General features: G+C 68.2%; 58 protein-coding genes and 1 other RNA gene (2 of these 59 only partly in view). 25 read left to right on the forward strand and 34 right to left on the reverse strand.

Translation table 11 applies throughout. The annotated features are described in order from the left end of the window. Positions 1-230, reverse strand: partial view of a 3' terminal RNA ribose 2'-O-methyltransferase Hen1 gene (locus EV646_RS05695; RefSeq protein WP_132144534.1) — the 5' portion only. It extends 1,201 nt beyond the left edge of the window; 230 of the gene's 1,431 nt are visible here — the first part of the coding sequence; it begins with the start codon at positions 228-230; its stop codon lies off the left edge, out of view. A gap of 323 nt (positions 231-553) precedes the next feature. On the opposite strand from EV646_RS05695, the gene EV646_RS39205 reads away from it, so the two are divergent. Further along, positions 554-880, forward strand: coding sequence for a hypothetical protein (locus tag EV646_RS39205; protein ID WP_199236792.1), 327 nt, complete (start codon positions 554-556; stop codon positions 878-880). Positions 881-921: 41 nt separating this feature from the next. On the opposite strand, the gene folE is transcribed toward EV646_RS39205, so the two are convergent. Next, positions 922-1,533: a GTP cyclohydrolase I FolE gene (gene folE, locus EV646_RS05710; protein WP_132144536.1), complete on the reverse strand. Its 612-nt coding sequence runs from the start codon at positions 1,531-1,533 to the stop codon at positions 922-924. Between the two features lie 74 nt (positions 1,534-1,607). Here folE and EV646_RS05715 point away from each other — a divergent pair, with 74 nt between their 5' ends. Further along, positions 1,608-2,267, forward strand: a complete 660-nt coding sequence (locus EV646_RS05715) for a helix-turn-helix transcriptional regulator (RefSeq protein WP_132144538.1) — start codon at positions 1,608-1,610, stop codon at positions 2,265-2,267. A 9-nt stretch (positions 2,268-2,276) separates the two neighbouring features. Continuing rightward, positions 2,277-2,765, forward strand: coding sequence for a Cys-tRNA(Pro) deacylase (gene ybaK / locus EV646_RS05720; protein WP_132144540.1), 489 nt, complete (start codon positions 2,277-2,279; stop codon positions 2,763-2,765). A 7-nt stretch (positions 2,766-2,772) separates the two neighbouring features. On the opposite strand, the gene EV646_RS05725 is transcribed toward ybaK, so the two are convergent. From EV646_RS05725 to EV646_RS05735, 3 genes are read right to left on the reverse strand one after another with little or no spacing between them, the layout of a single operon-like run. Continuing rightward, a complete protein-coding gene (locus tag EV646_RS05725; RefSeq protein ID WP_132144542.1) occupies positions 2,773-3,555 on the reverse strand; it encodes an ATP-binding cassette domain-containing protein in 783 nt (260 codons plus the stop codon). Further along, the gene (locus EV646_RS05730) at positions 3,552-4,547 is read right to left on the reverse strand and encodes an ABC transporter permease (protein WP_132144544.1); all 996 of its coding nucleotides are present in this window, start codon (positions 4,545-4,547) and stop codon (positions 3,552-3,554) included. The genes EV646_RS05725 and EV646_RS05730 overlap by 4 nt, the downstream gene beginning before the upstream one ends. Positions 4,548-4,553: 6 nt before the next feature. Next, positions 4,554-5,582 carry a substrate-binding domain-containing protein gene (locus tag EV646_RS05735; protein WP_132144546.1) on the reverse strand — a complete coding sequence of 343 codons (1,029 nt, stop codon included), beginning with the start codon at positions 5,580-5,582 and terminating at the stop codon, positions 4,554-4,556. A 133-nt stretch (positions 5,583-5,715) separates the two neighbouring features. Here EV646_RS05735 and EV646_RS05740 point away from each other — a divergent pair, with 133 nt between their 5' ends. Together EV646_RS05740 and EV646_RS05745 are read left to right on the forward strand one after the other, a co-directional pair. Beyond that, complete coding sequence (locus tag EV646_RS05740; RefSeq protein ID WP_132144548.1) at positions 5,716-6,738, forward strand: LacI family DNA-binding transcriptional regulator; 1,023 nt, start codon at positions 5,716-5,718, stop codon at positions 6,736-6,738. After that, positions 6,735-7,370 (forward strand): nucleoside/nucleotide kinase family protein, encoded by a 636-nt coding sequence (locus EV646_RS05745; protein WP_132144550.1) that lies wholly within the window; start codon positions 6,735-6,737, stop codon positions 7,368-7,370. Before EV646_RS05740 ends, EV646_RS05745 begins: the two co-directional genes overlap by 4 nt. Here the strand turns inward: EV646_RS05745 and EV646_RS05750 are convergent. From EV646_RS05750 to EV646_RS05765, 4 genes are all read right to left on the reverse strand, one after another. Then, complete coding sequence (locus EV646_RS05750) at positions 7,367-9,442, reverse strand: phosphocholine-specific phospholipase C (RefSeq protein WP_132144552.1); 2,076 nt, start codon at positions 9,440-9,442, stop codon at positions 7,367-7,369. The two genes, EV646_RS05745 and EV646_RS05750, sit on opposite strands and share 4 nt — an antisense overlap. A 10-nt stretch (positions 9,443-9,452) precedes the next feature. Then, entirely contained in the window at positions 9,453-11,459 is a 2,007-nt protein-coding gene (locus EV646_RS05755) for a hypothetical protein (RefSeq protein WP_132144554.1), read from the reverse strand. Between the two features lie 138 nt (positions 11,460-11,597). Continuing rightward, positions 11,598-12,284, reverse strand: coding sequence for a hypothetical protein (locus tag EV646_RS05760; RefSeq protein WP_132144556.1), 687 nt, complete (start codon positions 12,282-12,284; stop codon positions 11,598-11,600). 109 nt (positions 12,285-12,393) lie between these two features. After that, the gene (locus tag EV646_RS05765) at positions 12,394-13,479 is read right to left on the reverse strand and encodes a 3-deoxy-7-phosphoheptulonate synthase (RefSeq protein ID WP_132144558.1); all 1,086 of its coding nucleotides are present in this window, start codon (positions 13,477-13,479) and stop codon (positions 12,394-12,396) included. A gap of 306 nt (positions 13,480-13,785) precedes the next feature. Between EV646_RS05765 and EV646_RS05770 the strand changes: the two genes are divergently transcribed. The 5 genes from EV646_RS05770 to EV646_RS05790 all read left to right on the forward strand — a co-directional run bounded on the left by EV646_RS05770 (position 13,786) and on the right by EV646_RS05790 (position 15,964). Next, positions 13,786-14,124, forward strand: a complete 339-nt coding sequence (locus EV646_RS05770; RefSeq protein ID WP_241995323.1) for a hypothetical protein — start codon at positions 13,786-13,788, stop codon at positions 14,122-14,124. A 9-nt stretch (positions 14,125-14,133) separates the two neighbouring features. Next, complete coding sequence (locus tag EV646_RS05775) at positions 14,134-14,682, forward strand: histidine phosphatase family protein (RefSeq protein ID WP_132144562.1); 549 nt, start codon at positions 14,134-14,136, stop codon at positions 14,680-14,682. Next, positions 14,675-15,088 (forward strand): fluoride efflux transporter CrcB, encoded by a 414-nt coding sequence (gene crcB, locus EV646_RS05780; protein WP_132144564.1) that lies wholly within the window; start codon positions 14,675-14,677, stop codon positions 15,086-15,088. The genes EV646_RS05775 and crcB (EV646_RS05780) overlap by 8 nt, the downstream gene beginning before the upstream one ends. Continuing rightward, positions 15,067-15,447 (forward strand): fluoride efflux transporter CrcB, encoded by a 381-nt coding sequence (crcB, locus tag EV646_RS05785; RefSeq protein ID WP_338419242.1) that lies wholly within the window; start codon positions 15,067-15,069, stop codon positions 15,445-15,447. Before crcB (EV646_RS05780) ends, crcB (EV646_RS05785) begins: the two co-directional genes overlap by 22 nt. Positions 15,448-15,670: 223 nt before the next feature. After that, positions 15,671-15,964: a WhiB family transcriptional regulator gene (locus tag EV646_RS05790; protein ID WP_132144566.1), complete on the forward strand. Its 294-nt coding sequence runs from the start codon at positions 15,671-15,673 to the stop codon at positions 15,962-15,964. A gap of 52 nt (positions 15,965-16,016) precedes the next feature. Here EV646_RS05790 and EV646_RS05795 read toward each other — a convergent pair whose 3' ends face one another. The 5 genes from EV646_RS05795 to EV646_RS05815 form a co-directional block, all read right to left on the reverse strand. Beyond that, a complete protein-coding gene (locus EV646_RS05795) occupies positions 16,017-16,436 on the reverse strand; it encodes a PLD nuclease N-terminal domain-containing protein (protein WP_132144568.1) in 420 nt (139 codons plus the stop codon). A gap of 71 nt (positions 16,437-16,507) precedes the next feature. Then, entirely contained in the window at positions 16,508-17,398 is an 891-nt protein-coding gene (locus EV646_RS05800; protein ID WP_132144570.1) for an ABC transporter permease, read from the reverse strand. Then, entirely contained in the window at positions 17,385-18,179 is a 795-nt protein-coding gene (locus tag EV646_RS05805) for an ABC transporter ATP-binding protein (protein WP_132144572.1), read from the reverse strand. The genes EV646_RS05800 and EV646_RS05805 overlap by 14 nt, the downstream gene beginning before the upstream one ends. Before the next feature lie 22 nt (positions 18,180-18,201). Further along, entirely contained in the window at positions 18,202-19,275 is a 1,074-nt protein-coding gene (locus EV646_RS05810; protein ID WP_132144574.1) for an ABC transporter substrate-binding protein, read from the reverse strand. Between the two features lie 75 nt (positions 19,276-19,350). Further along, the gene (locus EV646_RS05815) at positions 19,351-20,241 is read right to left on the reverse strand and encodes a sulfite exporter TauE/SafE family protein (RefSeq protein WP_132144576.1); all 891 of its coding nucleotides are present in this window, start codon (positions 20,239-20,241) and stop codon (positions 19,351-19,353) included. Between the two features lie 308 nt (positions 20,242-20,549). Between EV646_RS05815 and EV646_RS05820 the strand changes: the two genes are divergently transcribed. After that, on the forward strand, positions 20,550-23,156 hold the full coding sequence (locus EV646_RS05820) for a family 78 glycoside hydrolase catalytic domain (RefSeq protein ID WP_132144578.1): 2,607 nt from the start codon (positions 20,550-20,552) through the stop codon (positions 23,154-23,156). Here EV646_RS05820 and trmB read toward each other — a convergent pair. Beyond that, positions 23,137-23,856 (reverse strand): tRNA (guanosine(46)-N7)-methyltransferase TrmB, encoded by a 720-nt coding sequence (gene trmB / locus EV646_RS05825; RefSeq protein WP_241995324.1) that lies wholly within the window; start codon positions 23,854-23,856, stop codon positions 23,137-23,139. The two genes, EV646_RS05820 and trmB, sit on opposite strands and share 20 nt — an antisense overlap. Positions 23,857-23,887: 31 nt before the next feature. Beyond that, positions 23,888-26,872, reverse strand: a complete 2,985-nt coding sequence (locus tag EV646_RS05830) for a bifunctional [glutamine synthetase] adenylyltransferase/[glutamine synthetase]-adenylyl-L-tyrosine phosphorylase (protein ID WP_132144580.1) — start codon at positions 26,870-26,872, stop codon at positions 23,888-23,890. Between the two features lie 204 nt (positions 26,873-27,076). On the opposite strand from EV646_RS05830, the gene EV646_RS05835 reads away from it, so the two are divergent. Continuing rightward, positions 27,077-27,493, forward strand: a complete 417-nt coding sequence (locus tag EV646_RS05835) for a hypothetical protein (RefSeq protein ID WP_241995326.1) — start codon at positions 27,077-27,079, stop codon at positions 27,491-27,493. Here EV646_RS05835 and glnA read toward each other — a convergent pair. After that, the gene (gene glnA, locus EV646_RS05840) at positions 27,490-28,830 is read right to left on the reverse strand and encodes a type I glutamate--ammonia ligase (protein WP_132144584.1); all 1,341 of its coding nucleotides are present in this window, start codon (positions 28,828-28,830) and stop codon (positions 27,490-27,492) included. The two genes, EV646_RS05835 and glnA, sit on opposite strands and share 4 nt — an antisense overlap. Before the next feature lie 131 nt (positions 28,831-28,961). Here glnA and EV646_RS05845 point away from each other — a divergent pair, with 131 nt between their 5' ends. Then, complete coding sequence (locus EV646_RS05845) at positions 28,962-29,360, forward strand: hypothetical protein (RefSeq protein ID WP_241995424.1); 399 nt, start codon at positions 28,962-28,964, stop codon at positions 29,358-29,360. Here the strand turns inward: EV646_RS05845 and EV646_RS05850 are convergent. Both EV646_RS05850 and EV646_RS05855 read right to left on the reverse strand, forming a co-directional pair. Then, positions 29,286-30,203 (reverse strand): HTTM domain-containing protein, encoded by a 918-nt coding sequence (locus tag EV646_RS05850; protein ID WP_132144588.1) that lies wholly within the window; start codon positions 30,201-30,203, stop codon positions 29,286-29,288. The genes EV646_RS05845 and EV646_RS05850 overlap by 75 nt on opposite strands. After that, positions 30,200-30,670, reverse strand: a complete 471-nt coding sequence (locus EV646_RS05855; RefSeq protein ID WP_132144590.1) for a hypothetical protein — start codon at positions 30,668-30,670, stop codon at positions 30,200-30,202. The genes EV646_RS05850 and EV646_RS05855 overlap by 4 nt, the downstream gene beginning before the upstream one ends. Before the next feature lie 57 nt (positions 30,671-30,727). Here EV646_RS05855 and EV646_RS05860 point away from each other — a divergent pair, with 57 nt between their 5' ends. Next, a complete protein-coding gene (locus EV646_RS05860; protein WP_199236793.1) occupies positions 30,728-31,399 on the forward strand; it encodes a peptidoglycan recognition protein family protein in 672 nt (223 codons plus the stop codon). Here EV646_RS05860 and EV646_RS05865 read toward each other — a convergent pair. Next, positions 31,345-32,004, reverse strand: a complete 660-nt coding sequence (locus tag EV646_RS05865) for a DUF418 domain-containing protein (protein ID WP_241995328.1) — start codon at positions 32,002-32,004, stop codon at positions 31,345-31,347. The genes EV646_RS05860 and EV646_RS05865 overlap by 55 nt on opposite strands. A gap of 417 nt (positions 32,005-32,421) precedes the next feature. Between EV646_RS05865 and EV646_RS05870 the strand changes: the two genes are divergently transcribed. Further along, a complete protein-coding gene (locus EV646_RS05870; RefSeq protein WP_132144592.1) occupies positions 32,422-34,194 on the forward strand; it encodes an NAD+ synthase in 1,773 nt (590 codons plus the stop codon). Between the two features lie 1,043 nt (positions 34,195-35,237). Continuing rightward, positions 35,238-36,620 carry a 3-methyl-2-oxobutanoate hydroxymethyltransferase gene (gene panB / locus EV646_RS39895; protein WP_241995338.1) on the forward strand — a complete coding sequence of 461 codons (1,383 nt, stop codon included), beginning with the start codon at positions 35,238-35,240 and terminating at the stop codon, positions 36,618-36,620. On the opposite strand, the gene EV646_RS05880 is transcribed toward panB, so the two are convergent. Next, the gene (locus EV646_RS05880) at positions 36,617-37,522 is read right to left on the reverse strand and encodes an aldo/keto reductase (protein WP_132144594.1); all 906 of its coding nucleotides are present in this window, start codon (positions 37,520-37,522) and stop codon (positions 36,617-36,619) included. The genes panB and EV646_RS05880 overlap by 4 nt on opposite strands. A 90-nt stretch (positions 37,523-37,612) precedes the next feature. On the opposite strand from EV646_RS05880, the gene EV646_RS05885 reads away from it, so the two are divergent. Further along, a complete protein-coding gene (locus tag EV646_RS05885) occupies positions 37,613-38,110 on the forward strand; it encodes an NUDIX hydrolase (RefSeq protein WP_132144596.1) in 498 nt (165 codons plus the stop codon). Positions 38,111-38,130: 20 nt separating this feature from the next. Here EV646_RS05885 and EV646_RS38765 read toward each other — a convergent pair whose 3' ends face one another. Together EV646_RS38765 and EV646_RS05890 are read right to left on the reverse strand one after the other, a co-directional pair. Further along, on the reverse strand, positions 38,131-38,307 hold the full coding sequence (locus EV646_RS38765) for a hypothetical protein (protein WP_158290902.1): 177 nt from the start codon (positions 38,305-38,307) through the stop codon (positions 38,131-38,133). A gap of 103 nt (positions 38,308-38,410) precedes the next feature. After that, on the reverse strand, positions 38,411-39,157 hold the full coding sequence (locus EV646_RS05890) for a helical backbone metal receptor (RefSeq protein ID WP_199236794.1): 747 nt from the start codon (positions 39,155-39,157) through the stop codon (positions 38,411-38,413). A gap of 330 nt (positions 39,158-39,487) precedes the next feature. Here EV646_RS05890 and EV646_RS05895 point away from each other — a divergent pair, with 330 nt between their 5' ends. After that, positions 39,488-40,063, forward strand: coding sequence for a histone H1-like repetitive region-containing protein (locus tag EV646_RS05895; RefSeq protein ID WP_132144600.1), 576 nt, complete (start codon positions 39,488-39,490; stop codon positions 40,061-40,063). A 188-nt stretch (positions 40,064-40,251) separates the two neighbouring features. Here the strand turns inward: EV646_RS05895 and EV646_RS05900 are convergent, their stop codons facing one another. Beyond that, complete coding sequence (locus tag EV646_RS05900; RefSeq protein ID WP_132144602.1) at positions 40,252-40,440, reverse strand: hypothetical protein; 189 nt, start codon at positions 40,438-40,440, stop codon at positions 40,252-40,254. 53 nt (positions 40,441-40,493) lie between these two features. Between EV646_RS05900 and map the strand changes: the two genes are divergently transcribed. Next, on the forward strand, positions 40,494-41,342 hold the full coding sequence (gene map / locus EV646_RS05905; RefSeq protein ID WP_132144604.1) for a type I methionyl aminopeptidase: 849 nt from the start codon (positions 40,494-40,496) through the stop codon (positions 41,340-41,342). Next, complete coding sequence (locus tag EV646_RS05910; RefSeq protein ID WP_132144606.1) at positions 41,339-41,719, forward strand: GNAT family N-acetyltransferase; 381 nt, start codon at positions 41,339-41,341, stop codon at positions 41,717-41,719. Before map ends, EV646_RS05910 begins: the two co-directional genes overlap by 4 nt. A gap of 526 nt (positions 41,720-42,245) precedes the next feature. Here the strand turns inward: EV646_RS05910 and EV646_RS05915 are convergent. The 4 genes from EV646_RS05915 to EV646_RS05930 form a co-directional block, all read right to left on the reverse strand. Next, positions 42,246-44,534, reverse strand: coding sequence for an HNH endonuclease signature motif containing protein (locus EV646_RS05915; RefSeq protein ID WP_132144608.1), 2,289 nt, complete (start codon positions 44,532-44,534; stop codon positions 42,246-42,248). 112 nt (positions 44,535-44,646) lie between these two features. Then, on the reverse strand, positions 44,647-45,120 hold the full coding sequence (locus tag EV646_RS05920; protein ID WP_132144610.1) for a GNAT family N-acetyltransferase: 474 nt from the start codon (positions 45,118-45,120) through the stop codon (positions 44,647-44,649). Positions 45,121-45,181: 61 nt separating this feature from the next. Next, positions 45,182-45,958, reverse strand: coding sequence for a nucleotidyltransferase family protein (locus tag EV646_RS05925; protein ID WP_132144612.1), 777 nt, complete (start codon positions 45,956-45,958; stop codon positions 45,182-45,184). Next, the gene (locus EV646_RS05930) at positions 45,955-47,469 is read right to left on the reverse strand and encodes a S10 family peptidase (protein WP_132144614.1); all 1,515 of its coding nucleotides are present in this window, start codon (positions 47,467-47,469) and stop codon (positions 45,955-45,957) included. The genes EV646_RS05925 and EV646_RS05930 overlap by 4 nt, the downstream gene beginning before the upstream one ends. A 112-nt stretch (positions 47,470-47,581) precedes the next feature. Between EV646_RS05930 and EV646_RS05935 the strand changes: the two genes are divergently transcribed. The 4 genes from EV646_RS05935 to EV646_RS05950 all read left to right on the forward strand — a co-directional run bounded on the left by EV646_RS05935 (position 47,582) and on the right by EV646_RS05950 (position 49,870). After that, a complete protein-coding gene (locus EV646_RS05935) occupies positions 47,582-47,869 on the forward strand; it encodes a hypothetical protein (protein ID WP_132144616.1) in 288 nt (95 codons plus the stop codon). Positions 47,870-47,906: 37 nt separating this feature from the next. Continuing rightward, on the forward strand, positions 47,907-48,269 hold the full coding sequence (locus EV646_RS05940; RefSeq protein ID WP_132144618.1) for a DUF952 domain-containing protein: 363 nt from the start codon (positions 47,907-47,909) through the stop codon (positions 48,267-48,269). A gap of 9 nt (positions 48,270-48,278) precedes the next feature. Continuing rightward, positions 48,279-48,678, forward strand: an RNA gene (gene rnpB, locus EV646_RS05945) — RNase P RNA component class A. A gap of 55 nt (positions 48,679-48,733) precedes the next feature. Then, positions 48,734-49,870, forward strand: coding sequence for an alpha/beta hydrolase family protein (locus tag EV646_RS05950; RefSeq protein WP_132144620.1), 1,137 nt, complete (start codon positions 48,734-48,736; stop codon positions 49,868-49,870). Here EV646_RS05950 and EV646_RS05955 read toward each other — a convergent pair. After that, positions 49,828-50,343, reverse strand: a complete 516-nt coding sequence (locus tag EV646_RS05955) for a GNAT family N-acetyltransferase (RefSeq protein ID WP_132144622.1) — start codon at positions 50,341-50,343, stop codon at positions 49,828-49,830. The genes EV646_RS05950 and EV646_RS05955 overlap by 43 nt on opposite strands. 51 nt (positions 50,344-50,394) lie before the next feature. On the opposite strand from EV646_RS05955, the gene EV646_RS05960 reads away from it, so the two are divergent. After that, a complete protein-coding gene (locus EV646_RS05960) occupies positions 50,395-50,961 on the forward strand; it encodes a TetR/AcrR family transcriptional regulator (protein ID WP_132144624.1) in 567 nt (188 codons plus the stop codon). On the opposite strand, the gene EV646_RS05965 is transcribed toward EV646_RS05960, so the two are convergent. The 5 genes from EV646_RS05965 to EV646_RS05985 form a co-directional block, all read right to left on the reverse strand. Further along, a complete protein-coding gene (locus EV646_RS05965; RefSeq protein ID WP_132144626.1) occupies positions 50,950-52,386 on the reverse strand; it encodes an RNB domain-containing ribonuclease in 1,437 nt (478 codons plus the stop codon). The genes EV646_RS05960 and EV646_RS05965 overlap by 12 nt on opposite strands. Before the next feature lie 46 nt (positions 52,387-52,432). After that, the gene (locus EV646_RS05970; RefSeq protein ID WP_132144628.1) at positions 52,433-53,554 is read right to left on the reverse strand and encodes a bifunctional RNase H/acid phosphatase; all 1,122 of its coding nucleotides are present in this window, start codon (positions 53,552-53,554) and stop codon (positions 52,433-52,435) included. Next, entirely contained in the window at positions 53,551-54,264 is a 714-nt protein-coding gene (locus EV646_RS05975) for a zinc ribbon domain-containing protein (RefSeq protein ID WP_199236796.1), read from the reverse strand. The genes EV646_RS05970 and EV646_RS05975 overlap by 4 nt, the downstream gene beginning before the upstream one ends. Before the next feature lie 73 nt (positions 54,265-54,337). Next, positions 54,338-55,156 carry a Nif3-like dinuclear metal center hexameric protein gene (locus EV646_RS05980; RefSeq protein WP_199236797.1) on the reverse strand — a complete coding sequence of 273 codons (819 nt, stop codon included), beginning with the start codon at positions 55,154-55,156 and terminating at the stop codon, positions 54,338-54,340. 483 nt (positions 55,157-55,639) lie between these two features. Then, positions 55,640-56,225 carry the end of a glycoside hydrolase family 13 protein gene (locus EV646_RS05985; RefSeq protein ID WP_132144632.1) on the reverse strand. Its footprint extends 1,049 nt past the window's final position, so 586 of the gene's 1,635 nt are visible here — the last part of the coding sequence; its start codon lies off the right edge, out of view; the stop codon is at positions 55,640-55,642.

The following is a 56,225-nucleotide window of genomic DNA, read 5'->3' on the forward strand; positions in this document are numbered from 1 at the left end:
GTGAAGCCTTCCGGTGCTTTGCCGCGACCGGAGCGGACGAGCGCGATCGGGTCGATCTCGAGCAGCACGGCCGCCGTACAACGCTCGTTGGTCGCTTCCGGGTAAAAGACCTGCGCCGTACCACCGGTGATCTCGAGGCTCTGCGGTCGCGCCGGGTTCTTGTGCAACAGGAATCCGAAATCCGTTGCCGGTGCGAGCTGGGCCAGATCGGTGGAAAGCGTCAGGAACACTTCCGTATTCGACCATGCCGCCCTGCCACTCCGGCACTCAATTTGCCCGGAGTCGAGCGAGCAAAGGCTTTCGAAGGTTGAGACACGCTGGCGGACCACTGGCGTGTCGCCCGGTTTGGTTCTAGCTTGTTTTGCAGAAGATGAGTCGCTACAGACCGTCCTTCCCCGCTGACAGTCGGTATTGTCCCCGGTTTGTGGCGAGCGCCCACCCACGCCGACCACGGGGAAAGGACCATGGCAGCTCCCTCAGGCCAACGAAGTACGTCGCACTCCGGCAGACCCTCGGGTCTCGCACCATCGAGGCAACGGTGCGGGGTCCGCCGGTGAAGCCTCAAACATTCGAACTCGTTCGCTACACCGACATTTCCGGGGTCTCCGGAACCGGCATCGTCGCCGAAGGATGTGTGTTCACCGACGGATCGGTCGCACTGCGCTGGCACGGCGCGAACCCGTCCACCGCCGTCTGGCCGGACCTCGAATCCATCCTCGCCGTCCACGGCCACTGCGGCGCCACCGTCGTCCGCTGGCTCGACGTCTCCGAGATGGAGCCGGTCCCCGGCACCGACCTCCTCCCCGGCGAACTGACCCACATCCTCGCCACCGGCCGCCGCACCCACCACAACCACCCACCGGCGGTGGCCACAGCCTGAACTCCGCGCGCCGGCCCGGTCCGAGTCGGGCCGACAGCGGACTACGGCGTGAGCCCGGTCAGGGCGAAGAACTCCTGGCGAGAGCTCGGGTTGTCGCGCAGTACACCCTGCAGCGACGACGTGACGGTTCGCGAGCCGGCCGCGCGTACGCCGCGCATGGACATGCACTGGTGTTCGGCTTCGATGACGACACCGACGCCCTTCGGGGCCAGGCGGTCCTGGAGCCAGTCGGCGACCTGCTTGGTCAGCCGCTCCTGCACCTGGAAGTCACGGGCGAACAACTCGACCACCCGCGCCAGCTTCGACAGCCCGAGGATCCGCTCGCCCGGCAGATACCCGACGTGCGCCACCCCGTGGAACGGCAGCAGGTGGTGCTCGCACAGCGACTGCACCGGGATGTCCTTGGCAAGCACGAGTTCGTCGTACCCCTCGTCGTTCGGGAACGTCGTCAGCTCGAACTCCCGCGGCGTCAGCATCTCGGCGTACGCGTGCGCCACCCGGCGTGGGGTGTCCGCCAGATGCGCGCTGCGTGGATCCCGCCCGAGCGCGACCAGCAGATCGGCGACCGCTCGCTGAGCGGCGGGGAGATCGATCTCCGCGCGTCCGGCGACGATGTGGAGGGGGACGGACTCGAGATCAGCCGAAATCGCCATGCACACTCCCTGATGGATCAACGAACTGCCATCATAGCTCTTTGATCAACCCGAGTTGGCGATAGAATCATCCTGTGGACAGGTCCTGGGACGCACAGGTTCAGGCGGTCGCCGCACTCGAGGAACCGACGCGGCGCCGTCTCTACGAGTACGTCGTCAGCCGGCCGGCGCCGGTCAGCCGGGACGAGGCGGCCGCCGCGCTGGGCATTCCGCGAACGACGGCCGCGTTCCACCTGGACAGGCTGACCGAGGAGCGCTTGCTCGCCACCTGCTTCGAGCGCCGAACCGGCCGAACCGGTCCGGGCGCCGGCCGGCCCGCGAAGCTCTACCACCGCTCGGACCGTGAGATCGAGATCTCCCTTCCCGAGCGTCAGTACGCCGTCGCGAGCCGGCTCTTGGCCGCAGGGATCGCCGACGCGGAGGCATCGGGCGGATCGCCACGCGAGGCGGTGAACCGCCGGGCCCGGGAGTACGGCGAGTCACTCGGCCGGGCGGCGGGCGACGCTCCCCTGACCCAGATCCTCGCCGACCACGGCTTCGAACCCCGCCCGGACAAGGACGGCATCGCGCTCGCCAACTGCCCGTTCCAGCGCATCGCCAAGGAACAGCCACAGTTGGTCTGCGGCATGAACCTGCACCTGCTGGCCGGGCTCGTCAGCACCCTCGAGATCCCGTACGAAGCCCGCCTCGCCCCGACCCCAGGCAACTGCTGCGTCCGCCTCGTGCCGGTCTAAGCTCAGCGGGTGGCGAAGAGCAAGCAGAGCCAGGGCACCCCGGCGACCGTCGCGTTGACCAAGGCGAAGGTCGAGTTCAGCACCCACGCGTACGACCACGACCCGAACGCCAAGTCGTACGGGCTGGAGGCCGCGGAGGCGCTCGGCCTGGCCGTGGAGCAGGTGTTCAAGACGCTGCTGGTCGAGGTCGACGGCAAACTGACCGTCGGCGTCGTACCGGTGGACAAGCAGCTTGATCTGAAGGCGATCGCGGCCGCGGCCGGCGGGAAGAAGGCGGTGATGGCCGACCCGGCCGCCGCCGAACGCACCACCGGGTACGTCGTCGGCGGCATCAGCCCGATCGGCCAGAAGCGCGCCCTGCCCACCGTCGTCGACGCCACCGCGACCGACCACGCCACCGTCTACGTCTCCGGCGGCCGCCGCGGCCTCGACATCGGCCTCTCCCCCGCCGACCTCATCACCATCACCAAAGCCCGTACGGCGCCGATCGCCCGCTGACCAAGCATCACTCCTCGAGTGCCTCGACCGGGATCTCCTCCGCGCCGGTGATGAACGACACCACGTCGCTCATCGACACCTTCTGCGGGTTTACCACCCCGGCCCGACGGCCGAGCCGGTGGACATGGATCCGGTCGGACACCTCGAACACCGCCGGCATGTCATGCGAGATCAGTACGACGGGCAGGCCGCGATTGCTGATCCGCTTGATCAACTCGAGCACATGCGCGGTCTCGCGGACACCGAGCGCCGCGGTCGGCTCGTCCATGATCACGACCTTGCTGCCGAACATCGCTGCCCGGGCCACCGCGACGGCTTGCCGCTGACCACCGGACAGGCTCTCCACCGGCTGGGTGATGTCCTGGATCGTGGCGATGCCCAGCGCGTCCAACTGGTTGCGCGCTTCCTTGCGCATCGCCTTGCGGTCCAGCATCCGGAGCTTGCCGAGCAGACCATCCCGCCGGATCTCCCGGCCGAGGAACAGGTTGGTCGTGATGTCCAGCGCGGGCGCCACGGCCAGCGTCTGGTACACCGTCTCGATGCCGTTGTTCCGGGCGTCGAGCGGCGAATGGAATCGCACCGGCTTCCCGTCCAGCTCGACGGTTCCCGCATCCGGCTGGAGCGCACCGGTGAGCGCCTTGATCAGGCTGGACTTGCCGGCTCCGTTGTCGCCGACAATGGCCAGTACCTCACCTGGATAGAGGTCGAAGTCGGCACCGTTGATCGCAGTGACGTGGCCGTACCGCTTGACCAGGCCGCGAGCGGTGAGCATAGCTGTTCGGGTGCTCATCGGCTCCTCCTCCGGGTGGCCTGGTCGAACGCGACCGCGGCGATCACCAGTACGCCGGTGGCGAGGTTCTGGTAGTTGGAATCGATTCCCATCTGGGTCAGACCACTGCGCAGTACGGCGACGATCAGCGCGCCGACCACCGTGCCGACGACTCCACCACGGCCGCCGAACAGGCTGGTGCCCCCGATGACCACGGCGGTGATGCTGTCCAGGTTGCCGGTCTGGTACGCGTTCGGGTCTGCGGTCGGCGTACGACCCAAAGCCATCCAGGCGGCGAAGCCGTAGATGATGCCCGCGACGGCGTACACGCTGATCAGGGTGCGGTCGATGTGGATACCGGTCAGCCGGGCCGCCTCCGGTTCGTTGCCGACGGCATACACATGCCGGCCCCAGCCGGTCTTCGCGAGTACGAACCAGGTCGCCGCGAACAGCACCGCGGCAACCACCATGCCCAACGTGAACTGGACCCGGCCGAACAGGTAGAGCGACGTACCGAGCCAGGTCAGCAGTCCGTCCGGCACCGGCCAGGTGGTGCCCTTGCTGTAGAGGTTCGTCACCGCTGTCATCACCGCGAGCATGCCCAGGGTGACGATGAACGGTGGCAACTTGATCCGGCTCACCAGGAGACCGGACAGCGTCGCCACCGCGGCGCAGGCGACGATCGAGAGGATCAGCGCGAACGGTCCGGGCAGTTCCCCAGTGACGAGCCGGGTCATCAGCAGCGTGCCGAAGACGGCGATCGCGGCGTTCGCCAGGTCGATACCGCTGGTCAGGATCACCAGGGTCTGACCGAGCGCCAGCGTGCCGACGACGATCGACTGCTGGACGATGAACGAGAAGTTGTCGATGTTCGCGAAGGTGTCCGTCGCCAGCGAGAAGAAGACGATCGCGACGAGCAGGGCGGCGGTCGGGCCGAGCACCGGGTTGCGGGCGAACATCACCCGCAACGCGTCGCCCCGGCCGCCCTCAGCGGTGGTCGTTGCCGTAGCCATCGAAGATCAGCCCCAGCAGTTCTTCGCGCCCCAGGCGGTGTCTTGCGACGCCAGGCCCGCGACAGGCTTGTCGGTGATCAGCGTGGCACCGGTGTCGATGAAGCCCGACGGCTTCTTGCCGGTCTTGGCGTAGTCGAAGACAGCCTTCACGCCGTCCTCGGCCATCTTCTTCGGGAACTGCATCACCGTGCCCACGAACAGGCCGTCCTTCACGTTCTGCACGCCCTGGCAGCCGCCGTCGATCGCGCCGACCAGCACCTTGTCGTTCAGGCCCTTCTCCTTCAGCGCCTGGTACGCACCCCGCGCGGCCGGCTCGTTGATGTTGTAGACCGCGTTGACCTGGCCGCCGACCCGCTGGAGCAGGTTCTCCATCGCCTGCTGGGCCTTGGTCTGGTCGCCTTGGGTGAGCGCACTGCCGATGACGGCGGGCGTCTTCAGCGGCAGCCCCATGCCTTCGAGGAAACCGTTGTGCCGCTGCACACCGACGGTCGCGCTCGGGTCGAGATCCATCATCACCAGCTTCGGCTGGGTGTCGCCGAGCCGCGCCTTCACGTACTGCCCGATCAGCTTGCCGGCCGTCTCGTTGTTCGTCGCGTACGTCGCGGTGACCGCGTCGGCCGGGTCGGTCGCGGTGTCGAGCGCGATCACGATGATGCCCTTGTCCTGCGCCTGCTTGATGGCGCCGAGCACACCGGCCGAGTTGCTCGGGGTGATCAGGATGCCCTTGACGCCTTGCTGGACGAGGTTCTCGATCGCGGTGACCTGGCCCTCGTTGTCACCGTCGAACTTGCCGGCCAGCGCGATCAACTGGCCGCCCTGCGCCTCGGCGGCGGCCTTCGCGGACTCGCGCAGCTTGACGAAGTACGGGTTGGTCTCGGTCTTGGTGACCAGTCCGACCTTGACCGGGCCGGAAGTGTCCGAGCTCGAACCCGGCCCCGACGTCTTCTCGGTCGTACACGCGCTGAGCGCCACCGTGCCGGCGCACACGAGTGCGGTCAGGACGGCGGCGGACCGCCGGATTCCGGTGGGCTTCATCAGAGCACCTCCTGCTGGGGTTCCGGCGACCGGGCGGTCACGCGGTGCAGCACAACCTAGGACCGCTCAGATGAGCAGGGAACCGTTTGCGCAAAAGATTGCGCCGTTGTTTCGGAGCGAGGACGATGCCCGCATGGCCGGTCCGCGTCGAGGTGCACGGCTGGTCGACGTGGCGAAGCTGGCCGAAGTGTCGATCAGCACCGTTTCCCATGTCCTGAACGGCACCCGGTACGTCGCTCCGGAGACCCGGGAGCGGGTCCGGAACGCGCTCGAGGCGCTGGACTACGCCCCGCCCGCGCCGATGGTGTCGAAGCGATCCGGCCGCGCGCTCGGGCTGGCCATCACCGGCGCCTCGAACCCGTACTTCGGCGACCTGATCGCCGGCGTGGAGTCGGAGGCGAGCCGGGCCGGGTTCGCTCTGCTGCTCTGCGATACGCACGACGACACCCAGCTCGAGGCGAGCGCTGTCGCCACGCTGCTCGCCCACAACGTCGAAGCCGTGATCATCGCGCCGACGCCGGGCTGGAAGGAGACGACCCTGCCGGTCTTGCGCAAACACGAGACGCCGTTCGTGCTGGTCGACCGGATGAGCGACGTCCGCGCCGACCAGGTCGGGACCGAGAACGAGTCGGTGGCCGCCGCGCTGGTCGACCATCTGATCGAGATCGGGCACCGCCGCATCGGCATGCTGGCCGGCCTCGCCGGTTTGTCCACCACCGACGAGCGACGGCAGGGCTACCGGCGTGCGCACGAGGCCGCCGGAGTCCCCATCGACGAAGAGCTGGTGGTCGACGCGCATTCGACCGTCGCCGGCGGCCGCGCCGGGGTCCTCTCGCTACTGCACCAGCCGGAGCCGCCAACCGCGATCTTCTGCGGCAACAACGCGATGACCATCGGCGCGTTGCTGGCACTCAAGGAGACCCGGCGGCGGATCCCCGAGGACATCGCGCTGGTGACGTTCGACGACTTCGAATGGGCAAGCGCGATGTCGCCGGCACTCACCGCGGCGGCTCAGCCGTTCCATGCGATGGGCGCCCGAGCGGTCCAGCTCCTGCTGCGCCGATTGGCCGATCCGTTCGCGCCGCGCCGGATCGAGCGACTGCCGGCCGAGATCGAGCATCGCGAGAGCTGCGGCTGCCAAAGGCCTCCCGCATGAGCATCCAGCACCTTGATGAGTCGACCGCCCATGCCCGGGCGGTCGATCTCGTACGGCGTGAACGGCGGTCGCTGCTCGGTATCGCCGGACCTCCCGGCGCCGGCAAGTCGACGTACGCCGAACGACTGGTCCGCGACCTCGTGGCCGAAGGTCATCCGGTGGCACTCGTGCCGATGGACGGTTTCCACCTGGCCCATGCGGCGCTGGATGAGCTCGAGCTCGTGCCGGTGAAGGGTGCACCGCAGACGTTCGACGTCGATGGGTACGTCGCTCTGCTCGAGCGGCTGCGGACGCCGTACGGGCGGACAATCTGGGCACCGCGGTTCGACCGGGGCATCGACGAACCGATCGCCGCCGCGCTGCCGATCGACGACGAGATCCGGCTGGTGGTGACCGAAGGCAACTACTTGCTGCTCGATCAGGGGCCTTGGGCAACGATCCGTGCGTTGCTGGACGAATGCTGGTTCCTCGAGCTCGATCCGTTCGTACGACGGGAACGCCTGACCGAACGGCACGTCCGGCACGGTCGCAGCGCCTCCGAAGCACAGGCGCGGACGACGGGCAGCGACGAGACGAATGCCCGCCTCATCAACTCCACCCGCGCCCGCGCCGACGCCGTACTTCGGCTCTAGCCGGTGACGCTCGGCTTGCCGGTCTCGAGGTGGCCGGTCAGGCGACGCCGGTACGACGTGTCCTCGGCCGTGGTGACCTCGACGTCGTACCAGCCCTGGTTCGTCGGCCACGGCAGCGCGCGCGTCTGCTTGCCACGCAGCTCGACCGGGACCGTCCTGCTGCCGTAGCCGCGCGCCTTCACCTTCAGGGTCAACGGCTTGGCCGACAGGTTCACCAGTTCCAGGATGAGAGCGTCGCCGTGCTGCTGCGCCCGTACGTCGAGACCGGCCGCCGCGCCGTCGGCCGAGCCGGCCAGCTCGGCCCAGAACCGGTTCGGCCCTTGTACGGCGAGCTCGTACGGCCCGGCGACCGCGATCGCCTGCGAGTGCTCCCGCCGTACGTCGACATGCGCGGGCGCCGGCAGTTCACCGCCGTACGGGTAGATCGCGAAGTGCGCTGTCTCGGCACCAGCGTTGCTCAAGGCCAGCATCAACTTGCCTTCAGCAACAAAGCCCGAAACGGACGGCCGGTAAGGCAACGCGCGGGCCGGCCGGTGACCCGGCTCCTGCTGCGGCACGGCCTGGTCAGCCGGCGGAGTCGGCTTCCAGCGCGCGATCGGCGCAGGCACCGGACCGGGCGCGTCCACCGACGGCTGCTTGTACGTGCGATCGAAGTCGAACGCCGAGGTGAGGTCGCCGCACGCGGTCCGCCGCCAGTCGCTGATGTTCGGCTCGCGGACACCCGTCCAGCGCTCGAGGAACCGGATCACCGAGGTGTGGTCGAACACCTGCGAGTTCACGTGCCCACCGACCGACCAGGGCGAGACCACGGTCATCGGTACGCGCGGTCCGAGGCCGATCGGCCGACCCGCGTACCAGTCGTCGCCCTCACCCGAGCTCGGCCGCGGCGCGACCGGCGGCGGGACGTGGTCGAAGTAGCCGTCGTTCTCGTCGAAGTTGATCAACAGCACGGTCTTCGACCAGGTGTCCGGGTCAGAGGCGATCGCGTCGAGCAGGTCGTAGACGAGGTTCGCGCTGCCCACCGGAGTGGACGAGCCGGGGTGCTCGGAGTCGACCGCGGACGGCACCAGCCAGCTGACCTGCGGGAGCTTGCCCGCCTTGATGTCGGCGCGCAGCCGCGGGATCAGCGACTCCGGCTCCGACCGGTACATCGCCTGGTAGAAGAGCTTCTGGTCCTTCGCGGGCTGCTTGGCGACCGCGGCCTCGAGCTCCTTCAGCGCCGACGCCTGCTCGGCCGGCGTCTTCGCGAAGAGCTTGTCGTAGAACTCCTCGGTGGTGCGGTAACCGCCCGGAACGCCGGCCAGGATCCGGTGCCCGAGTTCCTTGAAGGTGGTGAAGTACTCGACCGCGTTGTCGGTGAAGTTGTCCCACTCCTGGTAGATCTGCCAGGAGACCCCGGCCTGCTCCAGCCGTTCCGGGTACGACGTCCAGTCGTAGCCCCGGTGGTCGTAGGAGTAAGCCGCGTTCGTCACCGCGCGTTGCGTCGTACCGGGCTCGTAGCCCGTCGTACCGGACCAGAGGTAGTTGCGGTTCGGGTTGGTCGAGCCGTTGACGGAGCAGTGGTAGGCGTCGCAGATGGTGAAGGTCTCGGCGAGCTCGTACTGCAGCGGGATGTCGCGGCGCTCGTAGTGGGTCATCGTTGCCGCGGTCTTGGCCTGCACCCAGTCGTCGTTCCAGCCGTTGCCCCAGGCTTGGGTGGCGTCGCTGAAGCCGTGCGGCAGGGCGCCGAGGTACTGGATGTCGTCCGGTTGCCGGCCGGCCGCGGCGGCGGCTTCACGGATCGAGAACGGCAGCACCTCTCCCCCACCGGTCTTCGGCTGGTGGAAGATGCTCTTGCCGTTCCGGAGCCGCAGCGGCTGCCGGTCGCCGTACCCACGGACACCGCGGAGCGTCCCGTAGTAGTGGTCGAACGAACGGTTCTCCTGCATCAGCACGATGACGTGCTCGACCGCCCGCAGACCACCACGCCTCACCGGTTGCGCCATCGCCGTGTGCAACGACGGCGGAAGCAGCGACGCCGCCACTCCACCTGCCGCCGAGCCGAGCACCAGACGCCGAGAGATCTCAGTCATGCCCGGGACACTAGGTCGGCCCTGTAGCCACTGCACGGCGAGAAAGTGAACAAGCGGCGGTCGATCGCAAGAGGAGGGCGAGCGCCCAGTCTTGGTCGTTGGCGAGCGGGTCGGCGCGGTACGCCGGTCTGCCGTCGACGCAGCTGGGCAGGAGGAAGGCGCAGGTCGCATCGCCGGCGGGGCTGAAGTCGACCAGGTTGGCCGCGAAGATCGCGTCGGCGGCGCGCTGGTTCTCCTCGGTCTTCAGCTCCTCGGGAAGCTGCCGCAGGGCGATCGCGGTCAGGACGCTCCAGTAGTGCGGGAAGGTGTCGCCCCACTGCCGGTCGATGCCGAACCAGTAACCGTCCCAGTGCCGGATGCCGACGTCGCGAAGCCGGACGTGCGGCTGCGGTCCGCCGAAGGCCCGAAGCCAGCCGAGCGAAGTGCGTAGCGCGGCGAGCACGCGCTCGTCGGGCCTCAGCTCGTAGCCGGTCGCGAGGAGGCTCACCAGCGGCGCGACCATGGACTGCTCGTACTTGACCTCGTGCGCCGGCAGATCGGTGCCGCGGTCAACGAATCGGCGGGTGTGACCGATCAATGCCTCGCGCAACGAATCTGCACGAGCCGCGTCGCCGCGATGCTGCAGCGCTGTCGCGGTCGCGACGACTGCCTCCGGATGCCCGATCGAGAGATGGTCGGCAACCCCGAGGGCATAGCTGGATTCGAGGAGTGTCGCGGCCAGCTCGAGATCGGCGACGTCGCCGTACAACTCGAACTGGTCGACGAAGAAGTGCGCCAGCCACGGGGTGTTGTAGAGCCGGAGGGGCTCGTTGCCGGGCCGGCTGCTGCGGCGGATCGAACCGTCGGCCTGGATCAACCGCTCGCGGGCGAAGCGGGCGAACCCGAGCAGCGCGTCGTCGATCGCCGCTGCGTCGCCCCAGTTCTGCAACCGGGCTTGCTGAAGCAGGACGGCCATGCCCACGCGCTCGGCGCCGTCGGACCAGTCCGCCCAGGCGTTCTCAGTCTGACGCAGGCCGGTGCGGGTGTCGACCGGGAGAAACGCGAATCGTTCCGGCTCGGGCCGCTCGACCGGCCGGTGCTCGTTGAGAATCCGCTCGACGCGGGCCTCGACAAGGTCGCGCGTCGGCGCCAGGTGGGCAACCGCCGTACGACTTCGCCTTCCGTCGCGTTCGAGCTCGACGTACTTGACACCATGAGTTTCTCCGCCGGCGGCGACCATCCGCGTTCCTTCGGCAAGCTCCACGGGTACGGCGGAACCGAGCGGCGCGGTCAGGTCCGGGAACTCTGCCGGTGCGTCGGTTGCGGCGAGGAAGGCTTCGCGGCTGTCGTACCAGCCGAGTTCCCACGTCAGCGTGTAGCTCGCGCCGGGTGCGAGGGTCAGGATCGGCTGGCCGCCGAACGCTTCCGGGTTCCGGGCGTGATCGGTGGGGTGGACGACGATGTGGCCACGGTTGTCCGACGACGTGTGCGTGTTGCGGGACTCGATCGAGTACGCCCACAGGTCGCCCTCGCGCACGATCACCCCGAGCAGCGGCGGGGTCGCCGACATCGGCTCGGCCAGGATCCACGACCACGCTCCGCCGGTGAAGATGTGCGCGTGACAACTCCGCGCCAGCGACGACACAGCCGCGTCGTACACGTCGCGGATCGGCACATTGACCGCGAGGCTGGTCAGCTGGGCCTCGGCTTCGCCGACGTTGGTCCAGGTGTACGACTCGGTGAAGCGCTCACCGGCCACCCGTCGTACGACGGTCAGGTCGAGCTCGGGCCGCGGACGGTGCCGGACGGTCACGCCGTCGTCGCGCCAGTCGATATCGCTCGCCGCCTGCCAACGACCGGCGCCTTCCGGCGTGATCACAAACCCGGTGCCCCAGTAGTGATCGGGTCCATGCCAGGCCGCCGCCGCCTCGTCGAGCAGATAGATCCGCCCGGGATCCGCGGCGTGCTCGAACGAGATCGGCCCACCGTCAGGCCCGAGCAGCACCCGGCCACCCCCGAACTCAAAAGCTCGCCTCACCTGCATGCCCATCCTCGTCGATACGTGTCGTCACCACCCCGGACAATGCGGAGAGCCTAACGTCCGGTACGAGGGTCCAGCGCGGCAAAGGCCCCCAGCCGCCGAAGCGATGGCTGGGGGCCTTTCGTGCGTTGCGGACTAGCCGACGTTCGCGCAGGTCAGGAACGGCTGCACGGTAATCTCGTTCGGTGCGTTGTTGGTCAGCGCAACGGTCCACGAGGTCGCGGTCGAGACACCCTCGACCTCCGCGAGGTCGCTCGGGTAGCTGCCGTTCATGACGACGTTCTTGGCGTCGCTCTTGGCACCCGAGTCCCACTTCAGCCCGCCGGACAAAGCCTTCTTGCCGTCCGGGCAGGTGAGCTCGATCTCGGAGAACCCGGTCGGAACGACCTTGGTCGGTGCATTCACCGAGAGGCCCGCCACGCCGTCCGTACCCGCCGCACCGGCCTCACCCTTCGCCCCGGCGGGGCCTTCCGGACCAGCCGGCCCGGCCGGTCCCTGCGGGCCGCCGACCTTGTTGAGCTTCTCCCGCACGGTAGGGCTGAGCTTGTTCTCGCTCACGATGTTGTCGTTGAGTGCCTTGGTCCACACAGTGTTCTCAGCCGGCGTGCGGAGGATCTTCTCCACCGGGTCCGCGATCTGGGTCTGCCACACGCAACCGGTGCAGCTGAGCGCGGTCGCCGTGGTCGTATCAGCAGCGTCGGCCGACGCACCGAACCCGATCCCGCCCACGGCGAGCCCGGTCGCGATGATGCCGGCAGCAGCAAGCTTTCCCCGACCGGCAACGAGACCGCCGAGCTTGCCGAACGTGCCCTTGTTGTTCACGTATTTCCCCTCCGGAAATGACGCCGGGGGCGCATCCCCCAGGCCGGTCGCGAACGCTAGCAGGGCGCCGTGATTCCTGTATAGATCGGAACTCAGAGGCACCAGCCGGTCACGCTCTGTTCCGGCGCTCCAGCGCCGCATCGCGGAGGTTCTCGAGCACCGACTCGGTCGTTTCCCAGCTCATGCAGGCGTCGGTGATCGACTGGCCGTAGGTGAGCTCGCGCGTCGGGTCCAGGTCCTGGCGGCCCTCGACCAGGAACGACTCCAGCATCACGCCGACGATCGCTGGGTTGCCGGCCGCCACCTGTTGGCCGATCTCCGCGGCGACCACCGGCTGACGGCGGTGATCCTTCCGGCTGTTCCCGTGACTCGCGTCGATGACGGCCCGCTCCGGCAGCGCCGCCTTCCGCAGCTGCTCGGTCGCGCCCGCCACGGACTCCGCGTCGTAGTTCGGTCCGGTGTCGGAGCCACGCAGTACGAGGTGGCAGTCCGGATTGCCCCGGGTGTGCAGGATCGCGGGCGCGCCGTCGTGGTCGATACCGGTGAACACGTGCGGCACCGACGCAGCCTTGATCGCGTCGACCGCCGTACCGATGCTGCCGTCCGGGCGGTTCTTCATCCCGATCGGCATCGACAAACCGGACGACAGCTGGCGGTGCACCTGGCTCTCGACCGTACGCGCGCCGATCGCGCCCCAGCCGACGGTGTCGGCGATGTACTGCGGGGTGATCGGGTCGAGGAACTCACAGCCAACCGGGAGCCCGAGCTCGAGGACCTGCAGCAGCAACTGCCGCGCCGTCCGCAGACCACGGTTGACGTCGCCCGATCCATCCAGGCCGGGGTCGTTGATCAGGCCCTTCCAGCCGAGCGTCGAGCGCGGCTTCTCGAAGTACACCCGCATCACGACGAGGAGACCGTCGGAGAGTCGTTCGGCGACCGGTCGGAGGCGTTCGGCGTACTCCAGGGCCGCCTCGGCGTCATGGACCGAGCACGGCCCGACGACGACCATCAGGCGGTCGTCGACGCCGTTCAGTACGTCGGCCACCGCCTGACGGCCGGCGATCACGCTCTGGACGAGTTCGTCGCCGAGCGGCAGCTCGTCGTGCAACGCCATCGGGGTGATCAGCGGGACGGTCTTCTCGATCCGCCGGTCGACGACCGCGGGCTGACTGGCCTGGTGCTTGAGGGTGTTCACTGCTGGGACCTTTCCGCCGGATGTCCGCGGAAGACCCGAGGCAGCGCCGGCTGGGAACGAGAAAAGGCAAGGACGGATGTCCTTGCCTTCGAGCCGGCTCTGGTGTCTTCGGTGGGCGTCAGCAGGCGGCTGAGTCGCCCGGCACCAAGGCCGGCCACTCAAAAAATCGCCAATAGCTGCGCTTCACGAGGTGAAGCGTAGCACCCGTCCGGAACCGGTGGTGCGGGTGAGGTTTCTGTAACCGTCGTACGGCGTGCGTCGTTGAGGGCTGCAACGGCGCACACGACGATGAGGAGTGCTAGCAGGGTGAGGCAATCACCGAGGACCTTCGAACTGGTGCGTTATCACGACCTCAGTGGTGTCTCCGGCACCGGCGTGGTCGCCGAGGGGTGCGTGTTCAGCGACGGCTCGGTGGCGTTGCGCTGGCGCGGTGACAATCCCGCGACGGCGGTCTGGCCCGACATCGACTCGGTGCTCGCCGTCCACGGTCATCAAGGTGCTACCGAGGTGCGCTGGATCGAGCAGCGGACGACCGACCTGTTCAGTGAGCTGCACCAGGTCCGCCCACCCACGTCGATCGCCGATCCGTCCGCCCTCCCCGGCAGCCACGCCCGTGGCTGGGCGGGCGCGCGCCATCTCCGGTAGAACTCTCCCGTGACGCAGATCTACCTGGTCCGGCATGGGGAGCCGGACTACGAACCGGTCGACACCCGGGGATGGCCCGGGATGGCGGCCGACTCCGCCCCACTGACCGCTGTCGGCGCGAAGCAAGCCCAAGAGCTCGCGGACATCCTCAGCGGCGTCATGGCGACGTACATCGTCAGCTCGCCCTTCACGCGGGCCTTGCAGAGCGCCGCGATCATCGGTCACCGGCTGGCCCTCGGCGTGCGGGTCGACTACGACCTGCGCGACTGGCTGCCGGACCACACCGGGCTCTGGCGCGGCGTGGCCGACGTACGGGCCGCACAGGCGGAGTTCGAGGCCTACGGCGGTGAGTGGCCCAACGGGATCCAACGACCCTGGGAGCCGCTGTCGCGGGTCCGGGAGCGGGCCCGCGCGGCACTCGGCCGGCACACGGCGAGCACGGACGGACCGGTGCTCGCGATCACGCATGCGACGGTGATTCGCGCACTGACCGGCGAGACGGGTACGGCGCACGGATCGCACGAGTACTACCGCTACGATCCAGCGGACGATGTCTGACGGTGGATTGCCCCACAGGAGTGAGCGGAGCGAACTCATCCAACTGCAGAGCCTCGGTGTTGTGGCGCTTGGTGGAGTGATCGGCTCGCTGGCCCGCTACGGGCTTGCTGAGGCGTTCCCGCATGGGTCAGGTCAGTTTCCCTGGGCAACCTTCGCCACGAACGTCCTCGGGTGTTTCCTGATCGGTGTGCTGTTGGCTCGGTTGACCCCGAGGTCGCATCCGTTGCTGCGGCCGTTCCTCGGCACCGGGATCCTCGGCGGGTTCACGACGTTCTCGACGTTTGCCGTCGACACCGAAAAGCTGCTGCACGAGCACGTGATCGTTGCCCTGGTCTACTTCTTCGGCACGCTCGCGGCCGCGTTGCTGGCGGCGACGCTTGGCGAGTGGACTGGTCCGAAGCGATGAGCGTCCTGCTGGTGGCGCTCGGCGCGGCCGTCGGAGCTCCGCTGCGGTTCCTGGTCGACAAGCACATGGTGGATCGTTTGTTGCGCTCGACAAGGTTGAGCTCGCCGTTGCCTTGGGGAACCTTCGCCGTCAACGTCCTCGGCAGCTTCGTGCTCGGGCTCCTGACCGGTGTCACCGATCAGACGGTGACGCTGCTCGTCGGGGTCGGCTTCTGTGGCGCGTTCACGACGTACAGCACCTTCGCCGCCGAGACGACCGCGCTGGCCGCGTCCGGCCGACGCGCGGCCGCTTTGCTGAACGTCGTCCTCAACCTCGGGGTGGGGTTACTCGCCGCCATCGTGGGCGCCGTACTCGCTTAGTGACTCAAGTCACATTCAGTGATCACCTGACCACGCTCACCGCATGACGAACGCTTGATCACGCCCTGCGACAGCCCGCCTTTGGCGCTGAAATGGCACTGCTCGGGCTCCGCCGATAACAAAAGGACCGAAGTTCGAGACAACAAGGGTTGAACTCGGTGGGAGTTGAGCATAGTTTTCACCGAGCGCCCGTCCGCGCTCACGGTGAGTCAAGGAGGTTGCCATGTCGAGAGGGATGCCTCGCCTGCCCCGCCCGCTCATGGATCTGTGGGACTGGCAGTCACAAGCTGCGTGCCGCGATGTCAACCCGGAGCTGTTCTTCTCTCCCGAATCCGAGCGGGGCGTCCGCAAACGCGCGCGCGAGATGGTAGCCAAGTCGCTCTGCGGCACCTGCCCGGTCCAGCCGGAGTGCAGGCAGCACGCGATCTCCGTCGGCGAACCGTACGGCGTCTGGGGCGGCACCACGGAGTCCGAACGGGACAACACCCTCCTGCCCGAGCACCGAAAGTCGGCGTGACACTGCTCCAACCGGCAATCGGATCAAGCAACGATCGGTAAGGCCTGCGAAGTCAGGCCTTACCGTCGTCGGTCTCCGAGGACGTCTCGGAGTCGGTGTCCGGTGCCTTGGGCTTGCCGTCGGACTCGTCGGCCGGCTCAGGCTCCGGGTCGGGCTTGGGCGTCTCGGGTGGCTTCACCGTCGTGCGTGGGTCGCGATAGCGGTCCAGCGAGGCCAGGAAGTCCGGGTCGTCGTCCGGCGCGACCGGGCGCGCGCTCGGCTTCGGCGGCCGTACGACGGACTCCCGGCGCGCGAGCTGCATCCGGTACGTGATCAACCAGACGATCGGCCCGACGAACGGGACGAACACGATCAGGACGATCCACACCAGCTTCGGCAGATGCGGCACGTCCTCGTCGGGCGTCTGGATGCAGGAGAACAGCGCGTAGACGCTGAGCACCAGGCTGATCAGGAACGGCAGAAATCGAACCACGCTCCAACAGTACGGCGCCGGACCGAACGCATCGCCGCACCGGCCCGCAAGGTGGCGAAGCCGTAACCGGATCAGCGGGCGGTGACGGTCAGCCCACGCGCTTTCAGCACCGAGTTCTCCAGCGGCCGGAAGACCAGCAGCTCGATTCCGACGCCGACGACGAAGATCAGCAGGATGCCGGCGAACACCATCGAGATGTCCGACAGCGACATCCCGTTGTGCAAGTACTGGCCGAGTCCTTCACCGAGCTCGGGCGAGGTCGCGATCAGCTCCGCGGCCATCAGCGACCGCCACGAGAACGCCCAGCCCTGCTTGAGCCCGCCGAGAAATCCCGGCAGCGCGGCCGGCAGCAGGATGTACCGGATGCCGCCCAGCCGGCCGGCGCCGAGCGCCTTCCCGACCCGCGGCAGGATCGGCGGCACCTGGTCCAGACCGGACACCAGCCCGTTCGCGATCGACGGTACGGCGCCCAGCAGCACGACCCAGTAGATCGCCCGGTCGTTCAGACCGAACCACAGGATCGCGGCCGGCACCCACGCCACCGACGGCAGGCTCTGCAGACCGGACACCAGTGGCCCGATCCCCCGTCGTACGACGGAGCTGTTCGCGATCGCCAGGCCGAGCGGCACCGCGATCAGCAACGAGATCGCAAACCCGATCACGGCTCGGTGCACCGACACCCAGAACAACTCGAGGATCTCCCCCGACGTGACCAGCTGCCAGACCTGACCCCAGACAGCGGACGGCGCCGGCAACTTGAACTCCGGCCAGAACGCGGCCGCCCAGAGCGCCTGCCACACTGCCACCAGCAGCGCGATCGCGACCACGGGCGGCAGCACCCGGCCGGCGATCCGGCGGGCCCGGGAGCCCTCGGATGCGTTGACCGGAGTGTCGAGCGCGTCGAGGCCTGCCTCCACCGACCCTGCGTCGTACAGGTCGTCCTGCAGGTCAGGCTGCGGCATGACTGCTGATCACCTTCCGCAGCGCGGCGTTGATCTCGTCGACCGCACCCACCTCGGCCGATCCGGACAGGCCGTCGACGTCCCACTGCCGTACGACGCGGCCCGGCCGCGAAGAGAGCAGTACGACGCGCTGCCCGAGCCGGACGGCTTCGCGGACGTCGTGCGTGACGAACAGGATCGCCGTACCGGTCGCACGCCAGATCCGGAGCAGCTCGCCCTGCAGGACGTCCCGGGTGATCGCGTCCAGCGCCGAGAAGGGCTCGTCCATCAGCAGCAGGGACGGCTTGCCCGCGTTCGCGCCGGTGTTGTCATCGGTGGACGCGAGCGCCCGCGCCAGCGCGACCCGCTGCCGCATACCACCGGACAACTCGTGCGGCCGCTTGTCGCCCAGCCCACCGAGCCTGACCAGTTCCAGCAGTTCGGCAGCCTTCGCCCGCCGCTCAGCCTTCGGTACGCCCGCCATCCGCAACGGCAACTCGACGTTGCCGGCAGCTGTCAGCCACGGCATCAGCGCGGCTTCCTGGAACACGACCGCCGGCCGCGACGAGTGCAGCTCGATCCGTCCGGCGGTCGGCTTGTCGAGGCCGGCCACCAGATTCAGCAGCGTCGTCTTCCCGCAACCGGACGCACCGAGCAGGCAGACGAACTCACCTGCCGCGACGTCGAGGTCGACCTGCTCCAGCGCGACGACCGCATTGCGGCCATGCCCGAATGCCTTCCCGACCTGATGGAACTGCACAGGTCGCACCACGGTCTGCTCAACCTCGACTGTCGCGGTCATGGTCTGCCTCCTCGCCTACGGGTTACTTCGTGTCCAGACCGGCGGCATCGACGGTCGGCTTCCCTGCCTTGGTCAGTACGTCGTTCAGCGGGCCGAGGTCGGCGAAACCGGCCACGTTCGGCGCCGTCTTGGCGATGCCCGCGGTGACCTGGTCCTTGGCCAGCTGCGGGAACGTCGACGCGATCGGGTCCGCGGTGATCTGGATGTTGGCGAACGCCCGGTCGATCACGGCCGGCTTCAGCGCCTTGCCGGTCAGCTCCTTCAGCTGCGCGTTCACCTCGGTCTTCGCGGCGGCCTGGTCGGTGTTCGCGAAGTCGATCGCGGCGACCAGGCCGGTCAGCAGCGCCTTCACCGTCTCCGGGTGCTCCTGCAGGAACTGGGTCCGCACGATCAGCACGGTGGTCGGGAACTTGCCGTCCGGCCAGAGGGTCTTCTCGTCGAGCAAGACCTTGGCGCCGGCGTCAAGGACCAGTCGCGACGACCAGGGCTCGGGCAGCCAGGCCGCGTCCACGTCACCCTTCTTGAACGCGTCCAGGGTCTGCGCGTTCTCCAGGTTGGTCACCTTGACCTTGCCGGTCAGATTCTTCTCGGCCAGCCACTTCTTCAGCGAGACATCCTGGGTGTTGCCGAGTTGCGGCGTGACGACGGTCTTGCCGATCAGGTCCTCGGGCTTGGTGATGGTCGGCTTCACCACGAGCTGCGCACCGCCGGAGGTGGCACCGGCGATCAACCGGACGGCCTCACCGTTGGACTTCGCGTAGGCGTTGATCGCAGGACCGGAGCCGATGAACGACGCGTCCAGCGAGCCGCCGAGCAGCGCACCGACGGCCTCGGGGCCGGCATTGAACTTGGTCGGCACCAGCTTGGTGCTGCCGAGCTCCTTCGTGAACAGGCCCTTGTCCAGGCCGACGAGCGCGGCCGCGTGGGTGACGTTCGGGAAGTAGCCGAGCCGCAGCTCGGTGGCCGGGCCCTTGTCGCTCGAGGCGGCCGGCGTGTCGTTGCCCTCCGCCCGCGAGCAGCCGGCAACAGCGGCCACCAGGGACAGCACCGCGGCGGAGGCGGCGAAGAGGCGGCGGGCGGAACGAATTCTGGACATGCTCAGAAAACCTTTGAGGTACGGCGACCCGAGTGCGGCCGCAGGCGGAGGAACAGCAGGAATGTGGTGTGGTGTTCAGACCGTCTCGAGCTCACGCGCGGCCCGGGCATCCGCCCCGCGACCGGTGGTGCGAACGCTGTAGGCGACGACCGCCGCCCAGCCGGCGACCAGAACGCCGTACGCGACGTAGCGCAGGCCTTCGTCGACGCCGATGCCCTTCAGCAGCGTGCGGGCGTTGGTCAGGATCAGCACCAGGCCGACGCCGACGCCGAGCCAGCGAGTCGCCAGCCGCGACACCAGCCAGGCAGCCAGCGGCGCCGCGAGTACGCCGCCGACGAGCAGCGCGCCGACGACACCGAACGGCAGGTTCTCCTTGCCCAGCCCGAACAGGAACCCGATGCTGGCGGCAACCGAGACCACGAACTCAGCCGCGCTCACCGAGCCGACCGTACGACGTGGTTCCAGCTTGCCGCTGCTCAGCAGGCTCGAGGTCGCCACCGGGCCCCAACCGCCACCACCGGTGGCGTCGATGAACCCGGCGACCAGGCCGAGCGGCCCGAGGAACTTGCCAGCCGGCCGGCCCTCCATCACGGCCCGCACCTTGCCGGTGGCGAACCGGACCAGGATGTAGATGCCGAGCAGGAGCAGCAACGCCGCGACCCATACACCGGCCGACTCGGTCGACAGGCTGGACAGGAAGGTCGCGCCGGCGAAAGCGCCGACCCCACCCGGGAGGCCGATCAGCGCGACTACGCGCCAGTCGACGTTGCCGAACCGCCAGTGCGATACGCCGGAGGCGAGCGTGGTGCCGACCTCGGCGAGGTGCACGGAAGCGGACGCGACGGCTGGGGAGATCCCGGTGATGAGCAGGGCCGTGGAGGCGGTGACGCCGTAGGCCATGCCCAGCGTGCCGTCGACGAGTTGGGCGACAGAACCCAGCAAGGCGATCAGGATGAGACGACGCACGGAACTGTTCCTTCGGGCAAGGAGGGAGGTGGACGGACCGAAGTGGTGCGCCGAAGGTCAACAGCCGGAGGAGTTCACGCGCAGCAGGTCGACGTGCCGGCGCCGCGTGAGGGCGTCGCCGGGAGCGTTCGAGGTGACCTGCATGCCTCTATGAAAGCGGACAAAGTCGAGCAAGATGCTCAGGTTTCGCGATGTGAGACATAAATTCGCTCTGTGAGACAACGGCCACTTGTGGTCAGAGTGTTGAAAGCTGGTCACGTAACTGCCTACCGTCCTGAAGCTTGCCGACGAGCCTGAGGAGCCGCCTGATGCCTGCACTGCCGGACGGTTGGACGCCTGGTGGTCCGCTCACTCCCGGAACGCTGAAGACCGAGTACGCCGTACGCCCGCTCGGGACGGACGTCCGGCGGCCGCGGTTCAGCTGGGTCGCCACAGCACCTGGGTACGGCGCGACGCAGACGGCGTACCGGATCCTCGTCGGATCCGAGCCGGGTGCCGGCGATGTGTGGGACTCGGGCAAGGTGCCGTCCTCGCGCAGCTTCGGCATCGAGTACGACGGCCCTGCGCTGGCCCCGCGCACCCGCTACCACTGGACCGTCCAGCTCTGGGACGGCCTGGACCGCGTCGGCGCGGCGGCCGAGCCCGAATGGTTCGAGACCGGACTGTTCGACGAAGGCTTCGGCGCTGCCTGCTGGATCGGTGGTGCGAACCTGCTCCGGAAAGCCTTCACAACCGACGGCACCGTGAAGCACGCCCGGCTGTACGCGAGCGGCCTCGGTTACGCCGACCTCCGGCTGAACGGTCAGCCGGTGAGCGACGCCGTACTCGATCCCGGCTTCACCGACTACGACCACACTGTTCTGTACGTCACCCACGACGTGACCGAACTGGTCCAGAGCGGCGACAACGTCGTCGGCGCCGAGCTGGGCCGCGGGTTCTTCGGCCTCGCCACGCCCAACGTCTGGCGCTGGCACCAGACCCCGTGGACCGCCGAGCCGCGACTGCTCACCCGTCTGGTCATCTCGTACGACGACGGGCGTACGGTCGAAGTGGTGTCGGACGAGTCCTGGCGCGTCACCGCCGGTCCGACCATCTCCGACGACCTCTATACCGGCGAGACGTACGACGCCCGCCGCGCCCTCCCCGGCTGGGACGCCCCCGGCTTCGACGACGCCAGCTGGTCGGCAGCTGCCGAGGTCGACGCACCCAAGGGCACGTTGCAAGCGCAGGCACACGAACCGATCCGGGTCATCGAGACCGTCGAACCCACCGCGATCACCGAGGTGAGGCCCGGCGTCTGGATCGTCGACTTCGGCCGGACCACGGCCGGCTGGACCAAGCTCAGTGTGACGGCCGAGGCCGGCACCAGGATCAGGCTCACCCATGGCGAGACAGTTGCTGATGGCAATGTGGTCGCCGTCAACGAGCATGTCGAGGGCAACCGGATTCAGCGTGACGAATACATTGCCGCTGGCAACGCTGTCGAGGAATGGGAACCGCGCTTTTCCTACAAGGGTTTCCGCTACGTCCAGGTCGAAGGCGTGACCGATCGGCCGGACTTGCTGATGCGGGTGGTGCACTCCGATGTCCGCGACGCCACCCGGTTTGCGACGACGCAATCGTCGTACGAGCAGTTCGATCGGGCGATGCGCCGTACGGTGCTGAACAATCTGCACGGGATCCCCACCGACACACCGTTCATGGAGAAGAACGGGTGGACCGGCGACGCGCAGGTGGGTGGGCCGACGATGCTGGCGATGCTCGACCTGGCCCGGTTCTTCACCAAGTGGCTCGGCGACATCCGCGACAGTCAGGCGGAGTCCGGTCAGCTGCCGGTGATCGTCCCGACCAGTGGATGGGGCTTCACCGACCTCTCCCCCGCGACCGAGTGGCCGACCGTATATCCGTTCCTCCTCCGCGAGATGCATCGCACGTACGGCGACGAGCGGTTGCTGCGGGAGCACTGGGACTCGCTGACCCGCTATCTGGCCTGGGAGCTCGCTCGCGTCGAGGACGGATTGTCGGTCAGCGTCCTCGGCGACTGGCTGCCACCCGGCTACGGCAGCGGCCCGGCGCCGGAGGACCGCCGGCTCACCGGTACGGCGTATCTCTACCGAGCCCTGATCGCGGCCGCTGAGATCGGCGAGATCATCGGGCAGGCCAACGACTGTCAGAAGGCCGCGGCTGAGCTTGCTGATGGGCTGAATCGCACGTTCCTGGATCGGGAGGCCGGGGTGTATCGGTCAGCCGACGATCCTGACTATCGGCAGACCTCGAACGCCGTACCTCTGGCCTTCGGAATCGTGCCCGACGAGTTGGCGCCGCGGGTGGCGGCCAATCTTGCGGCGGATGTGGAGGCTCGCGGTTTCCACCTGAACACCGGTTGTCTCGGCGTCGGTGTACTGCTGCCGGTGCTGACCGCGTACGGGTATGGCGAGGTGGCGACGAAGGTTGCGCTGCAGCGGAGCTACCCGAGTTGGGGGTACTGGTTCGACCAGGGCGCCGACACGATGTGGGAGATGTGGGAGGACGACTCCCGGTCGCGCGACCACTACTTCCAGGGCACAGTCGTGCAGTGGCTGTATGAGAACGTCGCCGGCCTGCGCAATCTGCAGGCGGGCTGGGAGCGGATCCTGGTCCGGCCCGATGCACGTGCTGAGGTGGACTCGGCGACCATCCGGACCGACACGATCCGCGGCCGCGTGTCGGTGAGCTGGAAGCGCGTCGGGCGGGTGCTGTCGCTGGAGGTGCTGGTGCCGGTCGGTACGACGGCCGAGGTCCATGTACCGTCCGCCTCGGCGTCGGACGTCACCGCCGTACCGGCTCCGTTCGCGGGTGAGGCGTCGTACGAGGACGGCTACACCGTCTACACGGTCCCGGCTGGCCAGTGGAACTTCACGAGCCGGTCGGCTTGACCTTCGTGTACAGCAGGTCGCGACAGGTGCGGCCCTCGGCCTGGGCACGGGATTCGAACTTGGTGATCGGTCGCCACTCGGGGCGCGGGGCCCAGCCGTCGTACTGGTTCCTCAGCAGGGGCTCGGCGTCGCAGATCTCGAGCATGCGGTCGGCGTAGCCGGCCCAGTCCGTTGCCAGGTGCAACGTTCCGCCGGGCTGCAGCCGGGAGGCCACCAGTGCGACGAACGGCTGCGTGACGAGCCGGCGCTTGTGGTGCCGCTTCTTCGGCCAAGGGTCGGGGAAGTAGATCCGTACGCCGGCCAGCGTGTCCGGCGCGACGTGGTCGCGGAGGAAGTCGAGCGCGTCGCCCTGCAGCAGGCGGACGTTGTCGAGGTCGTACTTCTCCACCCAGAGCATCAGCTGGCCGAGGCCGGCCGGGTACACCTCGGCGGCCAGGTGGTTCACCTCCGGCGCCGCCACCGCGAGCTGCGCCGTCGCGTCGCCCATCCCGGACCCGATCTCCAGCACGGTCGGCGCCTCCCGGCCGAACCACTCGGCCAGATCGACCGGGCCTGGCGGCAGCTCCTCGAGCTTCCGCCCGAGCGACGGCCAGTGAGTCTCCCACACACGCTTCTGCCCGACCGTCATCCGCACACTGCGCCGGACGTGGCTGAATACCCCCGCCTGCCTGACCTCATCCACTGCGTCCACCAGTTCCACTGACAGGAGTCTATAGAAGGCCGTGTCTGACCTAGTCGTCCCAGAAGAGGTGGGCGACGGTGTTGTGGGCCCGGCGGGTGATGCGGAGGTAGTCGTCGTGGAAGCGGCTCGATTCGCCCGGCGGGTAGCCGCAGATCTGGGCGACGGCCGCGAGGTCGCGCGGGTCCCTCGGCAGCGAGTTCCCGGGGCGGGCGCGGACCAGCATGATGGCGTTGCGGATCCGGGTCGCCAGCTCCCACGCGATCCGCAGGGTGTCCGCGTCCGCCGCCTTGACCAGGTCGGCCTCGACCGCGGCCCGCAGTGCGCCGAGCGTCCGCGTCGTGCGCAGGCCAGGCACTCGATATGCCTCGCGCATCTGCAGCAACTGAACGGTCCACTCGATGTCGGCCAGCCCGCCACGCCCGAGCTTCGTGTGCGTGCTCGGGTCGGCGCCACGCGGCAGGCGCTCGGCGTCCACCCGCGCCTTGATCCGGCGAATCTCCATCACGTCCCGGTCCGATACGCCGTTCGCCGGATACCGCAGCGGGTCGATCAGCTCGCGGAATGCCTGACACAGCCCGGCATCGCCACACAGCGGATCGGCCCGCAACAACGCCTGTGCCTCCCACACCGCGGACCAGCGGGCGTAGTAGGAGGCGTACGACGCCAGCGTCCGAACCAGCGGCCCTTGCCGCCCCTCAGGACGCAGATCGGCGTCGACGGCAACAGCCGGGTCCGCGCCTGGCAACGCGAGCAGCCGCCGCAACTCCGTCGCCGCCTGGGTCGCGAAATCCGTCGCTGCCTTCTCGTCAGCCCCCGGCAGCGGGTCGTGGACGAACATGACATCCGCATCGCTGCCGTAGCCGAGCTCGTGCCCACCGAACCGGCCCATCGCGACGATCGACATCCGGGTGGGCTCGGGCTCACCCTTGGCAACCGCTCGTCGGGCAACCTCGAGAGCAGCTGTGAGTGTCGCCGACGAGATCACCGTGAGCGCCTCGCCGACCTGCTCGACCTCGAGCACCCCGGAGAGATCCGCCGCCGCCACCCGGAACAGCTCGCGCCGACGCGCGGCACGAATCGCAGCCACCGCCGCCTCCGGCTGCTCCTGCCGCCCAGCAGCCGCCGACATCTCGGTCAGCAGCCCTTCCTCACTGCGCGGCACGAGCTCGCGTTCGTCGGCCAGCATCGCGGTCGCTTCGGGTGCTCGCTGCAAGAGGTCAACGGCGTACCGGCCGCTCGCGAGTAGATGAGCGAGTCGCTCGGCCGACGCGCCTTCGTCGCGCAGCTGGCGCAGGTACCACGGCGTCGAGCCGAGCGTGTCCGAGATGGTCCGGAACGCGAGCAGTCCGGCGTCCGGGTCAGGCGACTCCGCGAACCAGCCGAGCATGGCCGGCAGCAGCGCCTTCTGGATCGACGACCGTCGCGACACCCCTTCGGACAAGGCTTCGATGTGCCGGAGCGCGGACGACGGATCGGCGTACCCGAGTGCGGTCAGCCGCTGCTTGGCCGCCTCCGGCGTCAGCCGTACCTCGCCACCCGGGATCCGCGCGACCGCCGCGAGCAGCGGCCGGTAGAACAGCTTCTCGTGCAGCCGCCGTACCTCTAGCGCGTGCTTCTTCCACACCGTGGTCAGGTCCGCGACCGGGTTCCTCGTGAACCCGAGTGACCGCCCGAGCCGCCGGAAATCGACCTCCTCGTTGGGCACGTGGTGCGTACGGCGCAACCGGTACAGCTGGATGCGGTGCTCCATCGACCGCAAGAACCGGTACGCATCGGCCATGACCGCACCATCCGTGCGACCGACATAGCCCGACTTCGTCAATGACTCCAGCGCGACGAGCGTCGTACCGCTGCGGACGGCATCGTCGCTGCGCCCGTGCACAAGTTGCAGCAGCTGTACGGCGAACTCGACGTCCCGCAGGCCGCCAGGGCCGAGCTTGAGCTGGCGATCCATGTCGGCAGCGGGGATGTGGTCGATGACGCGGCGGCGCATCGCCTGGACGTCGTCGACGAACCCGGCCCGGTCAGCCGCCGACCACACCAGCTCCCCGGTCTTCTCGGCGTACTCCTGACCCAGCTTGGCGTCACCCGCGACCGGGCGGGCCTTGAGCAGTGCCTGGAACTCCCACGTCTTGGCCCAGCGCTGGTAATACGCGAGGTGGCTGTCGAGGGTACGGACGAGCGGACCTGACTTGCCCTCGGGGCGCAGGGCTGCGTCTACCGGCCAGAGGGTGCCTTCGGCGGTGTGTGCCGAACAGATCCGCATGGTGGCGGCGGCGAGCTGCGTAGCGGTCTTGAGGGCCGGCGCTTCCGGTTCATCGTCGAGTGGCTCGGCGACGAACAGGACGTCGACATCGCTGACATAGTTGAGTTCCCGGCCACCACACTTGCCCATGGCAATGATCGCGAGCCGGCAGTCGGCGGCGGACGGGTGCGCGGCGAAGTACTCGTTGCGGGCGATCCGCAGCGCGGTCTCGAGCGCTCCCCCGGCAAGATCCGCGAGTACGGCGGCCACCTCGTCGACCAAAAGCCCCTCGGCCAGATCGCGTGCGGCGAGTCTCAACAGCAGACGGCGATACTCGACCCGAAGGGCGTCGACAGGATTGGGCGCGTCGACCACGGTGGCCAGCTTGGCGGCGACGTCCTCGGCCGACGGGCGGACCCCGGCCAGCGACGGATCCGCGAGGTCGTACCAGTGCCTCGGATGTACGCCGAGATGCCGCCCGAGCGCCTCACTCGCACCAAGCACGTAGACGAGCCGGCGCCGGAAGTCGTCGTCAACCTCGAGCGTCCGGGCGAACGCGGCGACGTCGTACTCATGGCGGTGTAAGGCCTCGGCGAGGCCGCACAGCCCACGGAGCGCGAGATCCGGATCCGCGGACTCCGACAGGGTGGTGATGAGCTGTTCGCTCGCCATCAAGGTGTGCGAGTCGAACCCGTCCAGCTGCTCGAGCATCCGCCCGGCCCGCACGGGATCGGCGAAGCCCAGCCGAACCAGTCGCCCCTCCCAAGACGCTCTACGCTCCTCGACCACGCCTGCAGGCTACCCGTAGGCCGGTCGTGCGAACGCCGCAGCCTCGACATCTCGAACGCATCGCGACCACATTGCGGCCAATACACGGTGTCGTGTAGCGAATTCGCTCAGTAGTCGGCATGATGGCTGTTCATGGTCATGATGACGGGGTCGCTCGCTGTTCGGGGCACGGTGGTCTGGTTGACGCCCCAGCAGGGTGGGCGAGTGTCCGGGCCGCCTGAGCCGGACTACGACTACGACTACACAGCCACGGCTTACCTGCCACCACGGACGCCGGACGACGGTCAGGCGGGCATCGCGCTGCGCCGGTTCGCGCCGGGCGCCTGGCGTACACCGGCCGAGGGGATTCTCGTGCCGGCGAAGGGCAATCGCGCTCAGCAAGTGGTTCCGGGCAGCATCGTGGTGATCACCGAAGGAGTCCGGCCGGTCGGCCTGCTGACGCTGGAAGAGGTCCACGCGCTCGCGCCCAACGGCACGCCGGTGCCCGCTGCACCAGAGACGGTCGCCGCCATGTCGGCGCCACCGCCACCGCCGGTGTCAGAGGCGCCGTACAGGCATTCCACCGCCGCGGCGCGCTGGACCACCTCGGAGGACCAGCCGGTCCCAGTCCCCAACGGTTAGAGGACTGGGAGCAGCTTGTTCAGCTCGAATGGGGTGACCTGGCGGCGGTAGTCGGCCCACTCCGCGCGCTTGTTGCGGAGGAAGAAGTCGAAGACGTGCTCGCCGAGGGTTTCGGCGACCAACTCGCTGTCCTCCATCGCGCTGATGGCTTCGGCGAGGCTGCTCGGCAGCGGCTTGATGCCGAGGGCCTTGCGTTCGCGCGACGTCAGCGACCAGACGTCGTCCTCGGCCTCGCGCGGCAGCTCGTAGCCCTCCTCGATGCCCTTCAGTCCGGCGGCCAGCATCAGCGCGAAGGCCAGGTACGGGTTCGCGGCTGAGTCCAGCGAGCGGAACTCGACCCGGCTGGACTGACCCTTGTGCGGCTTGTACATCGGCACCCGGACCAGCGCGGACCGGTTGTTGTGCCCCCAGGAGACGAACGACGGCGCCTCGTCACCGACGGCGAGCCGCTTGTACGAGTTCACCCACTGGTTCGTCACCGCGGTGATCTCGGCCGCGTGCTGCAGCAGGCCGGCGATGAAGGCGCGGCCGGTCTTGGACAGCTGGTACTGCGCGCCGCCCTCGAAGAAGGCGTTCCGGTCGCCTTCGAACAGCGACATGTGGGTGTGCATCCCGGACCCGGGCTGGTCGTCCAGCGGCTTCGGCATGAACGACGCGTAGATGCCCTGGCTGAGCGCGACCTCCTTCACCACCACCCGGAAGGTCATGATGTTGTCCGCGGTGCTGAGCGCGTCGGCGTACCGCAGGTCGATCTCCTGCTGGCCCGGGCCGCCTTCGTGATGGCTGAACTCGACCGAGATACCCATCGACTCCAGCATCGTGATCGCCTCGCGGCGGAAGTCGTTGCCGATGCCCTGCGGGGTGTGGTCGAAGTAGCCGGACGAGTCCACCGGCTCCGGCCGCGTGCCGGGCTGACCGGTCAGCGACTTGAACAGGTAGAACTCGATCTCCGGGTGCGTGTAGAAGGTGAAGCCGAGGTCGGCCGCCTTCGACAGCGTCCGCTTCAGCACGTGCCGTGGGTCGGCGAACGAGGCCGAGCCGTCCGGCATGTTGATGTCGCAGAACATCCGCGCGGTGCCCATCGTCTCGCCCCGCCAGGGCAGGATCTGGAAGGTCGACGGGTCCGGCTTGGCCAGCATGTCCGCCTCGGTGACCCGGGCGAAGCCCTCGATCGCCGAACCGTCGAACCCGATCCCCTCCGCGAACGCGCCCTCCAGCTCGGCCGGCGCGACCGCCACCGACTTGAGGAACCCGAGCACGTCGGTGAACCAGAGCCGCACGAACCGTACGTCGCGCTCCTCGAGCGCGCGCAGTACGAACTCCTGCTGCTTGTCCATCGGCCAGTCCACCTCTCGCTCAGCGTCGGCCCGCCAGGGCCCTCACACAGTCTGCCTCTGCTCTGTTAAGCAGACGTTACGTGCTGGTGCGGACATTGCGCCGATCAGGGCCTACCGTTTCCCGGGTGCAGATGATCTTTCACGCCGCTCTCCTCGTGGCCGCGATCCTCTGTGTCACCGACCTGCTGATCAGCACCGCGCGGTTCGTCCAATCGATCCGCGGCCGCCGGCCCGCCGAGCGGGACGTGCTCGGCCGTCGCTGGCTGCCGATCCCGGAGCTGGGCTTCGGCATGTTCGCGTTCTGCTGCCCCGGGCTGCTCACGCTCGGGCTGACCAACAACGGCGCGCAGCTGCCGACCAAGCAGATCCTGCTCGCCGCTCTGGTCTTCGGGTACGCCGGTGCCGTGCTCTCCCGCGTCGTCCGCACTCCCGGCCCTGGCGGTCGTCGCTTCCGGCTACGCGCCGGCCTGCTGCTGGGCCTCCCGGCCCTCTTCGGCCTGGTCTTCGGCCTGTCGGGCGTCGCCGTCTGACCGTCGCTTCTGGAACCACGGCACGATCCGCTCCAGCGGCGCGAACGCCAGCCAGCACACCACCGTCGGCAGGAAGTGGATCAGCAGGATCGCCGTGTTCGCCGCGTGGAACCCAAGGAAGAACAGCGCCCCGAACAGCTGCCACCGCCCCTTGAGCCACAGGATCACCGGAGACAGGAACTCGGCGGTGATCCCGACCCACTGCATCACATGCAGCATCCAGGGGTAGTGCAGCAACCACTCCCCGACCGGGTGCGGCCGCCGTACGATCGCCCACGTCAGTACGGCGCTCCTCGGCCAGGTCAAGGCCCACCCGGCACTCCGCAGCTTCGCGATCGCCGAGAGGAAGTACGTCGCGATCACGCAGAGCTGCACGCAGCGGATCGCCCACCCCGCCGCCTCCGACCTGGTCTGATCGCCGTACGACGCCTTCCCCACGGTCGGCAGCACCCAGAGCGCGATCACCAACGCGAGGTGGTCGTGATCGACCTTCCCGTCGCTCATTCCGATCAGCACCCACCACGTGAACGCCGGCGCGACGATCCAGCCGGCGATCCGCGGGAAATAGTTGGTCGCGCCGACCAGGCAGGCGACGATCAGGACGCCGTACAACACCGTCGTGTTCGCCACCGACGGCCTTGGTAGATCGAGGAGCCGGGCGAGCAGCAGCGGTTGGTAGAGCCCCGGATGCTCACCCTTGTCCCGGGTGTCGCGGACGAAGGCGTGCATGTCGAGGATGACGAACAGATAGAGGATCGTCCGCAACCACGCGATCCGCGCCATTGCGATCTTGGGGGTGAACCAGTCCACGACGCGGGCGGTCGTGGTCTCGAGGGCGCTCATCGCCGGACCGCCCAGGTGGCGAGGACCTCGGAGGCCGGCGGCCCCTCGACGCGGCCGTGCACGAGTTGGGTGGTGTCGCGGATCAGCTCGAGCTTCACGTACTTCGGCTTGTCCGGGTGCTTCCGCGCCCAGCCGTCCGCGACCTGCTGCAGCAGCGACGGGTCCTTGACGATCTCGCCCGTACGCGCCTCGATCTCGGCCCGCGCGACCCCGGCGCCCTCGATGTTCAGCGGTACGTCGACCGTCGTACCGGCGTCGGTCTGGGCGCTGATCCGGGTGTAGGTGATCGCGGCGTCGTCCGGCACCGACATGGCGTACTGCGACATCGGCCCGAACGGCCAGGCGTCGTCGCTGGCCCGGACCGAACCGTTGATCAGCAGACCGATCCCCACCAGGGCAACCAGCACCCGCACACTCTTGCCGGCCCGTCCCAGCCGGACGTCCCCCTGACTTGTCACGACCGTCATTAGACCAGACCCGGCGCGCCTGTTTCGCGAGCCTCGTCGTAGGGAATTTTCCATAACATGACCGCCCCAGAAAAATACCCACCTGCCCGGATGTCCCGGCGTAACCTGCTGCGCGGCGCTGCCGCCGGCGGCGTACTGCTCGGTGGCATCACCCTCCCGACCACAGCAGCGCACGCCGCCCCCGCGCCGCGCTGCTACACCCGCGCCGAGTGGTCCGCCCGGCCGCCCAAGTCCGCCACGACGGTGATCGGCGCGCCCGACCACATCGTCATCCACCACACCGCGAGCCCGAACGTCACCGACTACTCGCTCGCGGCGGCGTACAAGGTGCAGCACTGGATCCAGGACCTGCACATGGACACCAACGGCTGGATCGACATCGGGAACCAGCTGACGATCAGCCGCGGCGGCTACCTGATGGAAGGCCGCAGCAAGTCGCTGTCGTCGATCAACAACCGGCAGAACGTCATGGGCGCCCAGACCGCCAACCACAACAGCCACACGATCGGCATCGAGCACGAGGGCATCTACACCAGTGCGAACCCAACGACCGCGCTGTTCGACATGTCCGTCCTCACCTGCGCCTGGTTGTGTACGACGTACGGACTCGATCCGCATGCGGCGATCGTCGGGCACCGCGACTACAACGCGACCCAGTGCCCCGGGGATGTCTTCTACGCCCGGCTCCCAGAGCTCCGCGACCGCGTAGCCGAGGTCATGCTGGGCTGATAGGTGATCCGGCGGATCAGAAGCTCGAACGGTCCGCGATAACCCACCCGCCGCATCCGATCGGCCAGCAACACCGTCGCGAGCCAAGTCGCGATCGCCAGCAGCGCGGTCGTGGCCGTGGACAGAGTGCGGGACAGATCGAGCAGGTACGGCGTGAAGACGACGGCCCAGACGACGGACTGGGCCAGATAACAGGTCAGCGAGCGCTGACCGACCGCGGCGATCGCCAGGGTGATCGGACCCTGGCGATCGCCGAGCCGCATCGCGATCAGCACTATCAGAGCGGCGTACCCGAAACCGCCGAAGACGCCTGACGAATCATGCATCGAGCCGATCAGGCTGAGCGTGTGGTCGCTCGGCGGGTCGATCACGCCGCCGATGATCAGCGACACCGGCAGAGCGCCGAGGACCGCGACGGTGATGCCGATGATCGCGGTCGAGACCAGCAGCATGACGTGCTCGGCCGGCCGTTCGAGGATGCGCCGCCGGCCCGCCCACAGACCCATCAGAAACGGTACGACGAACCCGATGGGCCCGAGCAACGCGATGAACGGCTGTACGACGATCCGGTCGCCGAACTGCCCGAGAAAGCTCTGCGGAAGCATCGAGAGATCGGATCGGCCACCACTCCTTCCCGGCCTCGCGCTGACGCCGGACGATCTGCGCGACGCCGTACCCGAACAACACCCCGAACATCGGGAACGCCCGGCCGTCGACGAAGGTCGCGATCACGAACCCGACCGCCCGGTCGACAGCCGATCCGTCGGTCGGGAACCCGCCGAATACTCCTGACCCGTAAACGAAGTAGTGCGAGTTGGCCAAGGCGATGAACAGCAGCATGAAGCCTCTGGCCAGGTCCGGCCCCAGCGCCCGCTCGGCCAATCCGGTGGGCCCACCCTGCGCAGTCATACCGTCCAGTGAATCGGCCGCGTTCCGGGTGCACATCTGCCGAAAGTTACTGAGTGGGTAAACCTTCGTACCTCCCGCGTGAGTAAGGGCCTCTCAACCAGTAATGTGCTCCCGTGCCTCAGCTCCGGCTTGCTCTCGCTCAGCTCAACGTGACCGTTGGCGATATCGACGGGAACAGCGAGAAGATCGTCGCCTGGACCCGGAACGCCGTCGAGCGAGGCGCGCACGTGGTGGCCTTCCCGGAGCTCGCGCTGACCGGTTACCCGGTCGAGGACCTGGCCTTGCGGGCGTCGTTCGTCGACGCGTCCCAGGCCCGGATCCAGGACCTCGCCACCCGGCTGGCCGACGAAGGCCTGGGCGATGTCGTGGTGGTCTGCGGGTACCTCGACCGCGCCGCCGGTTCGGCGATGGGCGTGGACCGGCTCGGCCGCCCGAAGGGCTCGCCGACGAACTCGGCCGCGGTCATCCACCAGGGCCGCGTGGTCACCAGCGCGGTCAAGCACCACCTGCCGAACTACGGCGTCTTCGACGAGTTCCGGCACTTCGTCCCCGGCAACACCCTGCAGGTGATCCGGATCCACGGCGTCGACGTCGCACTGGTGATCTGCGAGGACCTTTGGCAGGACGGCGGCCCGGCCGCCGTGGCTCGGGCCGCGGGTGCCGGACTGCTGCTCGTCGTCAACAGTTCGCCGTACGAGGCCAACAAGGACGACGTCCGCGGTGAGCTGGTCAGTCGCCGCGCCCGCGAAGCCGGCTGCGCGCTCGCCTACGTGAACCTGATCGGCGGCCAGGACGAGCTCGTCTTCGACGGCGACTCGCTGATCGCGGATGCCTCGGGCAAGGTGTTCGCTCGCGCGCCCCAGTTCGAGCAGGGGAGCATGGTGGTCGACCTCGACCTGCCCGAGCCGACTGCTACGCCGTCCGGCACGCACGAGGGCATCGAGATCGTCCACACTGTGCTCCACGACGACGCGCTGGCGCCGTACGAGCCGATGGCCGCCGCCGTCGCGCCGCGGCTCGCCGACGAGGCCGAGATGTACGGCGCGATCGTCACCGGGCTGCGCGACTACGTCCAGAAGAACGGGTTCAAGTCCGTCCTGCTCGGGCTGTCCGGCGGCATCGACTCGTCGCTGGTCGCCGCGATCGCCTGTGACGCGATCGGGGCCGAGCACGTCTTCGGCATCTCCAACCCGAGTGTGTACTCCAGCGACCACTCGCGCGACGACGCCGCCGAGCTCGCCGCGCGGACCGGGCTGAACTACCGGGTGGTGCCGATCCAGCCGATGGTCCAGCCGTTCCTCGACACGCTTGGACTGACCGGTCTGGCCGAGGAGAACCTGCAGGCGCGGGTCCGGGCGGTGATCTGGATGGGCCTGTCGAACGCCGACGGCCACCTGGTGCTTGCCTGCGGCAACAAGTCGGAGCTGTCCGTCGGCTACTCGACCATCTACGGCGACGCGGTCGGCGGATACGCGCCGCTGAAGGACGTGCCGAAGACCCTGGTCTGGCGGCTGGCGAAGTGGCGCAACGAGGACGCGAAGGCGCACGGGAAGCAACCGCCGATCCCGGAGAACTCGATCGCCAAGCCGCCGTCGGCCGAGCTGCGACCGGGGCAGCAGGACACCGACTCGCTGCCGCCGTACGACCTGCTCGACGACATGCTGGACGACTACGTCGAGCAGGACCGTGGCAGTGCGGAGCTGGTCGCGGCCGGCTTCGACACCGAGCTGGTCAGCAAGGTCATCCAGCTGGTCGACAAGGCGGAGTACAAGCGGCGGCAGTACCCGCCGGGCCCGAAGATCACCCACAAGGCCTTCGGCCGGGACCGGCGACTGCCGATCACCAACGCATGGCGTGAGGACGCACGGAAGGCAGCCGAGCACTGAGCGACTCCTGGCGGTACCGCCCAACCACTGACAGCCCGTGGGGGACCTCTGAGGACCCCACGGACCGGACCGGCCTGCCCGGAGACGATGTGAGCGATCACTCAAGCACAGGCGGTGGCGCTTACCCTCCGCAACGGTGGGACGATGAACGCATGGTTGACAACTTCTCGTCGGCCGGTACCCACGGAGATGACGAGGAACTGCCATCGCCGTACGGGACCGGACCGAAGAACCGGACAACCGAGGAGCACCGCCGCTCGGACTACGACAACGACAACTGGCGGGACCGGCCGAACGGCCTGGGTCTCGACCCGTCCCCGTCGCTGCCGAACGCACCGCGGGCATTCGAGCGCGGCCCGGTGCCGCAGCAGCCGTACGTGCCCAAGCCGCCGTACCTGCCGTCCAACCCGCCCCCGCCGCCGGTGCAGCAACCACAGCAGCAGCGGTACAGCTCGTACGGCGACCAGCCGCAGAACGGGACGTACAGCGACCAGCCTCGCGAACAGCGAAACGGTACGTACGGCGAGCAGTCGCGGAACGGGACCTACAGCGAGCAGCCGCGGCGCCAGGAGTACTACGGTGAGTCGTCCCGTGGTGAGCAGCCGCGTGAGGGTCGTGAGCCGCGTGAGCCTCGAGGTGATGAGTACGGGCAGTCGTCGTACCAGGAGCCGAGTCCGTACCGGCCGCAGCCGCCTGCGGGGCAACCGCAGCAGGCGCCACAAGGTCCTCCGCCACCGCAGGGTCGACCGAGTCCGTTCGGCCCGGGTAGTAACGGCGTACCGCCGAACCGGCAGGCCCCGCCACCGCAGCGGCCGCCGGCTCCGCCGCACGCCAGCAACGGCCTGACCCAGCACGCTCCGGCGCCGCACGGGTCGAACGGGACCAGCAACGCCAACTGGAGCGGTCCGGCGCCTACGCAGAACACTCCGCCTCCTGCTGCACCGCCGCAGGGTCCGGCGCCTTCTTCGCAGGCTGGGTCTTCGCAGAGCAGCGCACCTACGCCGCCGTCTGGGCCTGCACCTTCGCCCTCACAGAGCAATGGCGTGAGTTCGCACCAGAATGCACCCACGCCGCCGGCCGCACAGGCGCAGGGCACTGGCCAGCCGCAGCAGAACCGGCCGTCTACTCCCCCGACCCCGCCGAACAGCTACTCCGACGCTCCGACCATCACGGCGTACCTGCCGGAGACGATCGAGGGCAGCAACTACCGGCCGGAGCAGGGACGCGGCTACCTGTCCGACCCGAGCGCCGAGTACGAGAGCAGCCAACCGGAGAGCGAGCCGAAGCCGATCAGCGGACGACGTCGTGCGGCCGTCCAGCAGGACGCTCCGAGCCAGATCGCACAAGACGAGGCAACCGGCGGCCACCGTGCCCGCCGAGCCCAATCGGCTCCGGGTACGCAGCCCGCTGCCAGTACCCAACAAGCTGCAAGCGCCGAACAAGCTCCGAGCACGACGCCTGCTCCGAGCACCCAAGCCACTCCGGCTGCCAAGTCCGCTCCGAGCACCCAGCCCACTGCAAGTGCTCAGGCAACCGCAAGCATTGGGCCTGCCGAGACCGACAGCTCTCCGGTGACGGGTGATGGTGGCTCGGGTCAGGGCGCTGGCGCGGGCTCGGGTCAGAGCAAGCGCCCGCGGCGGTACCGCGTGCACCACCTTCGCGACATGAAGAACCGCGGCGAGAAGTGGGCGATGCTGACGGCGTACGACATGTACACCGCCGAGATCTTCGACCAGGCCGGCATCCCGGTGCTGCTGGTCGGCGACTCCGCCGCGAACAACGTCTTCGGCTACGACACCACGCTGCGTGTCACGGTCGACGAACTCATCCCGCTGGCGCGTGCCGTCGCCGGCGCCGTCGATCGCGCGCTCGTCGTCGCGGACCTGCCGTTCGGGTCGTACCAGGCGTCGCCTGAGCAGGCGTTCCATACCGCCGTACGGTTCATGAAGGAGGCGGGCGTCCACGCGGTCAAGCTGGAGGGCGGCCGGACCGTCGTACCGATGGTGGAGAAGCTGACGCAGTCCGGCATCCCCGTGATGGCGCACATCGGCTTCACGCCGCAGAGCGAGCACAGCATCGGCGGTTACCGGGTGCAGGGTCGTGGCGACCAGGCGGCCGGGCTGATCGACGACGCGGTCGCACTCGCCGAGGCGGGCGCGTTCTCCGTCGTACTGGAGATGGTTCCGGGCGACGTGGCGGCGGAGATCACCAAGCGGGTCACGATCCCGACGATCGGTATCGGCGCCGGCCGCGACACCGACGCGCAGGTCCTGGTCTGGCAGGACATGGCCGGTCTGCGTTCCGGTGCGATGCCACGGTTCGTCAAGCAGTACGCCGACCTCCGCGGCATCCTCACGTCAGCAGCTACCACCTACGCCGCTGACGTGGCCTCGGGCACCTTCCCGTCCGACGAGCACACGTTCTAGATCCAGGGCAGAGCCGAGCGCTCGGTCCAGTACTCGTCGGGTTGCTGGGTGAACTCCACCAGCGGACCCGGCGGGGTGACGGCGTCGAGGTTGCTCTCGAGTTGCTCGGCGGTCGTCGCGCCACTGAGTACGACGTCGGCCCACGGCTGCGCGACCGCTGCTCCGATGGCAAGGGCGTCCGGGGTGATGCCGTGCTGACGGGCGAACTCGTTGAACGGGGTCTCGCCGGCCTTCGCGGTCAAACGGCCGTTGGCGACGGCTTCCTTCACCGCGACGAACCATCCGGCGTCGTGGGCTTCGGCCAGCGCCGCGCCGGCTGACGTCTCGAGAACGTTCCAGGTGGACTGGACTGCTGTGAACGGTCCGTTGAGTTTCAGCGCCTTGCGCAGAGTCTCGGCCTGACGTGGTCCGCTTGTCGACAATCCGACGCGTACGCCGTCATCCGCGAGCTGACGGAGTCGATCCAGCAGCTTGGGGTCGTCGAGCGCCGGGCTGTCTTCGGTGAGGCTGTGCACCAGATAGAAGTCAGGTGGTCCGCCGAGTGCTTTGAGAGTCTCGGGCCATTGCCGTTCGAAGGTGGCGAGCGAGTGGTCCTTCACCTCGTGCGTCTCCGCGTCGTGCCGCCAGTCGGCGACGTACGTGTAACCCCACTTCGATCCGATGGTGAGCTGTTCGCGTCGCTCGGGTGTCAGCCACTCGCCGAGGAAGACTTCGGCAAGACCGTAGGAACGCGCGGCATCGAAGTAGCGAACACCTGCTTGCCAGGCTTGCTCGAGGAGTTCATGCGTTCGCTCGCGAAGGTCCTCGATCGCCCGGCCCGCTGGAAGATCCTCGTCATGCCCGAGGTTGATGTACCCAGGTCGCCCCAACGCCGCCAGGCCTAGACCAATGCTTGCTGCCATGCCTTCGATCGTAGATGTCTCCGGCAACCATTGTGAGACGCGCCGCATTACACGACGTGGGATGGCCTGTGTCGTCTAGCGTTTTGTGGTGTGAGCGAATCTCGTCTGCCACCACCTGGCACCGTCGTGCGGCGTACGACGGCCCGCGTCCTGCCGGTCCGCCCGGACGGCAAGGTGTTGCTGCTGCACGGCTGGGATCCGCTGAAGCCGCAGACGCCGTACTGGTTCACCATCGGTGGTGGCGTCGAAGCCGGCGAGACCGTCGCGGAAGCGGCCAGCCGGGAACTGCGCGAGGAGGTCGGCATTCACCTGCCGGCCGATGCGCTGGGCGCGCCGGTGGCGACCAACACGATCGAGTTCGAGTGGGGCGGGTGCCCGATCATCCAGCACCAGACGTTCTTCGCGGTCGCGGTCGACGGCGTCACGGTGACGTTCGCCAACCAGGAGCAACTCGAACTGGAAACGATCAGCGCGCACGGCTGGTGGTACGGCGACGACCTCGAGGCGACCGGTCAGGCCGCCCACGTCACCATCCCGGGCTTGCTCCGCCAGGCCGCCGACGCGATCACGCTCCGCCGCGCATCCTGAGCCGGGCCGCGCGTCCTGGCTCAGCGCTGGCGGGCCTTCTTCAGGACCTTCTTCGGGATCTTCTTGTCGACGAGGTAATGGCGAAGATCGCACCGCTCCGCGCAGCCGGCATCGGCCAGCCGCTTGAGGACCACCGGGCACTTCTTGCACCTCGGCTTGTCCTTGCAGCACTTCTTCTTCGCGGTCATCGACGGCACGCAGCGAGTGTAGGTGAGGCATACCTAACCGTCTAGCTGACAAGGCAGTCATGGTGTCGCACATCACTGCCGCCGTCCGCTCAGGAACAGTCAGCCGCCCGGGTCACGCGAGCTGCCGGGTGAGCAGTTCGCGTGCCTCGACGAGCGACGGCCCGTACCAGGTCAGATGTCGTCCCGACACACACTTCGCCGGCCGGATGAATGCCTCCGGACCATCATCGGGAGAAAACGCATAAGGCTCGTCCGGCAGTACGACGAGATCGTGATCGGGTAACACGCCGGGGTCGATCCGCGGATAACGCTCACCGGAATCCGCGAGTACGTTGTCGATCCCGATCCGCGACAACACATCACCCGCGAACGTGTCCCGCCCCAATGCCATCCACGGTCGACGCCAGATCGGTATGACCGCCCGCCGGCGCTTCCCGTCGTACGTCGTACTCCACACACGACGCGCTTGCCGAAGCCATCCGGGGATGTCGCCGGTGATCGCGGACAGCAGCCGGTCGAGTGAGTCGAGTGATTCGTTCACTGTCGTCGGCGCGGTGATCCAGACCGCGATTCCGGCCGCCTTCAACGCGTCGAGATCGATCGCACGATTCTCTTCGGCGTTGGCGATCACGACGTCCGGTGCAAGTGTCTTGATGAGATCGACGTCGGGATTCTTGGTGCCGCGAACACGCGTCACGTCGAGGTGTTGAGGATGCGTACACCAGTCCGTCGCACCCACCAGCAAGTGCTCGTGTGTGGCTGCGATGGACTCCGTCAACGAGGGCACGATGCTGACCACACGCGTCACCTCCGAAGGCATCGTCACGACGTCTCCGAGGTCGTCGGAAAGCTCTCTCATCATGCGTCTCCGACGTCGTCGCGCATGCTCTTCGACATGTCGCTCACCTCACCTCGCGCAGGCCGTTGCCGAGGACAACACTGTCCGAAAGCACCGTTCGACACGAACTTTGTGCGCGTGTCGCCAAGAAATTATTGCGGGCGTCCGGCATGCTCTTAGCGCATCGGAATCCCTTCTGCACAAGGATTTTCGGCATTTGCCCGTGCACTCGCCGCCGGGACGCCTTAACTGGAAGACGTTTCGGGTGCTTTACGTAGCCACCAAGTGTTGTCATCATCATGACGACGAGGAATCCACCGTGGTTTTCCTCAGCCGCACCAAGGAGGCAGAGTGCCAGCCAAGAAGGCAGCCGCAGGGAAGGCGACAGCCAAAAAGGCTTCTCCCGCCAAGAAGACTGTCGCGAAGAAGACCAGCGCCGCGAAGACGACGTCCGCGCGCAAGGTCAGCGCAGCGAAGAAGACAGTGACGAAGAAGGTGAGTGCGGCAAAGAAGGCGGTGGCGAAGAAGGCGCCGGCCAAGAAGACCGCCGCCAAGAAGACAACTGCTGCGAGGAAGACCGCCGCCAAGAAGACGACGGCGGCGAAGAAGACGGTCGCGAAGAAGGCGCCCGCCAAGAAGGTGACCGCGGCGAAGAAGACCGTCGCGAAGAAGGCGCCGGCCAAGAAGACCGCGGCCCGTAAGACCGTGGCCAAGAAGGCGACCACCGCGAAGAAGACGGTCGCGAAGAAGGCGCCCGCCAAGAAGACCGCGGCGAAGAAAGCCCCGGCCAAGACGGCCGCGAAGAAGGCGACCACCGCGAAGCGGACCGTGGCCAAGAAGGCACCCGCCCGCAAGGTCGCGGCGAAGAAGGCCCCGGCACGCAAGGCTCCGGCCCGCAAGACCGCGGCCCGGCGGGTCACCCGCTGAACCGGGCGTTCGCCGATCAGCAACGCCGACTGACAAAGGCCGAGGGGCACCACCGATGACGGTGGTGCCCCTCGGTGTGTCCGGGCCGAGTGTGTCCGGGCCGAAGTGCGTCCGGACTGAGTGCGTCCGGACTGAGTGCGTCCGGACTGAGTCGGCTGGGCCGTATCGGCTGGGATGGGGTCGCCGGATCAGTCGTCGTTCCACTTGGGATCGTTGTCCCAGGCCTCGTTGCGTTCCTGGACCTTCTCCAATGCGCGGGCGGCTTCTTCCGGTGAGTTGTACGGACCGAGCCGGTCGCCGGCTTTGTCACCCTGGTAAGGCTCGACCTTGCCGGTCTTGACGTTGTAGTACCACTCGTTGCTGTGATCGTCGCTCATCTGGATGACCGCCTCCCGGGAGTCTTGTCGCAGCTCACTACAATGATCCCACCATGTCGTCTCTCACTCCTGGCATCATTTCGCCGCGCCGCGAAGTCCCCGCGTCCATCCCGCGCCCCGAATACGTGGGCAAGGCAGCCCCGACGCCGTACGACGGTTCCTACGTCACCGCGCCCGACGTCGTCGACCGGATGCGCGTCGCGAGCAAGCTGGCCGCGCAGGCGCTGCAGGCCGTCGGCGCCGCCGCCAAGCCCGGTGTCACCACCGACGAGCTCGACGCGATCGGCCACGAGTACCTGATCGAGCGCGGCGCGTATCCGTCCACGCTCGGCTACCGCGGCTACCCGAAGTCCCTGTGCACGTCGGTCAACGAAGTGATCTGCCACGGCATCCCGGACGACCGGCCGCTCGAGGACGGCGACATCGTCAACGTCGACATCACGGCGTACCTGGACGGAGTGCACGGCGACACCAACGCCACGTTCCTGGTCGGCGACGTCGACGAGGAGAGCCGGCTGCTGGTCGAGCGTACGCAGGAAGCCCTGAACCGCGGCATCAAAGCCGTCCGGCCGGGCCGCCGCGTCAGCATCATCGGCCGCGTCATCGAGTCCTACGCCAAGCGCTTCGGGTACGGCGTCGTCCGCGACTTCACCGGCCACGGCATCGCCACGTCGTTCCACTCCGGCCTGATCATCCCGCACTACGACGACGAACGCTTCGACGACATCATCGAACCAGGCATGACGTTCACCATCGAACCCATGCTCACCCTCGGCAGCTACGACTACGACCTCTGGGACGACGGCTGGACCGCCACCACCAAGGACAAGTCCCGCACCGCCCAGTTCGAACACACCCTCGTAGTCACCGACACCGGCGCCGAAGTCCTCACCCTCCCGTGAGCATCACGCAGTACCAGCATGCTCACCTACCGGGCGTGCTGGCACTGTGCGAATCCGAGGGCTGGCCCACCTTCCCCGCCGACGCCAACCGCGCTCACGCCGTACTCACGGCTCCAGGCGTGACGACTGTCGTAGCGCTCGACGGCGATGAAGTCGTAGGTTTCGCCTACCTTCAAAGCGATGGCCACATCCAGGCGCACCTCTCCCTCATGGCCGTCAGCAAAACCCACCGCCGCAACGGAATCGGCCGAGCCCTACTCGAATACGCCGCACCCCTCACCGGCGCCCAACGCATAGACCTGGTCACCGACACCGCCGAAGGCTTCTACGCCGCATTCCCTCACCACACCTTCGCCGGCTACCGCATCTACCCATAGCCGCTTCACAACACTGCCAACCAGACGGCCCTTTGCGACCCCTCTCGCACCGCCGCGACCAACGACGCACGGGGACCGCAGAACCGTGTGCATGAGCAGGTCTTCCAAGGAACGGGCTGAGGGCAACGGACGGGCGGTGGTGCCCCTACCCCGCTCGTGCCGGCCCGGAGCTCCACACGACCAGGCACACGCTGCTGGAGCGGGTTCCGCAAGCTACCGAGCCGGGTCAACGGCGCGGCACAACATCAGCTTTGCTCGACCACTGAGCCGCAACTGAGCCCTCCCTCGGCACCGCACCCCGACATCAGCCATCCCTCCGCACCACGGCCCCCGACACCACCTTTCGCTGAACCACCGAGCCGCAACGTCAACAGTTGCTCGGCGACCGGGATGGACATCGGCTGTTGCTCGGCAGACCGGGATGGACATCGGCTGTTGCTCGGCGACCGGGATGGACATCGGCTGTTGCTCGGCGACCGGAATGGACATCGGCTGTTGCTGGGCGGGTGTGGTGGCTCAGCGGAGTTCAGTTGTTGAGCAGCGTTGCGGCTTCAGGGCCCGCGTCCCGCCCGCTGAGGTAGGGAAGGGTGGTGTCGGCCCACGGATCGGTGTGCGTCGCTTGGCCGACAGCAACACCTCCTCCGGGCACGGTTGACTCGCTGGGAGCATCAGTTGTCAGGCCTGTGCCCCAGACGGCGAAGCGAGCTGCTTCCTCGAGATCGCCGGCATCGGCTTGCCACCGGGACCTCTGGCGCGGCGATTGCTCGGCAGACACGGGATCACCCCATACGTCGAACTGGGCCTCGCCACCCGGGCTCGTCTCGCCCGCACCGCTCACACCCGCAGCTCGGCCAGACCCAGCCAACGGGCAACGTTCGGCTGCGTGGTCCCGCGGCGAGGCGGCGCCGGCCTGGGGGCGGACAAGATCCGGGGCATCGGGTCGGGCTGTTGAGTTGTCGTCGCCCGGCTGAGGACAGACCAGACCGACGGCGCCGGTTCCGGCTGTGGCTGTGGCTGTGGCTGTGGCTGTGTCCGATCGTGTGGAACTGCGTCCAGGTGCTCGCGACCGCGTCGCAGCATCCACCGGCCGCGCCGCATCACCCACCACCGGCGCGGCACCATCCACCGACGCCGAGGCATCATCCATCGGCCGCGTGGCATCATCCACCGACGGCTCGGCGCGTCGGTGCAGGCGGTGTTGGTAGGTGCCGAGTTTGGGTTTGTGGCGGGGTGCCGGGTCTGCCCAGGTGGGACGGGTGACCTGGACGGCGCCGTCGACGATGGTGATGGTCCAGTGGCCGTGGTGAAGGTCGACGTGATGGCGGCGGCATAACAAGACCAGGTTGTCGACCCGGGTTTCGCCGCCGTCGATCCAGTGGGTCAGGTGGTGGGCATCGCAGTAGATCGGCGGTGCACCGCAGACGACGCAGCCTTTGTCGCGGGCGTTCAGGGCGCGGCGCATGGCCCGGTTGACCAGGCGTTCGGAGCGGCCCACGTCCAAGGGTTCGGAGTTGGAGCCCAGCACGAGCGGGATGATGTTCGCGTCACAGGCAAGGCGGCGGACGGCGCCCGCGGAGAGGTTGTCGCCGTACACCAGTTGACCGGTCGCGTTCGCGGTGACGTTCTTGAGGTCGTTGAAGTCGATGGTGACGGTGATGTTCGCCTTCGCACCGAGCCCAGGCACCCAACTACCTGTGGCGCCGGTTGCCGCGGGGGTGTCGGCGGGGTGCGCGTTGGTCTCACCGGTGCCGGTGGTGTCGGCGGCTGTAGGGTTTGTGGCGGCGGTACTGGATGAGTCTGTGCAGTCGGTGCCGAAGAGCGTGTCCTCGATGGACTCGCCGTCGCTGGTGGACGCGCTGCTGCTCGACGCGTCGTTGGTGGTGGACGCGGCGGCGGGTTCGGCGGTGGTGCTTGTCGGCGGGGTCGTGCCGGGGCGGGTGGGGAAGCCGGTGTCGGACGCGGCTGCGGCGATGGACAACGCCGCGGATAGGGCGTCGGCCTGGCGCTTGTCCCGCGGCCGCGGGTCGAACTCGCCGGTCACGGTCTTGCGGGGTTTGGCGCCGAGGTCGACCAAGGAGCGGAGCAGTTCGGCGTTGTCGTTGGCCAGGAAGCCGTTGAACTTCACGCCATGGTCGGCCCTCGATAGTTTCAGCGACTCGCGCTCGAAGGCCTTGGCCTCGTCCGGTTCGGGGCCGTCGGCGTCGATCAGTTCACACGACTCGGTGGCGGCCTTGCGCAGCTCGTGCGGGGACAGGTGCGCGGCCAGGCCCACTAGTTCCTGCTCGATGACGTCGCGGTCCTCGACCGGGATGCGGGAGGCGAACCGTTCCAGGGTGGACACGATCGCCTCGGCCTGCGCCGGGCGCAGGATCCAGGCAGTGCTCCTGGTCATGCCGCCCTCCACACCCTCACCATCCCCGTCGGCGGTGTCGGCAGTCGAGGGGGCCGCGGCGGCCTGCAGGCCGCCGTCGTCGCCGGGGCCGTCGTCGCCGGGGCTGTCGTCGCCGGTGCTGTCGTCGCCACCAGGAGTGTCGTGTTCGGCGAGGGCTGCGGAGACCCCGTGGTACCTCGGCAACGCCCGGGCCAGCCGGACGTCGCGGCGGGCGTCGTAGCCGTTCATCCGGTACCGGAACTCCAGCAGCTGGACCGTGTCACGGGCACCGAGCTCTTCGGCGTACCCGATCTCGTCGACCTGGGCGACCATGTGCAGCCGGTCGGTCTGCAGGCGGGCGATCTCGGCATCCAGCGTGTCGATACCCGACAGCAGTTCGCTGCCGCTCATCGACCACACCGGTCGCCCGCCCAAGAGGTTCATGCCGTCAACGATAGGCATGCCCACCGACAGTTTTCAAACCCGATTCCCCTTATTTTCAAGGGATTTCGACGCACGATGTTATCCACAAGCGGCAACCCTGTGGACAGACCGGCTACGGCCAAGGCACGAAGTTATAGGATTCGTAGAGACGGAGAGCAGATTGGTTGCCCTCGGCAACGCGAAGGGCCGCGCGGCCGTCGGTGCGGGTCAGGGAATCGGCGAGCAGGGCGCTGGCTGCGCCACGGCGACGCCACAGCTGGGAGGTGAAGAGCTCGATGATGAACGGACCGTCAGGGGTGTCGGGCCAGGGCGCCCGGTGCACGACCAGGATTGCACCGATCAGCTCGTCGGCTGCGAGTGCAAGCCGACTGGCCTCGAGGTCGAGGTCGCCGTACTCCCCCGCGAAACTGATCCTGATGTCCTCGATCGCCTCCGCGAGGCTCGGCCATGCGACGCCTGGTTCGTACGCCGCGAAGTACAGTCGGCCGAGCGCGACCGTGTCCTCCGGGGTCGGAGAGCGCAGTACGACGCCCGCCGGCGGCTGGACCTGCTCGACCAGCGCGAAGCGGCGGACCAAGGTGAGCATCACCGGACCACAGTCGACGAGCTGACGGCGCAATAGAGGGGCGGCGGCGCACCGGTGGGCATCAGAGGTTGAGTGCTGAGGTAACGACTTCGTGGCCGAAGCTGACGGTTTGGGCGGCGTCGGCGGCGGTGAAGGTGACGGATTGGCCGGCGCGGTGGTCAATGGCGCGGGTGCAGAGGTCGGCGTACGCCGGGAAGACGGCGACGGCGTGCTCGCCGGCGGCGGTCTTGGAGATGATGTTGCCGGTGGCAAGCAGTGCGTGCAGGCGGGGAATGCCGAGGACGAACCAGGGGACGGTCCAGCCCTCCAGCTCCTGATCGCCCGGCAACGACGCGACGTACTCTTCGAGGCGGTCGAGCTGCGGCTGCCAGCACGACGTGAGGTTGGCGCGGGTGTGGTCGACCAGTGCTTGGTGATCGTCGAGCACCACGAGATCGGGCGTCGCGCGTACGGCGATCGACTGTCGCGCGAGCTCCGACCACAGCACCGGCGTCACCGGACCCACCACCGCGGGATCCTTGAATTCTCCGTCGATCGTGTAGACGGCCGGCTGACGATGATCCGGCGGCGCGGCGAGAGCGGCCAGAGTCAGGTACGTGACGTCGAAGTACGGGCGCTCCGGCAACTTCGCATGCACCGGCGAGACCACCGCGGGATCCGTCACCGGCGACGAGACGACCACCACGCCGTCGATGTCGCTACGCCCCGATCGGTAGTCGCCGAGCGGGATGGAGCCTGTCAGGTACAGACCAACCACCAGCCCCGGCAGCTCCGAATCGACCGCCGCCAGGTAGGCCGAAGTGATCGGCGAAACCTCATCCGGCAGCGGCGTGCTCATCGGTTCGAGGACTCGCGGATGAAGTCGGCGAGATCTGAGGACTGCTGCACCCGCGACTCTTCGTGGATGTACATCATGTGGCCGGCGGGGTAGTAGCGGGTTTCGATGTTGGGGACGAGGTCGGCGGGGATGGGGAGGCGGGCGAGGGTGTGTTCGGTGGCGAAGTACGGCGTTGCGCCGTCGTAGTGCCCGGATGCGACGTGCACCTTGAGGTGGGGGTTGACGCGCATCGCCTCGGCCAGCTTGTCCGCGACGGTGATCTGTTGGCCCTCGAACTCCTTGAACGACCAGTCCTTCGCGGCGTCCATGTTGAGGATCTCGTACGGCAGATCGTTCTTGTACTCGAGCTCCACCCGCACGTAGTGGTTCAGCGCCGCCGTGTACGGCCCGATTATCGCGCTGAACGACGGGTCCTTGCGCGGCGTCTCACCCGCGTAGTCCGCGTCCCAGCCGGTGAAGCGACCGTCCAGCCGGCCGACCACCTGCCGCCGCGACCGCAGCAGCTCGGCGAAGAACCGCATGTGCTCGATCCGCAGGTTCACCCGGTCGATGTAGTCCTCTGACAGCCCGGTCAGCGCCGCCAGCCGGTTGACCACCTCGGCCCGGTAGTCGTCCGCGATCCTGTTGCCCTGGGCAAGCGCATTCGGGTACCGCCCGGCCGCGAACCGTTCCGCGTCCGCGAGCACCTCCTCGAGGGACCGGTCCGGGATCAACCCGTGGTAGTGCGCGATGGCGGCGTACGACGGCAGGAACAGCGTGTACGGCAAGTCGTTGCCCGGCGTGAAGTCGAGCGTCCCGAACTCCAGCACCGCCGAGATCAGCACCACCCCGTTCAGGTACATGCCGTACCGCTCCTGCAGGTGCGCGGCCAGCCCGGCGGCGCGCGTCGTACCGTACGACTCACCCGCCAGGAACTTCGGCGACATCCAGCGTCCGTTGCGCGACGTCCACAGCCGGATCACCTCACCGACGGACTCCAGGTCGCGGGTGAACCCGTGGTACTCCCCGGGCTTCTCGCCCTCGACCGCACGCGAGTACCCCGTCGAGACTGGATCGATGAAGACGAGGTCGCTGTGCTGCAGCAGCGTCTCCGCGTTGTCCACCAGCCCGTACGGCGGGGGCGCCAGCTCACCGGCGTCACCGGAGACAACCCGGCGTGGACCCAGCAGACCGAGGTGCAGCCAGATGCTCGAAGACCCCGGCCCGCCGTTGAACGCGAACGTCACCGGACGGTCGGCCGCGTCGGCGTCATCCAGCGTGTAGGCGGTCAGGAACACCTCCGCCTTCGGCTGGTGCCCGTCGAACTTGCCGTCGGTCAGCACCTCCTGCCGCAGCACGATCCGGCCGGTGGTCGCGGTGTACTTCAGCTTCCGCCGCCCGATCGTCAGCACGTGCTGCGTCGTGATCAGATCGTCGACCGGCGCGTGATCCGGCTTCCCGGCCGTCGTACCACGCGGCTCTTCGTCCGTGACCGCGGTCTTCTTCTGGGGTTCACGCTCAGCCGTCGCCATGCGAAGACCTTAAGTCAGCTGGTGACACCGAGGTCCCAGTGGGTGATCGAGGGCCGGTTGACCTGTACAGCACGGCGGTCCGGTGCGAAGGTGGGCAGAGGGAGGGGTCCCCATGACCGTCATGTTGCGGGTGGATTGGCCAGAACTGACTGCTGAGCAGTACGAGGCTCTGCGGAAGGTCGTCGACTGGGAGGGCGACACGCCGGCGGGCGCTCTCTACCACGTCGTCTCGTTCGATGAGAGCGGGGCGCACATGGCGGAAGTCTGGGCGTCCGCGGAAGACATCCAGCAATACACCGATGAGCGGCTGATGCCCGGCGTGCAGCAGGTCGGTGTCGCAGGCCAGCCTGAGATCAGTATCTCGCCGGTGCACAACGTCTTCGCGCCCGGCTACGAATAGGCGGCGGTTGCGCGGGCGGCCGCGATAATCTCCGGGTATGCCGTCGATTCTGCACATCGCGTCTGCTGACGCGTGGGAAGCCGCCAAGAAGGCGGGCAGCTACCGGTGGTCGACCCGCGGGAAGTCACTCGACGACGGGGCAACGTTCATCCACGCGTCCCGGCCCGAACAGGTCAGCCTGGTCGCGAACGTGGTGTACGCCGACGCGACCGAGCCACTCTGCCTGCTGGTGATCGACACCGAGCGGCTGGTGTCGGCCGTCTGCTACGAGGAGGCGGACGGGCAGACGTTCCCGCACATCTACGGACCGCTGAACCTCGACGCGGTGGTCGACGTACGGCCCTACGAGCGCGGCAGCGACGGTCGCTGGCCGGTTGTGACTCCGCAGGCCCTATCCTGAGGAGTGGAACGGGTCGGTCGGGCGATCGCGTCGCCTCCCAGCGAGGCGCCGAGGAAAGTCCGGACTCCACAGGGCAGCGTGGTGGGTAACACCCACCCGGGGCAACCCGCGGGACAGTGCCACAGAAAGCAGACCGCCAGCGGCTCTGGTGAACCCCGTGGTTCATCGGAGTGCGGGTGAGGGTGAAAGGGTGGTGTAAGAGACCACCAGCTCCGCAGGTGACTGCGGAGGCTAGGTAAACCCCACGTGGAGCAAGGCCAAGAAGGGCGATGGGCAACCGTCGTCCGCGCGAGCGTTCGAGGGCTGCCCGCCCGAGCTCGCGGGTAGGCCGCTGGAGGTGCCCGGCAACGAGCACCGTAGATGGATGATCGCACTCGACAGAATCCGGCTTACATGACCGGCCCGTTCCCACCACGTCGGTCCCGCCTACCGGTTTCGGCGCCGATGAGTGGCAGGCTTGGAGTATGGCGCGCAGAGGGGTACGACGGGTGCGCACGGGGATCGTGATCCTGGTGCTGATCGCGGTGCTGGCTGGCAGCGGATACGTGGGCTGGGTGATGGTCCAGCGGTCCGAGCCGGTCGCGTTGCCGGAGCCGACCGGGGCGTTCCAGGTCGGCCGTCGTATGTTCGAGTGGACCGACACAGCACGCAAGGATCCGTACGGCGAAGGACAGCGGAAGCTGTCGGTCTGGGTCTGGTACCCGGTCGCCAAGGGGACGACCGGGCGGCGGGTCGAGTATGCGCCAGGACTATGGGCCGGGCTCCATCTGAAGTCGCCGGTGTCGGTGTTCCAGGGTCCGTTCGACACCTTGCGGGACCACGCGCTCGACAAGGCCGCCGTCGCGCCCGGGCGGTTCCCAGTCGTCGTGCTGATGCCAGGCATGGGCCTGTCGGCCCCGATGTACGCCAGCCTCGCGGAGGACCTCGCAAGCCACGGCTACTTGGTCGCGGGCGTGACGCCGACACACAGCGCCAACCTCACGGTGCTGAACGGGCAGACGATCAAGGGCAGCGACGACGCCAACCCGAAGGACCTCGACAAGAGCGCGGACAAGCTGATCGGGACGTGGGCAGCCGACGCGCGGTACGTCGGCGCGACCGTCGCCAAGCTGTTCCCGAGCAACACCCAGACCGCGTTCGGTACGTCGTACGTCGGTCACTCGTTCGGCGGCGCGACGGCGCTGGAGGCGTGCCGACTCGACCAGCGCTGCGCGGCCGCGGTGGACCTGGACGGCCGTCAGTACGGCGCGGTCGTGTCGAAGGGCGTACGGGCGCCGATGCTGCTACTCGGCGCCGACGACTCCTGCATCACCGGCACCTGCGGACCCGACGCCCGCGGCGACGACGACCGCGAAGCAGCCTTGTCGTTGCTGAAGGCAAGCAGCGGTACGGCGTGGTGCGCGACGATCCCCGGCACCCGGCACTTCAACTTCACCGACTACGGCGCCTACTACCTGGCGTATCCGCTGCGGAAGTACCTACCGCTCGGCAGCGTCGGCCCGCGTCATGCGCTGACTGTCCAGAACGGCTACGTCACAGCCTTCCTCGCCCACGCTCTCTACCGCGAACCAGCCCCCGGCGCTCCCACCTGCAAGTCCTGAAGGTCGAGTTCATAGGTCTGGCTGAGGACGTCTTCGCCGAACGTGTCGTGCGGCTCCTCGCCGGTCAGTTTGAAACCACGGCTGAGATAGATGTGCCGGGCCGCGACCAGCGGGGTGTTGGTCCAGAGCACCATCCGCTTGTAGCCCGCCGTACGGGCGAAATCGAGGCAGGTGTCGACCAGTTGGGCGCCGAGGCCGTGACCGCGGGCGGCCGGGGTGAGCAGGAGCAGGCGGAGTTTGGCGGTCGCCTCGTCCGGCCCGCGGACGCAGAAGATACAGCCGACGCGTACCCCGTCCACCTCGGCTATCCATGCCGCCTCGCGGTCGTCGTCGCGGTCGGTCGCGTAGTCCGCGACGATCTGCGCGACGAGCGTCTCGAACGGCAGCCCCCAGCCGTACTCGGCGGCATACACCTCGCCGTGCGCCTGCACCACCCAGCCGAGATCCCCCGGCTCGCCCAGCTTCCTGATCATCAAGCCACCCAATCTACTGACACGACTGTTTCAGTAAGCGATACTAACCCCGTGCCGACGACGAAGCCAACCCCGTCCGCGCGGGAGCAGGAACTGCTCGAGCGCGCCTACGCGTACTCACTCACCCACGGGCTGGCCGACCTGTCGCTGCGACCGCTCGCCGCCGCGATCGGCTCGAGCCCGCGGGTGCTGCTGTTCCTCTTCGGCAGCAAGGACGGCCTGATCCGCGCGCTACTGGCCCGCGCCCGCGTGGACGAACTTGAGCTCCTGCGACAGCTCGACACCCAGTACGACGAACCACCGGGGCTGCCTGTGGTCGCACGGGAGCTGTGGACCTGGCTGGCGGCGCCCGAGCGGCGGCCGCTGATGAAGTTCTGGGTCGAGGCGTACGGGCGTTCGCTCGTCGCACCGGAAGGCCCGTGGGCGGAGTACGGGCGCTCGACCGTGGACGACTGGCTGGAACTGCTCAAGGCGAGTCAGCCCGATCCCGGCACGGCCGAGGCACAGGCACGTCGTACCGGCGTCTTGGCGATGCTGCGCGGGGCTCTGCTCGACCTACTGGCGACCGGCGACCTCGACCGCACGACGAAAGCGATCGAGGACTACCTACGAGACTAGTTCGAAGGCCACGCTGCGCTGGGCGATGTCGGCTTCGACCAGCTTGACGCGGACCGATTGGCCGAGTGGGAGCGGCGTCGGTGCGGTGACGCGACCTTCGATGGCGAGCGTGGAGAGGGCGACGATACCGCGGGTCTTCTCGCGCTCGTCGACATCGGTGATGACGCCGTCGAAGAGTGCACCGATCTCGTCGGCGACGAGACCCGCCTCGACCATGCTGACGATCGACCGCTCGTAGGCGTGAGCGCGGCGGTCGGCCTCGTCCATCGTCTTCGGGATCTCGTCCATCGACTGGCGGACCCACCCCGGCACCTCGGCGCCGGCGGACAACGCGACGCAGATCTCCAGCGTCCAGCGATCCACCAGCCGCCGCAGCGGTGCGGTCACATGCGCGTACTCCGCCTTCATCGCCGCATGCTCAGGCTGCTCCGGCACAACGCCGGCGAACGCCGTATAGCCGGCCCCGCGGAACAGCACCGTGCAGGCCGCCAGCATCGCCGCATGCGCCGGCACCTTCGGATCCAGCCCATGGATGAATTCGGCGTACGACGTGTTGGCCGGCCAGGTCAGGCCGAGTGCTTTGGCGGTGTTCTCCAGCTTGCGGCGCAGGTCGTCGTGCGACTCCGGCAGGGTGCGCAGGATGCCGATCTTGCCGTTCATCATGAGCTGTGCGGCCGCCATGCCGGTGAGCAGCGAGATCTGCGCGTTCCAGCCCTCGACCGGCAGCGGAGCGCGGAACTCCAGGCCCCAGCCGTGGTTGGAGGTGACGACCTCCTGGTCGGGGATCGGGAGGTTGACGCCGCCGCGTTCGAGCTCGCGCTGCTCGCGGAGCTTGCCGACCTCGCGAAGGAGTTGCAGCGACTCCGGGGCGATGCCGGCGTCGAGGTCCTTCTGGACACCGGCGTAGTTCAGCTTGGCCCGCGACTTGACCAGAGCACGTTGACAGACGACGTCCGTACCCTCACCACTGGAGTCGACCGCGATCGTCCACAGCAGCGCTGGGCTGACCTGGTCGGGCAGGAGCGACGCCGCGCCCTCGGACAGCTCCGGCGGGTGCAGCGGGGTGCGCTTGTCCGGGGCGTAGAGAGTCTCGCCGCGGCGGCGCGCCTCGACGTCGATCGGGTCGCCCGGCTGGACGAACGCGGCGACGTCGGCGATCGCGTAGTGGACCGTGAACCCGGTGCCGTTGCGCTCGATGTGGAGGGCCTGGTCCAGGTCCATCGAATCCGGTGGATCGATGGTGACGAAGTCGAGGTCGGTCCGGTCGAGCTCGGGCAGCCGCGGGTTCTTCGCCGCCTTGATCGCTGCGGCGACCACCTCGGCCGGAAACTCCGCCGGTACGTCGAGCTCGCGCCGGATCGCCTGCAACGACGCCCGGAACACCTCAGGCACTTCCTCCGCGAAGTGCACCCTCTGCAAAGGCACGTAGGCTCTCCGTCCTCGTCAGCACACACCCCGTCGTGCGTTGGCCTCAGACTAGCGAGGGTTGCACGTTGAAGGACTTCATCGACGCGAGGCCGTCGGCGTACCAGTGGATCTCGGTCAGGGTTGCCGGGCGGAGTTCCATCCGGAAGAGCGACGACATCGGGGCCTGGAGGACCGAGCGGACCATGAGCTTGATCGGGGTCACGTGGGTGACCACGACGACAGTCTTGCCCGGGTAGCGGGCCAGGATGCCGTCGCGGGCCGAGCGGACGCGACGGGCGCAGGTGTCGAACGACTCCCCGCCAGGCGGCGCGACCGCGGTCGACTCGAGCCAGGCGTTCAGGGCGTCCGGCCACTTCTGCTGAATCTCGGCGAACGTGTGCCCGTCCCAGTCCCCGAACGCGACCTCGATCCACGACTTGTCGACCACCGGCTCGAGTCCGAGCTTGGCGCCGACCACCTCGGCCGTCTGCCGCGTCCGCAGCATCGGCGACGTCACCAGCGCGTCGACACCGCCGATGCGGGAGAGGTACTCCGCCGCGGCCTGAGCCTGCGCCCGGCCGGTGGCGCTGAGCGCCGGGTCGTCCCCGCCGGAGCCAGAGAACCGCTTCTCGACCGTGTGCGGCGTCTCGCCGTGCCTGAGGAAGATCAACTGCGTCGGCGGCTCCGCCTGCGGACCCCAGCCCTGCAACGCCTTCGCCAGATCAGACGGCTCCTTGGCGACTGCCGGAGCCGGCCCGGCCGCTGTTGGCTGCAACGGAATCGGCACACCGTCCAGCGCCATGTTCGCCAGCGCGTCGGCGGCAGCGTTCTGCGCCCGCGGCACCCAGGTCCACTCGGTCCCGAACGGCGCGAGGCCCTGCGCCTTGATCGCCAGCGGCTGCAGGTCCGGGTGCTTGATCTTCCACCGTCCGGCCATCTGCTCGATCACCAGCTTGGAGTCCATCCGAACCTCGATCGAGGCGTTCGGCGCGTACTCCGCGGCCAACTCCAGTCCGGCGATCAGACCGGAGTACTCGGCGACGTTGTTGGTCGCGATACCCAGCGTCTTGCCGTCCTGCGCGATGACCTCACCGGTCGCCGGGTCGCGGACCAGAGCGCCGTACGCCGCTGGTCCCGGATTCCCACGCGAACCGCCATCAGCTTCAACGATGACGTGATCGGTCATACCGCGCTCTCCGCCGTACGAACCAGGATCCGCCCGCACTCCTCACAGCGCAGTACGACGTCTGGTGCGGCGGCCTTGAACCGGGTCAGATCGGACGGCGCGAGCTCCATCCGGCAGCCCATGCAGCGCTTGCCGACGAGCGGCGCGGCGCCGATCCCGCCGTTGCGCTCGCGGAGTTTCTCGTACTGCGTGACGAGTGCATCCGGAAGCTCGGCGGCCACCGTGGCGCGCTTGTCGCCGATCTCCGCGCGCTGCTCGTCGAACTCCTTGAGCGCGGCGTCGCGGATCGTCTCCAGCTCGGACTGCCGCCCGGCGAACGCCTCGGCCCGGGCCCGCAGGTCGGCCTGGACCGCCTCGGCGGCCTCCAGCTTCTCCATCACCTCGAGCTCGGCGTCCTCCAGATCGGCGATCCGCCGGTCCAGCGAGCCGATCTCGTGCTGCAGGTTCTCCAGGTCCTTCGGCGAGGTGACCTGACCGGAGTCGAGCCGCTGCTGGTTCCGGGCCTTGCGCTGCCGGACCTGCTCGACGTCGCTGTCGGCCTTCTTCTGCTCCCGCTGCAGATCGCTCACCTCGGTGTCGGCGGTGACGAGGTCGCGGTCCACCACCGACTTCTCCGCGGCCAGGTCGGCCAGGGCCTGGTGCTCGGGCAGCGATTTGCGCTTGTGCGCGACCTGATCCAGCTGCAGGTCGAGATCCTGCAGGTCCAGCAACCGGCGTTGGACGGCGGGCTCGGCGTTCAGGGTCGGCTCCTTAGATCGGTTCAGTTGTCAGGTACCGCGGACGTCAGAGCCGCAGATTCCACGCGTCCGTGCGGAGCGTCGAGACGTGAGTGTCCACGGTACTGCCTTGCTCTGCCAACCCTTTGACGAGGAGCCGCTCGGCGTCCCGCAACCACGGCCATTCGCTGGCCCAGTGGGCAACGTCGACCAGCGCGGGCCCCTCGTCGTACGCCCGAGCCTCGGTGGCGGGATGGTGCCGGAGGTCGGCGGTGACGTAGGCGTCGACGCCGGCGGCCCGGACCCGGTCGAACTCGGAGTCGCCCGCTCCCCCGACGACGGCGACCGTCTCGATCATCCGCGACGGATCTCCAGACACCCGTACGCCGTGCTCCGTCGACGGCAGGTTCTCGGCGACTCGTCTGGCGAAGTCCTTCAACGGCTCAGGAGCCGTGAGCGTGCCGATGCGGCCGCCGCCGAGCTCAGGGTTCGACACCAACGGTTTTAGCGGCCGCGTGTCCTGAAGTCCGACAGCGGCGGCGAGTGCGTCGCTCACTCCGGGGTTGGCGTTGTCGGCATTGGTGTGGCAGACGTGCAACGCCGTACCGCTGCGAATCAGGTCGTGCACGACTCGGCCCTTGGGCGTGGTCGCCGCGACGCTGTTCACGCCGCGAAGCAGCAACGGGTGGTGCGTCACCAGCAGGTCGTACTCACCGCTGATTGCTTCATCGACGACTGCCCGCATCGGGTCCACCGCGAACAGAATGCGTCGTACCGGCTGGTCCGGGTCACCCGTGACCAGGCCGACCGCATCCCACGACTCGGCCCACGCCGGGTCGTACAACCGGTCGAGTACGGCAATCACGTCTGCGAGCGTCGGAGTCACAGACGTCAACTTACACAGCTTGGATCCGTGGATCCTGCCAGCCGCGAGCAGGTGCTCGGCGGAGTGCAGCGCAAGGCGGAGGGCGAGGCTCGGAGTGGGGTTCTCCGTGCCTCGTCCTCCAACGCGGCGATGTGCCCGCCGAGTGCCGCGCAGCGCGGCAGGATCCACGGATGCAAGCTGCGGATTGTGGCGGGGGCAGCCGCCCGGTGCCCCCGCCACAATCGTGTCCCGCCGGTGGGTGGCGCGGTGTGGCCGCCCCGCCTCCTCCGCCACCCACATCCGGCGGTACGTCTCGGCCACAGTCACACAATCAACCGTCCCCAGAACGGTTGACGCACGCCGTGTCCGAAACGGGTCCGAGGTCGTGTCTGATGGTCCAGCGCCGTAGCGAGCAGGTGCTCGGTGCGGTGCATCGGCGTGCGCCAGTGCGGCGAGGTGCCGTGCCGAGTGCCGCGCAGTAGGCGGGGGACCATCAGACACGGCCTAAATGAGCCAGGCCGTCGTGGCGCTGGGCAGCTTCTCGCCCTCGAGCGGACTGCTCGACAGCACGACCGCGGCGTCGGGCAACTCGACCGGAGCCGCGCCGAAGTTGGTGATCGACTGCCATCCACCGGGCCTGATGAAGTGCAGCACCGAATCCTCGCTGTCGACCCAGGTCAGCGAGTTGCTCGCCTGCAGACCACGTCGTACGGCGAGGGCCCGGCGGTACAGGCTCAGCGTCGACGCCGGGTCGCCCTCCTGCGCCTCGACGGAGTACGCACCGAACCACTTCGGCTGGACCAGATGCGAACCGCCCGAGCCGAAGCCGAAGGACAGCCCACCGATGGTCCACGGAATCGGAACCCGGCAGCCGTCGCGGCCCTTCTCCGCACCCTTCGACCGGAAGTACGCCGGGTCCTGCAGGTTCGCCGCCGGCAGTTCACCGACCTCCTGCAACCCGAGCTCCTCACCTTGGTACAGGTACGCCGATCCCGGCAGCGCCAGCATCAGGAGCGTCGCGGCCCGCGCCCGGCGCAATCCGAGCTCGACGTCGACCGTCGGCTCAGTCCCGTTGCTCAGCAGCCACGCC

It is taken from the genome of Kribbella antiqua (genome assembly GCF_004345665.1).
Taxonomy (GTDB): domain Bacteria; phylum Actinomycetota; class Actinomycetes; order Propionibacteriales; family Kribbellaceae; genus Kribbella; species Kribbella antiqua.

Excerpts from the sequence above, each read along its gene's own strand:
- folE (WP_132144536.1), bottom strand. The coding sequence starts at position 1,533 with ATGGCGATTTCGGCTGATCTCGAGTCCGTCCCCCTCCACATCGTCGCC.
- EV646_RS05725 (WP_132144542.1), bottom strand. The coding sequence starts at position 3,555 with ATGAGCACCCGAACAGCTATGCTCACCGCTCGCGGCCTGGTCAAGCGG.
- EV646_RS05730 (WP_132144544.1), bottom strand. The coding sequence starts at position 4,547 with ATGGCTACGGCAACGACCACCGCTGAGGGCGGCCGGGGCGACGCGTTG.
- EV646_RS05735 (WP_132144546.1), bottom strand. The coding sequence starts at position 5,582 with ATGAAGCCCACCGGAATCCGGCGGTCCGCCGCCGTCCTGACCGCACTC.
- EV646_RS05740 (WP_132144548.1), top strand. The coding sequence starts at position 5,716 with ATGGCCGGTCCGCGTCGAGGTGCACGGCTGGTCGACGTGGCGAAGCTG.
- EV646_RS05745 (WP_132144550.1), top strand. The coding sequence starts at position 6,735 with ATGAGCATCCAGCACCTTGATGAGTCGACCGCCCATGCCCGGGCGGTC.
- EV646_RS05750 (WP_132144552.1), bottom strand. The coding sequence starts at position 9,442 with ATGACTGAGATCTCTCGGCGTCTGGTGCTCGGCTCGGCGGCAGGTGGA.
- crcB (WP_132144564.1), top strand. The coding sequence starts at position 14,675 with ATGTCTGACGGTGGATTGCCCCACAGGAGTGAGCGGAGCGAACTCATC.
- EV646_RS05790 (WP_132144566.1), top strand. The coding sequence starts at position 15,671 with ATGTCGAGAGGGATGCCTCGCCTGCCCCGCCCGCTCATGGATCTGTGG.
- EV646_RS05800 (WP_132144570.1), bottom strand. The coding sequence starts at position 17,398 with ATGCCGCAGCCTGACCTGCAGGACGACCTGTACGACGCAGGGTCGGTG.
- EV646_RS05805 (WP_132144572.1), bottom strand. The coding sequence starts at position 18,179 with ATGACCGCGACAGTCGAGGTTGAGCAGACCGTGGTGCGACCTGTGCAG.
- EV646_RS05810 (WP_132144574.1), bottom strand. The coding sequence starts at position 19,275 with ATGTCCAGAATTCGTTCCGCCCGCCGCCTCTTCGCCGCCTCCGCCGCG.
- EV646_RS05820 (WP_132144578.1), top strand. The coding sequence starts at position 20,550 with ATGCCTGCACTGCCGGACGGTTGGACGCCTGGTGGTCCGCTCACTCCC.
- glnA (WP_132144584.1), bottom strand. The coding sequence starts at position 28,830 with ATGGACAAGCAGCAGGAGTTCGTACTGCGCGCGCTCGAGGAGCGCGAC.
- EV646_RS05845 (WP_241995424.1), top strand. The coding sequence starts at position 28,962 with ATGATCTTTCACGCCGCTCTCCTCGTGGCCGCGATCCTCTGTGTCACC.
- EV646_RS05850 (WP_132144588.1), bottom strand. The coding sequence starts at position 30,203 with ATGAGCGCCCTCGAGACCACGACCGCCCGCGTCGTGGACTGGTTCACC.
- EV646_RS05855 (WP_132144590.1), bottom strand. The coding sequence starts at position 30,670 with ATGACGGTCGTGACAAGTCAGGGGGACGTCCGGCTGGGACGGGCCGGC.
- EV646_RS05860 (WP_199236793.1), top strand. The coding sequence starts at position 30,728 with ATGACCGCCCCAGAAAAATACCCACCTGCCCGGATGTCCCGGCGTAAC.
- EV646_RS05865 (WP_241995328.1), bottom strand. The coding sequence starts at position 32,004 with ATGCTTCCGCAGAGCTTTCTCGGGCAGTTCGGCGACCGGATCGTCGTA.
- EV646_RS05880 (WP_132144594.1), bottom strand. The coding sequence starts at position 37,522 with ATGGCAGCAAGCATTGGTCTAGGCCTGGCGGCGTTGGGGCGACCTGGG.
- EV646_RS05890 (WP_199236794.1), bottom strand. The coding sequence starts at position 39,157 with ATGAGAGAGCTTTCCGACGACCTCGGAGACGTCGTGACGATGCCTTCG.
- EV646_RS05900 (WP_132144602.1), bottom strand. The coding sequence starts at position 40,440 with ATGAGCGACGATCACAGCAACGAGTGGTACTACAACGTCAAGACCGGC.
- map (WP_132144604.1), top strand. The coding sequence starts at position 40,494 with ATGTCGTCTCTCACTCCTGGCATCATTTCGCCGCGCCGCGAAGTCCCC.
- EV646_RS05915 (WP_132144608.1), bottom strand. The coding sequence starts at position 44,534 with ATGAACCTCTTGGGCGGGCGACCGGTGTGGTCGATGAGCGGCAGCGAA.
- EV646_RS05920 (WP_132144610.1), bottom strand. The coding sequence starts at position 45,120 with ATGCTCACCTTGGTCCGCCGCTTCGCGCTGGTCGAGCAGGTCCAGCCG.
- EV646_RS05925 (WP_132144612.1), bottom strand. The coding sequence starts at position 45,958 with ATGAGCACGCCGCTGCCGGATGAGGTTTCGCCGATCACTTCGGCCTAC.
- EV646_RS05930 (WP_132144614.1), bottom strand. The coding sequence starts at position 47,469 with ATGGCGACGGCTGAGCGTGAACCCCAGAAGAAGACCGCGGTCACGGAC.
- EV646_RS05935 (WP_132144616.1), top strand. The coding sequence starts at position 47,582 with ATGACCGTCATGTTGCGGGTGGATTGGCCAGAACTGACTGCTGAGCAG.
- EV646_RS05940 (WP_132144618.1), top strand. The coding sequence starts at position 47,907 with ATGCCGTCGATTCTGCACATCGCGTCTGCTGACGCGTGGGAAGCCGCC.
- EV646_RS05950 (WP_132144620.1), top strand. The coding sequence starts at position 48,734 with ATGGCGCGCAGAGGGGTACGACGGGTGCGCACGGGGATCGTGATCCTG.
- EV646_RS05955 (WP_132144622.1), bottom strand. The coding sequence starts at position 50,343 with ATGATCAGGAAGCTGGGCGAGCCGGGGGATCTCGGCTGGGTGGTGCAG.
- EV646_RS05970 (WP_132144628.1), bottom strand. The coding sequence starts at position 53,554 with ATGACCGATCACGTCATCGTTGAAGCTGATGGCGGTTCGCGTGGGAAT.